We start from the raw sequence: 54,074 nt of genomic DNA, 5'->3' as shown, positions 1-54,074 counted from the left end.
GGCCGACGGCGTCGCGCCAAAGGACGTCTACAAGGTGCTGGCGACCGACGAGGGCATCGAGCGCGCGTTCAAGAAGCTGGACACCATCAAGGGCGACATCGTCTGGTGGAAGGCCGGCGCCCAGCCGCCGCAATTGCTCGCCTCCGGCGAGGTGGCGATGACCTCGGTCTACAATGGCCGCATCGACACCGCGAACAAGAACGAGAAGAAGAATTTCGGCATGGTGTGGGACGGAGCCCTCTTCACCATCGACACTTGGGTGATCCTGAAAGGCAGCCCGAACAAGGACGCGGCCTACAAGTTCCTGGACTTCGTCGGCAAAGCGGAGAACCAGTCGAAACTATCGGAGAACATTGCCTATGGCACCTCGAACAAGGACGCAGCCGCCCTGCTCGCGCCTGCCGTTCTCAAGGACCTGCCGACAGCGCCTGACAACATCAAGAATGCGGTCGAGATCAACGTTGCCTTCTGGCTCGAGAACATCGACCGCCTGACCGAGCGCTTCAACAAATGGGCCGCGAAATAGCGCGCCCGCAGGGGTCGACCGAAGGTAACACGAATGACGGATGCGCTCTTGACCGGCGCCGATGCGTCGACCGAGGTGCCGCTCAAGCGCCGATTGCGGCGGGCGGAGCGCGCACGCCAGGTCAAGGCATTGGCGCTGGTGCTGCCGCTTCTCGTCTTCCTGCTCTTCACCTTCGCTGGGCCCATCGCCGGCATGCTGTGGCGCGCCGTCGATGACCGGGAGGTGCGTCTGGTTCTGCCTCAGACCATCGCGGCTCTCGCCAGTTGGGACGGCAGGGATCTGCCGGACGAAAAGGCCTACGCGGCGCTGGCGGGCGACATCATGGCGGCGCGCGCTTCCGGCACCATTGCGATTGCGGCCAAGCGGCTCAATTACGCACTGAACGGCTTCCGCACCATCCTGACCACCACCGCACGCAACCTGAAGACTGCGCCCGAGCCCGGCACGGCCAGGGAGACGCTCGGCAAGATCAATCCGGCCTGGCGCGAACGCGCCACCTGGACCACGATCAAGGACGCCAGTGGTCCCATGACCGGCTTCTACCTTTTGTCGGCGCTCGATCTGACGCGGAACGCGGACGGCGCGATTATCGCAGCACCGCCGGATCAGGCCATCTACCGCGACGTTTTCGTCCGCACCTTCCTCATCAGCCTCAGTGTCACGGCACTTTGCCTGATCCTCGGCTTCCCGGTCGCCTACCTGCTGGCGGCGCTGCCGCCCGGCCGGTCGAACCTGCTGATGATCTTCGTCCTGCTGCCGTTCTGGACGTCGCTGCTGGTCCGCACCTGCGCCTGGATCGTTCTGCTGCAGGGCAAAGGCGTCGTGAACGACAGCCTGCTCTGGCTTGGCATCATCGATGCGCCGTTGCGCCTGATCTACAACCGCTTCGGTGTCTGCGTGGCCATGACCCACGTCCTGTTGCCGTTCATGATCCTACCGCTGTACAGCAGCATGAAGGCGATCTCGCCTGCTTACATGCGTGCCGCCGCCTCGCTCGGTGCGCCACCCCTCACCGCCTTCCTGCGGATCTACCTGCCTCAGACGCTGCCCGGCATCGGCGCGGGAAGCCTGCTCGTCTTCATCCTGGCGCTCGGCTATTACATCACGCCAGCACTCGTCGGGGGCGCCGCCGACCAGATGATCAGCTACTTCATCGCGCTGTACACCACCGAGACGGCCAATTGGGGACTTGCTTCGGCACTAGGTGCGGTGCTGCTGCTCGCCACTATTCTGCTCGCGCTCGCCTATGGAAAGCTGGTGCAGGGACAGCAGGTCACGGGAGGGATGAAGAATTGAGCGACAATTCCTCAATCCGCACGCCGAGCCAGCGTATCGCGTGGACCGCGACCATCGTGATCTCCACGCTGGTGTTCATCTTCCTGATCGCGCCGATCCTTGCGATCATGCCGCTGTCCTTCAGCTCGGGCTCGTACCTCACCTATCCGCTGCCGGGCCTCTCCCTGCGCTGGTATGACGACTTCATCAATTCGCCGCGCTGGATGAATTCGCTGAAGAACAGCATGATCATTGGTGTGGCCTCGACCCTGCTGTCGATGGTGCTTGGCACGCTGGCGGCGCTGGGGCTGGCGCAGTGGAAGAGCCGGTTCAAGCCGCTCGTGCTGGCCTTCGTGCTGTCGCCGGTCGTCGTGCCCGGGGTCATCACCGCGGTCGGCCTGTATTTCTTCTTCGCGCCGATCGGACTGACCGGCAGCTATCTCGGCTTGATCCTGGCCCACACCGCGCTGGCGACGCCCTTCGTCGTGATCACGGTCGGCGCGACGCTGCAGAGCTTCGACACCAATCTGGCGCGCGCCGCCGCCTCGCTCGGTGCCTCGCCGCTCGACGCGTTCCGCCGCGTGATCCTGCCGCTGATCCTGCCCGGCGTGGCATCGGGGGCGCTGTTCGCCTTCGCGACCAGCTTCGATGAGGTGGTGATCGTGCTGTTCATGGCAGGTCCGGAGCAGCGCACCCTGCCGCGCGAGATGTTCAGCGGCATCCGCGAGAACATCAGCCCGACCATCACGGCAGCGGCGGTGATCCTGACGACGGTCTCGGTCATCCTGCTCGCCACCCTGGAAGGCTTGCGCCGACGCAACGAGCGGCTCAAGGGCAGCGGCGCGTGAGACTTCTCCCCCTCCCTGCTTGCGGGGAGAGGGCAAAAACACCGCAGCGCCCTGCTTATTTCTCAACCCTCCTCGCGCATTCCGGGCTTTGCTCCCGCGACCGATTGTCGTTAGAACGGCTCCCGCAACAAAGCCCAAACAACAACGCTGAGGGAGAAAAACAAAATGCAAAAACTCATCGCCGCGATCGCGGCCGGTCTCGCTCTCGCCGCCACGTCAGGCACGGCCCAGGCGCAGATTTCCGACGACGTCGTCAAGATCGGCGTGCTCACGGACATGTCGAGCCTCTATGCGGACGCGACCGGCAAAGGCTCGCTCGCTGCCGTCGAGATGGCGGTCGCCGATTACGGCGCCAAGGTCGCGGGCAAGCCTGTCGCAGTGGTCTCCGCCGATCACCAGAACAAGCCCGACGTCGGCGTCAACATCGCCCGCAACTGGTACGACAACGACAAGGTCGACGCGATCTTCGACGTGCCGACCTCGTCGGTGGCGCTGCCGATCTCGGCGCTGACGCGCGAGAAGAACAAGATCCACATCAATTCCGGCGGCGGCTCATCCGATATCACGGGCGTCGCCTGCTCGCCCAACACGGTGCACTGGACCTACGACACCTATGCGCTGTCGAACGTCGCCGGCAAGGCCATGGTCAAGCGCGGCGAGGACACCTGGTTCTTCGTCACCGCCGACTACGCCTTCGGCATGGCGCTGCAGCGCGACGCCGCCAACGTCGTCAAGGAGAGCGGCGGCAAGGTGCTCGGCGAGGTCCGCCATCCGCTCAACTCGTCGGACTTCTCCTCGTTCCTGCTCCAGGCCCAGGCCTCCAAGGCCAAGGTGGTCGCGCTGGCCAATGCCGGCGGCGACACCACCAATGCGCTGAAACAGGCGGCCGAGTTCGGCCTGGTACAGGGCGGCCAGAAGATGATCGCCTTGCTTATGGAGATCACCGACGTTCATTCGCTCGGCATCAAGTCGACGCAAGGCCTGATCATCACCGACGCGTTCTACTGGGACACCAACGAGGAGACGCGCGCGTTCTCCAAGCGCTTCAACGAGAAGGTCGGCCACATGCCGACCATGATCCAGGCGGGGCTCTATTCGGCGACCATGCATTATTTGAAGGCGATCGACGCCATCAAGACCGACGAGGCACCGAAGGTGATGGAGCAGATGCGCAAAACGCCGGTCAACGACTTCTTCGCCAAGAACGGCAAGATCCGCATCGACGGCCGCATGGTCCACGACATGTATCTGTTCGAGGTCAAGAAGCCCGAGGACTCCAAGGGCGAGTGGGACCTCTACAAGCTGATCGCCACCGTGCCCGGCGACGAAGCCTTCCGTCCGCTGGACAAGGGCGGCTGCCCGCTGGTGAAGGGAAACTAGGGCATTCTCCGTCATTGCGAGCGAAGCGAAGCAATCCAGAAATGCTTCCGCGGTGGCAGCCTGGATTGCTTCGTCGCAAGAGCTCCTCGCAACGACAGCTCCTCGCAATGACCGGAGGCGAAAAAACACACGACAGCGCGCCCGGCAAAAACCGGGCGCGCTTCGTTTAGCCGTTCAGAGCCGCGTTACTCCGAGTACTTGAACTCGGGCATGTTCTTCAGCTCATCCTTGCTCGCATTGAACACGGCGTGGTCCGGATACCATTTCGACGAGGACGTGGCGGTCGTTGTCGTCGCGGGCTTGTTGTCGGTGCCGGTCGCGGCACCCGTCGTGGTGGTCGCCGCGGGCCGGTTGGCTGCGCTGTTCGGGTTGTTCCCCGCAGCGCCGGTGTAGGCGACGGCCTCGTTGACGAACTTCAGCTTCTCATAGGGCACGGCAACCAGATGCTCGCCCAGGCCGAGGAAGCCGCCGACGCCGATCACGGCGATCTTGATGTTGCCGCTCTTGTCCATCAGCAGATCGTTGATCGAGCCGATGTTCTCGTTGGCGTCGTTATAGACCTTGATGCCGTCCATCTTGGACGTACGCCACTGTCCCGACGCGGTCGTGGTGGTCGTCGAGGCGGCGGCAGCCGGCGCCTTGTCGGTGGTGGCGGTCGGATTTTGCGCGAACGCAACAGTTGCGAGCAGTGCGGTACCGGCGAGACCGGCCGCGATCGATTTCATCAACATATTGTCCTCTCCTTCAGCAGAAAACTCGTGCGGAGAAAACAGCTCGGATCAGTCCCAGTTCCGCGCGTGCTGCAATTTCGTCGCGTGCTGCGCGAGTATCAAAGCCGCGTGCGATTGTTCCTAAGTCACTCAGGAACATTTTGCAGCGCACGATTCCCCTCGACGATCACGCGGCGCGCGCGATCGCCCATGGGGCGAGATCCGGAAAACTGTGCAGCGGTTTTCCCTCGCGACAAACGCGGAACGCGTTTGCGCGGAGATCATGCCCCAAAGATCATGCCCGAAGAACAAAACTCAGGCAGCGAGCGGCGGGTGCTCGAGGGCGGCCTCGTCGAAGATCGCAATCGCCTCGAAGCGATAATTGCAGGCGTGGCACGTCCAGAGATAGGAGACACGCCCTTCGCTCGGCTCGATCCAGTCGGGCCTCGGGATTGGCGTGCCGCATTGGGCACAGGGGTTGTTTCTGGGCAAATCGTGTTCTGACATGTCGCCACTGTGGGCTTTGACCATGGTTGATTTTGTCATGGCACCTCTCCCGATTCGCTGGCCGTGACATACTCGCTTTCGTCCGCCCATGCGAATAGACAGGCCTGCTGTCGCGAGTTTGTCCGCCTGAGGGAACTCTGGCGCCAGCAGTGAGTCGTCACTGCGGCTCGACGCCGCGAAAAAATTGGCGGCGGCGTTTGGTCACATCATCGCCGCGTTCGGGAGGCCTAAACGGCAGCCGGGCGCAGGCCTTCAATCAGTCTCAGGGACCTCCGGGAAATCTGATGAAAATTTTACATGTCGCCGCGCTGCTCGCGGCCGGACTGACGTTGCCGCAGGCCGCATTCGCGGGCCAGGCGGAGTACGCCGAGATGGTCGCGGCCCATGCGCGCGCCAACGGTGTGCCGGAGGCGCTGGTGCATCGCGTCATCATGCGCGAAAGCCGCTACCAGCCCGGCCTGGTCGGCCATGGCGGCACCATCGGGCTGATGCAGATCAAGCTCGCGACCGCCCGCGGGGTCGGCTACACCGGCGACGCCGCCGGCCTGCGCGATCCCAATACCAACCTCACCTATGCCGTGAAATATCTCGCCGGCGCCTATCACGCCGCCAGTGGCGATCACGCCCGGGCCGTTCGTTATTTCGCCGGCGGCTATTACTACGCCGCAAAGCGCCAGCGGCAGGAGGCCGTGCAGGTCGCCAATATGGGCGAGGCCAATATGGGCGCCCCTTGGCTCGAGCCAAACGGCAATCCGCAGCCGATGTTCGGCAGCGTCCCGCACCGGAAGCTCGCCCAGCGCGTCCGCAACGCCCGGGCGCAGGCGCCCAGGTAAGCGCGGTTCGCACCAAGCGCGTTGACCACCCAGCCCTGCTGGCATACATTAGAGCCGTTCCGAGGGGTGCTCCGAGGAGGAGCTGAGATACCGCTAAATGGGCAAATCCGCCCAGGACCGCGGTGACCCTTTGAACCTGATCCGGGTCATGCCGGCGAAGGGACAGGGATGTTGCAGACGACCAAGCGACCGGATTCCCCGGTATCCATCATCGGCGCAGGCATTGCGGGCGCCTGGCAGGCCTTGCTGTTCGCGCAGGCCGGCCACGCCGTCACCCTGCACGAGCGCGGTGACGCCGACATGACCGATGCCACCAGCCATTGGGCTGGCGGCATGCTCGCGCCCTATTGCGAGGCGGAAGTCTCCGAACCCATCATCAGCCGCCTCGGCCTGCGCTCGCTCGACATCTGGCGGCGCGAGCTGCCCGACACGCCTTTCAACGGCTCGCTGGTCGTCGCCCACCCGCGCGAGCGCAGCGATTTCGAGCGTTTCGCCCGGATGACCGAAGGCCATCGCCGGCTCGATGCCGCCGGCCTTGCCGAGCTCGAGCCGTCGCTCGAAGGCCGCTTCCGCGACGCGCTGTTCTTCCCGACCGAGGGTCATGTCGAGCCGCGCCGCGTGCTGCCGAAACTGCACGAGCGCATCCGCGCCGCCGGCGGCACCATCAAATTCGAAAGTGATGTCGCCGCGGCCGAACTCGCAAAACTTGATCCTGACGGCATCGTGATCGACTGCCGCGGCCTTTCTGCGCGCGACGAGCAGCCGGAGCTTCGCGGCGTAAAGGGCGAGATGATCCTGATCGAGACCGCCGAGGTGCAGCTCGCGCGCCCGGTGCGGCTGATCCATCCGCGCTGGCCGCTCTATGTGATCCCGCGCGAGGACAATCTGTTCATGCTGGGCGCGACCTCGATCGAGGCCGAGGACACCGGCGTCAGCGTGCGCTCGGCGCTGGAGCTGTTGGGCGCGGCCTATGCCGTGCATCCCGCCTTCGGCGAGGCCCGCATCGTCGAATTCGGCTCCGGCCTGCGCCCCGCTTTTCCCGACAATCTGCCGCGCATCGGCATCCGTGACGGCACGATCAGCGTGAACGGCCTCTACCGCCACGGCTTCCTGATCGCGCCTGTTCTGGCCGAGCTGACGCTGAGCTTTGTCGAGCGCGGCCAGATCGACAATGAGGTGATGCAATGCGCGTGATCGTTAACGGCGAGCAGCGCGAGATCAATTCGGCCAGCGTCGACGCGCTGCTCAGCGAGCTCGACTACGAAGGCACCCATTTCGCGATCGCTCTCAACTACGACGTCGTGCCGAAGAGCCGCTGGGCCGAGACCCATCTCAAGCCCGGCGACGAGATCGAGATCATCACGCCGCGGCAGGGAGGGTGAAGATGGTGCGCTCGCCAAACACTCCGCCGTCATCGCCCGGCTTGACCGGGCGATCCAGTACGCCGCGGCGTCTCGGCTCCAGCCGCACGGCCGCGGCGTACTGGATCCCCGCCTTCGCGGGGATGACTGCGTCAATCGAGGAGACACCGAGCCCATGGTGACCTTCTACGGCAAGACCTTCCCCTCCCGCCTCCTCATCGGCAGCGCGCTCTATCCCTCGCCTGCGATCATGCAGGCGGCGATCCGCGCCTCGGGTTCGAACATCGTCACGGTGTCGCTGCGGCGCGAATCCGCCGGCGGCAAGACTGGGGACGCGTTCTGGAATCTGATCCGCGAGCTCGACGTCACCGTGCTGCCGAACACCGCCGGCTGCCGCAGCGTGCGCGAGGCGGTGACCACCGCCAAGCTCGCACGCGAATTGTTTGGCACGAGCTGGATCAAGCTCGAAGTCATCGCCGACAACGACACGCTGCAGCCCGACGTTGTCGGCTTGGTCGAAGCCGCCACCATCCTGATCAAGGACGGCTTTGAGGTGTTCCCCTATTGCACCGAGGATCTCTCGGTTGCGAACCGCCTGGTCGATGCCGGCTGCAAGGTGGTGATGCCGTGGGCGGCGCCGATCGGCAGCGCAAAAGGCATCACCAACCGTGACGCGCTCAAGCTGATGCGCGAGCGGCTGCCCGATATCACGCTGGTGGTCGACGCCGGCATCGGCGCGCCGTCGCATGCGGCCGAAGCGCTCGAGCTCGGCTACGACGCCGTGCTGCTCAACACCGCCATCGCCAAAGCCGCCGATCCCGTCGCCATGGCCAACGCCTTCCGCCTCGGTATCGAGGCCGGCCGCACCGCTTACGAAGCCGGGCTGATGAACGCCCGCGATTTCGCCTCCCCCTCCACCCCTGTCGTTGGGACACCGTTCTGGCATGCCGTATCCTGATCGCTTTTATCCCGTCGTCGACAGCCTCGCCTGGGTCGAGCGCCTGACCAAGCTCGGCGTCGGCACCATCCAGCTGCGCGCAAAGGATCTCGACGATTCGCAGTCGCTGCAGATGGTCACTGATGCGCTGGCGATCACCGAGGGCACGCAGGCCAGGCTGGTCGTCAACGACTATTGGCGCGCGGCGATTGTCGCGGGTGCAAAGTACCTGCATCTCGGCCAGGAGGACCTTGCCGACGCGGACCTCAACTCCATCCGCGAGGCCGGCCTGTCGCTCGGAATCTCCACCCATGACGAGGACGAGCTTGAAACGGCGCTCGCCGCCGAGCCCGATTATGTCGCGCTTGGCCCGATCTTCTTCACCACCTTGAAGTCGATGCGCTTTGAACCGCAGGGCATTCCAAAGATCACGGAATGGAAGAAGCGCATCGGTCCTATTCCGCTGGTCGCGATCGGCGGCATCAAGTTCGAGCACGCCGCGGAGATCTTTGCCGCGGGCGCCGATTCCATCGCCGTCGTTTCCGACGTCACGCAAAATGCCGACCCGGATGCGCGGGTCCGGCAATGGCTCGGCCTCTCCGCGGAGGCGGCGTGATGCGTCATCTCCAAAGCCTTCCACACACTCCGCCGTCATCGCCCGGCTTGACCGGGCGATCCAGTACGCCGCGGCTTCTCGGCTTGAGCCGCACCGTCTCGGAGTACTGGATCCCCGCGTTCGCGGGGATGACAGTCGCAATTGACGCACGCGCAACGACATCAACGAACTCAAGGAGGATCCCATGAACATCCGCTCCAATCCCGACAAGACCGTCCCCGCCGTCACCACCGGCCCGCTGCCCTCGTCGCGAAAAATCTTCGCCTCGCCCGACGCCGCGCCTGATATCCGCGTGCCCTTGCGCGAGATCATCCTCTCTGAGGGCGCCGGCGAACCGAACCTGCCGGTGTACGACACCTCCGGCCCCTACACCGACCCGAGCGTGACCATCGACGTCAACGCCGGTCTCGCGCGCGGCCGCAAGGCCTGGGTGCTGGAGCGCGGCGGCGTCGAGGAATATCAGGGCCGGCAGATCAAGCCGGAGGACAATGGCAGCGTCTCCACCGACAAGGCCGCGCGCGCCTTCTCGGCCTATCACCAGCCGCTGCGCGGCCTCGACGGCCACAAGATCACGCAGCTCGAATTCGCCCGCGCCGGCATCATCACCAAGGAGATGATCTACGTCGCCGCGCGCGAAAACCTCGGCCGCAAGGAGCAGCTCGAGCGTGCGGAAGCAGCCCTTGCCGACGGCGAAAGCTTTGGCGCGGAAGTCCCCGCCTTCATCACCCCGGAGTTCGTCCGCTCCGAGATCGCGCGCGGCCGCGCCATCATCCCCTGCAACATCAATCACAGCGAACTCGAGCCGATGATCATCGGCCGCAACTTCCTGACCAAGATCAACGCCAACATCGGCAACTCAGCGGTGACCTCGTCCGTCGAGGAAGAGGTCGAGAAGATGGTGTGGGCGATCCGCTGGGGCGCCGACACCGTGATGGACCTCTCCACGGGCCGCAACATCCACACCACCCGCGAATGGATTTTGCGCAACGCGCCGGTGCCGATCGGCACCGTTCCGATCTATCAAGCGCTGGAGAAGTGCGACGGCGATCCGGTCAAGCTGACCTGGGAGCTCTACAAGGACACGCTGATCGAGCAGTGCGAGCAGGGCGTCGACTATTTCACCATCCACGCCGGCGTGCGCCTGCAATATATCCACCTCACCGCCAACCGCGTCACCGGCATTGTTTCTCGTGGTGGTTCCATTATGGCGAAGTGGTGCCTGGCGCATCACAAGGAAAGCTTCCTCTACACCCATTTCGACGAGATCTGCGACCTCATGCGCAAGTATGACGTCTCGTTCTCGCTCGGCGACGGCCTGCGTCCGGGCTCGATCGCCGACGCCAACGACCGCGCGCAGTTCGCCGAGTTGGAGACGCTCGGAGAACTCACGAAGATCGCGTGGGACAAGGGCTGCCAGGTCATGATCGAAGGCCCCGGCCACGTGCCGATGCACAAGATCAAGATCAACATGGACAAGCAGCTCAAGGAGTGCGGCGAAGCCCCGTTCTACACCCTCGGGCCCCTGACCACCGACATCGCGCCGGGCTACGACCACATCACCTCGGGCATCGGTGCGGCCATGATCGGCTGGTTCGGCTGCGCCATGCTCTGCTACGTCACGCCGAAGGAGCATCTCGGCCTGCCCGACCGCAACGACGTCAAGGTCGGCGTCATCACCTACAAGATCGCCGCGCACGCGTCCGATCTCGCCAAGGGTCACCCGGCCGCGCAGCTCCGCGACGACGCCCTCTCCCGCGCCCGTTTTGACTTCCGCTGGAGCGACCAGTTCAACCTCGGCCTCGACCCCGAGACCGCAAAGAACTTCCACGACGAGACCCTGCCGAAGGAAGCCCACAAGGTCGCCCATTTCTGCTCGATGTGCGGCCCGAAATTCTGCTCGATGAAGATCACCCAGGACGTGCGGGATTATGCAGCGACGCTGAACGACCCGAACGGCGTGGGGATGTCGATGAGCGGCACCGCCGAGGACGGCATGAAGCAGATGAGCGCGAAGTTCAAGGAGATGGGCGAGAACTTGTATCTGGATGCGGAGAAGGTGAAGGAGAGCAATCGGGTGTTGTGAGGGGCAACACCGGGGCTTCTAATCTGGGCATCAGAGGACGTGTAGAGGCCGGGCGAAAGCCTGGCCTCTCTTCGCTTGGCAGAGAATCCATCCGACGGGTGCTAAAGGGCGAAGGGTCCGGTGATTAGCGTCGGCTTCGGACTCGTCAGGTGCGTCGATCTTGGTACTCTTGTTCCGTCAGATCCTCCAACTCTAGGTCCCCGATTTGAAATGACCAATTCGTCCTCTGTCCAATCGGGTCATTTTGGCGCCCGCCGAGGAACCACCAGGATCTGAATTCCGGATTATCGTAGATCGACAGGATATCTCCGTTTTCGAACACCAGATCGAGCTTGTCCTTACTGACAATCCTCGCCTCGGCGATTTTGGTGCGTAGAATGCGATCGACATTCAGCGATTTATGGCTGCCATAGATTTCATAAAAGAAATTGACCGCGCCATCGGAAGACCTGAATGAAAAACGATCCGCTACATTGAGCAAGGCATGCTCGTTCTCAAACCAAAACATTATGTGATATTTGTCGATCGTCACTTGATAGAGCTCCCATCCCATGATGGGGCCAAAATCAAAGCGTTGGGTAAAACCAATCGCCATCTCAATTTCTTCCCGACTTACCGCGAGCAAGCGCACGACAAGAGTAGCGACATACGAAGTCTTTGTCGTCCCGCATATCGCTCCGCTCATGCAGGCTACAGCCGCCGGATGTTTGACGTGTCGAACGCCACCCTCCATCGCCTTCCCGACCAACTCCTTCCCAACCTCCGCCTCGTCTTCGTCGGCACCGCGGCCAGCACGCGCTCGGCCGAGCTTGGGCACTACTACGCCCATCCCGGCAACCGCTTCTGGCGCGCGATCCATGAGGCCGGGATCACGCCGCGGCGGTATCAGCCGAGGGAGTTCGGAAGCTTGCTTGAGCTCGGGATCGGCTTCACCGATCTCTCCAAGTCGGGCGCGGGGATGGATCACCAGATCGCGGCGGAGACGATCGACGTGCCGGGATTCAGGGCCAAGATGGAGACGTATCGGCCGCGCACGATTGCGTTCACGAGCAAGAAGGCGGCGAGCTTGTTTTATGGCAGGCCATCGAGTGGGATTGCGCTGGGGCGGCAGCAGCGGGATGAGAGTTTGCCGGAGGTATTCGTGCTGCCCTCGCCGTCCGGCGCGGCGTCCGGGCATTGGACGCTGGAGCCGTGGCGCGAGCTTGCGGCGTGGATCGCTTCGTAGGGTCAATTAGCGATAGCGCATCACACTCAGCCGTCGTCCCGGCGAAGGCCGGGACCCATACTCCCATGGCGGAGTTTGGCGAAGGCTCGTCGTTCGGTACTGCGACCACTCGCAACTGATAGATCACGCGGTATGGTCCCGGCCTTCGCCGGGACGACACCGTGGATTTGGCAGGCGGATCACCCCGCATACGCCCGATCCAGATCCGTAATCACGATCTTCCTCATCTGCATCATCGCCTGCATGACGCGGTTCGCCTTGCTGCGGTCGGGGTCGCCGAGGTAGCGGCCGAGCGCTGATGGGATCACCTGCCAGGACAGCCCGAACTTGTCCTTGAGCCAGCCGCAGCGGGATTCCTCGCCGCCGTCGGCGGTGAGCCTGTCCCAGAAATAGTCGACTTCCGCCTGCGTCTCCACGCTGACGAAGAACGACACCGCTTCGTTGAACTTGTATTGCGGCCCGCCATTGAGCGCGTTGAAGCGCTGGCCTTCGAGCTCGAACACCGCCATGAAGTCGCTGACGGTCTCAACCTTGGCGTTGGGGAACACCGATTTGTAGAAGGCGACGGCCTCCGGCACATTGTTGTCGAACCAGAGAAACGGCGTGATGGAGGTCATGAACGGATATCCTTTTGCCTCGGGCGGGCGCGCGGCGGCGCGCCGATGTTCCAAGGACGAGGCTGCGCGGGACGTTCCGACATGAGACGTGGAATTTTTCAACCCCGACAGTGCGCGAGCAAAAAACGAGATAATCTGTCGGAATCCGCGCCGGTCGTTCGTCCTCTGGACGCAAAGCGCTGAACCGAACACCTCGCTGGCATCGTGATCTGTGAGGGGCGCGCTGCCACAAACCTCGTCATTGCGAGGAGCCCTTGCGACGAGCAATCCAGACTGTCTCCTCGGTTGTAGTCTGGATTGCTTCGCTGCGCTCGCAATGACGACGAATGGAGACCTCCCATGCCCCCCACCATCACCGGCTTCGCCAACTCGCCCGACCGCGGCCGCGGACAGGCCCGCGACATGCGGGTGCGCTGGGCGCTCGAGGAGGTCGGCCAGCCTTACGACGTGCGTCTGGTTTCGTTCGAGGACATGAAGGCGCCCGCGCATCTCTCCCTGCATCCGTTCGGGCAGATTCCGACCTATGAGGACGGCGATCTCGCCTTGTTCGAGTCCGGCGCCATCGTGCTCCGTATCGCCGAGCGTCATGCCGGGCTGCTGCCGACCGAGCCGAACGCCCGCGCACGCGCGATCGCGTGGATGTTTGCCGCGCTGAGCACGCTGGAGCCGCCGATCGTCGAGCTCGGGATGGCCATGCTGTTCGAGCGCGACAAGAGCTGGTACGCGGAGCGGCTGCCCATGCTGCAGGATCGCGTCCGTGTCAGGCTCGGCGAATTGTCCCGTCGCCTCGGCGATGCCGACTGGCTCGACGGAGCGTTCAGCGCCGGCGATCTCATGATGGTGACGGTGCTGCGCAGGTTGAACGCGTCAGGCCTGCTGAACGAACATCCAGATATCGCCGCCTATGTCGCCCGCGGCGAAGCACGGCCCGCTTTCAGGCGCGCGTTCGACGCGCAATTGGCGGTTTTCACCGCCGCATCGAAGGGTTCGCAGGGCAGTTAGCGAAGCGTAACCCGCAGCGCTCTAAAGATCGAAATTGGTCGGCAGCATCACCACGTCACGAATTGTCATGCCGCGCGGCCGCGTCAACATGAACATCACGACCTCGGCCACGTCGCTGGCCTCCAGCAGGCTTCCGGAGTCCCTGGCTTCCTTCAGCTTCTCCGGCGGCCAGTCCGCCAGCAGGGCGCTGACGACGGGGCCGGGCGAAATCGAGCCGACGCGGATGCCGTGCTTGAAGACCTGGCGCCGCACCGTCTGGACGAAGCAGTTGATCGCCCATTTCGACGACGCATAGACCGGCTCCCACGGCGTCGGAAAATGCGCCGCCAGCGAGCTCGTGACGATGATGTCGCCAGTCCCGCGCGCGATCATATGCGGCAGCACGTCGTGCACGTTTTTCATCACGACGTTGACATTCAGGTTCAGCATCCGGTCGATCGCCATGGTGTCGGCATCGACCAGATCGCCACCGACATACGTGCCGGCATTCGCATGCAGGATGTCGAGCTGGCCGGCCTGCTCCAGAACGCGCGGCAGCAGCCTTGCGCAGTCTCTTGGGTCCAGCAGGTCGACGAGCAGCGGGATCACGGCATCGCCGTGCTTGTCGCAGAGCGCCTTCAGCGCGGCCTCGTCGCGGTCGACCATCACCACGCGCGCGCCCGCGGCCAGCATCGCCTCGGTGCTGGCCAATCCGATGCCCGACGCAGCCCCGGTCACGGCTGCAACCTTGCCTTCCAAGTCTCTCGCCATAGGGTCACCATCGCTGATGTCAGGGGGATGCGGAGTATAACAATCCCGGGTGGCGTTGTCGGGGCAAACCCGCGACGATGCCGATCGTCCGCCGAGCGAGGCGGCGCACAAAGCGCGAGACTGTTGCAAGGGCGTCACTGCGGCGATACGACTTCAGCTTGAGGAGCGCGTCCCATGCTGACCCTCTATTCCTATCCAGAGCTGTTCGGCGTCGCCGACAACAACGGCTACGGCCTCAAGGTCTATGCCTTCCTGAAGCTCGCTTGCGTACCGTTCGTGCACGAGCATGTGTTCGATGCCTCCGCCGCGCCGCGCGGGCAGCTGCCCTATATCGTGGATGACGGCGAGACCATCGGCGACAGCGAGACCATCATCGCGCACGCGACGGCGAGATACCGCCTCACCATCGATGCGGGGCTTTCATCGGAGCAGCGCCGCACCAATCATTTCGTCACGCGCATGCTCGACGATCTCTACTGGGTGATGTCGTATTCGCGCTGGAAGGACGAGCGCTTCTATCCCGCGTTCCGCGACGCCTTCATCGCGCAACATCCGCAGATCGACGCGGCAGGGTTCGAGAAGGCCAAGGCCTACAACGCGCAGCGCTATCACTACCAGGGCATCGGCCGCTACACGCCCGAGCAGGCTTACGCGCGGGGGCTCGCCGATCTGCAAGTGCTGGCGGAGATCGTGCCGGCGGCCGGCTTCGTGCACGGCGCGGCGCCTGCCAGCATCGATGCCGGCCTCTACGGCTTTATCGCCAACATCTATTACTTTCCGATCCCGACGCCGCTGAAGGCCTTCGTCGATGCGCACGCGAATCTCGTCGCGCATTGCGAGCGGATTCATGCAGCGGTGACGGGAACTTAGCCCGGATGAGCGACAGCGACATCCGGGGCTCAGGGTTGACCCGCATGTCGCTGTCGCTCATGCGGGTTACGAATTGCGGTGATCGCCGTGCTACCGCATCGTGATCGCGAGCCCGCTCAGATCCGCATTCGCCATCAGGCCGACCTGCGTGCCGGACAGCTCGAGCACGGCGCCCTTCTGGTTGGTCAGCACGATGGCGCGGGCGCCGCTGCCCACTGCGATGCCGGCACCGGCGGCGCCGTAGACGCCGGCGATGTCGGAGGGCCGGTTGATGTTGGACACGCGGCCGCGCAGCACCGTCTTGGAGCCGCCGAACACGAGGCCGTAGTCGAGACCGCCGGTCGAGAGCGAATAGGCGCGGCCGCGGAAGTTCATCACGCCCGAGCCGCCGGAGCCGCCGATGATCCAGCCCGCCTTGTAGATCGTCAGCACCACGGTGCCGCCGTCGGCCAGCGCCGAGGTCGAGAGGCCGGCCAGCGCGGCGACGCCGAGCAGTGCGGCGCGGAAGGTTGATGCGAACTTCATGGGGGTCTCCGGGGGGCTATTCTTCAAGGAGGAAAACGAATCAGACGCCGCGAATGTATCCGATGGATCGGGGCGGCAACATGATGGGCTGGGCGTGAGTCGCGGTCTTTAGCAACGCGTTCAACTGTCATCGCCCGGTTTAACCGGGCGATCCAGTATTCCAGAGAGAGCGATGGTGAACCGAGACGCCGCGGCGTCCTGGGTGCCCCGGTCGAGACGGGGCATGACGGCGGAGTCTGGCGCGACAAGACGCTCACCCGCCATCATGCCATTCTGCCCCTGTTTTGCCCGACGGAGCAAATGATATTTTGCTTTTCCCGAAGTCAAAAGGAAACATCAATGATTTCCGCCGTATGCCTACTGTGCATGGGGTTGTTTTCGCGTTTTTTGTTGGAGGCGCCCCGACCTGTCGCTACGCTGGCACGTCCAGCCGTCCATCCGAGGTGATCCCATGCCGATCCAGCATTTCGCGCCCCCGCCGCATGTCAAGGCGCCGCCGCTGTCCTTTGCCACGCGCGCCGGCGATCTCCTGTTCGTCTCCGGCATTCCCGGCTTCGACGCGACCGGCGCGCTGCCTGACGGCTTCGACGCGCAGTTCGCCAACGTCGTCGTCAACATCAAGCGCGTGCTGGCGGAGGCCGGCGCCGAGATCCGCGATCTCGTCAAGGTCAACGTGCTGCGGACCCGAGCCTCCGACGTGGCCGCCATGAACGCGCTCTATGCCGGCGCCTTCGGCCCGCCGCCCTACCCCGCCCGCACCACCTGCGTGGTCCACGCACTGCCCGATCCGAAGATGCTGATCGAGATCGAGGCGGTGGCGTCGCTGGCCAAGGGGTAGACGTGTGCTCGTCAGGCGATAGTCAAGGGATAAGGATCGTTCGAACAGCCGGCGAACGGCTGACATATCCGTGAACGGTCGCCGCCCCGCTTGCCAGCCGCACCATTTTGCCGCACCAGTTTCCTCTCACGTTCCCATCAGGAGATATTTCATGCGTCGCGTTCTCGCCCTCTGTGCCGTTGCCGGCATCGCCACCTCCGTGTTCGCCGTGCCGGCCTCTGCGGCGGTCGGCTATTACGTGATCCGCTGGGACAACACCGGCATCTGCCAGGTCTGGAACGAGGACCTGAAGTACAAGCCGTTCCAGTGGGGCGTGTCGACCTACAAGGTCGTCAGCAAGCCGCTCCCGACTTTCACGGCCGCCTCGGAGCTCCAGATCAAGCTGCGCGCGGAGCGCCGCTGCACGCTCTAGGCGGGAGGCGACAGATCGGATTTCAAGGGGCGGATCGCGCGAGCGGTCCGTCCTTTTCTTTTTGGACGCGCCATTGGTTTTTCGGCCGACACCGCGCATTTTCCGCGCACGTGCTTTGAACCTGGCCCGTTGGCGGACCTACTCACATCTTGTCCGGGGGCGCCCCCATAAGCGTCCCGCGCCAACCAGCATCCTTGCCCGCTTGTTTTTGCCCGCTTGTTTTTTCACCTCCTGGCTTTGGAGCCAATCGATGCGCGCGCCGACGACAGCCACGGTTCTGGCCGCATCGCTGCTTCTCGCCGCAACAGCGAACGCACAGGCCCCGCAATCCTTCCGCGTGATCTCGCCGGTGTTCGGCCAGTTGGTCAGCTTCGCGATGCCTTCGAATTTTTCCGCGGTGTTCGAGAACACCAAGGGCGGCCACTACATCCGCGAGGCCGTGCTGAAGGGCGAGACGCCCGAACGCTGGACCGAGATGATCACCGTGACCGGCGAGAAGGGCATGACGCTCACTCCCGGTTCATCGCCGGAGAAGTTCGCGGGCTCGATCGCAGGCGGTTTCAAATCCGCCTGCCCCGACAGCTTCGCGGCAAGGTCGCTTGGCGCCACCGCGTTCGGCCGCTTCGAAGGTTTCGTCGCCGTGATCGGCTGCGGCCGCGTCGACAGCGGCCCGACCCGGCACAGCGAGACCGCGCTCCTGGTCACGCTGAAGGGTACGACCGACTACTACACAATCCAGTGGGCCGAGCGCGGCCCCGAAAGCGACGAACCGCCGGTGAACGAGGACCGCTGGCAGGCGCGTTTGCGCGCGCTCAGCCCGATCGAGCTCTGCCCGATTTTGGCCGGCGAAGCCGCGCCCTATCCAAGCTGCGTGAACAAGAGCTGAGCCCTCACGCGTCCTTGTAGGCGCGGGGATGGATCAGGAGGTCGCGCGCGGCGGCGAGGTCGATGAACGCCTGCGCGCTGCCGCCCCGGTCGGGGTGCATGCCCTTGGCGGCGCGGCGATAGGCCTGGTTGATGTCCTCGCAGGTGAGCTGCACCGCGAGCGGCAGGCCGAGCACCTTGCGGGCGCGATCCTCGCTGGACAATTTTTTCGGCGCGGCATTGCGGCGGCCGAAGCGCGGCGCGGTCAGGTCGTGAACGACATCGAGCACCACGCCGAGACGGCGCCGGGCCGCCAGCGTGACGCTGTGATCGTCATTGTCCACGGCCTGGCGCAGCACCGGAAGCGCCTGCTCGGCGGACTGACGCAGCATGGTATCGGTGCTCATCCGCGTGATCTCGGTCACGAGCCGTCCGGCCTCGGCCCAATCGGCGCCGTCCGCCGACCGCAGGCGTTCGAGTGCGAGTTTCCAGGATTCGAGGCGTTCCATCATGCCCGCAACGTTTAGCAATCAAGACCAGTATGCCAAGGCCGCCGTTTCCGACCCCTTAATTTCGAGTTAGCCTTTCATGAAACTTCGAAACGAATCCTGAAGGAAATTGTCACAGCTGCGTGCAGACCGCATCGCGGTCGTTACGCCCCCGCCGGATGGGCCGCCAGACCCGGCACGGATCAGTTGAACTGATACGCGAGACCGAAAGTCGCAACGTGGGTGCGCAGTGTGACATCGAAAGTATCGACGGTGTTGCTGGGCGCGAAGTGCGACGTTCGGCCGATTGCGTAAGTCGACGTGCCGAAATCGGCGAAGCGGTATTCGGCGCGCGCCAGCCAGTGATGGCCCAGCGCCGTCTCCAGGCCACCGCCGAGGGTCCAGCCCAGTTTCGTCGTGGAGTTCGCTATCACGGACGGAGATAAATTAAACAAGGTCCGGCAGGGCGCGCTCCCGCAGGTCGAGATCACCTCGTCATGCTGCCACGCCGCACCGCCGCTCGCGAATAGCAGCGTCGCTGGCGTCACCAGGAAGCCGAGACGCGCGCGCAGGTTCGCGTCCCATGTTGACTTCACCCCAAGGGAATCGGCGCTCTCGTGGAAGGTGCCGAACGCCGGCGACACCGGATATCCGCTCAGCGTGACGGTCCGGTCGGCAAAGCCGGCGTCGCCTTCGATGCCGGCGACCCATTTGGGCGCGAATTGCCAGTTGACGCCGGCATAGGGACTGGCGCGGAAGGCGGTGCCGTTGAACGGCACGGTGTTCTTCTCGAGCGGGATCAGTGCAACGCCAAACAGTTCCGACGTTGCCGCCGTATCCACCTGCTGCGCGCGGACGCCGAGTCCAAGACCGAGATACGGGCCGGTCCATGACATCGCGATCGGCGCTGCCTTGGTGATCATCGCTGCCTGCGCTCCTGCCACGATCGGGTCGCCGAACTTGTAGGCCAGGCCGAACGAGGCGGCGTGAGTCTGGATCTTGAGATCAAATTTGTCCGCGGTCGAATTGAAGCCCGAAGCGGGCACGGCGGTCCGAGCAATGGTGAACGGTGTAGCGCCAAAATCGGCGTAGCGATATTCGGCGCGTGCAAACCAATTGCCGCCCAGCGCGGTCTCGATGCCGCCACCGACGGTCCAACCAACCTGGATAGACGATGCGGAAATCACGGCGGGCGAAAATGTAAAGCCGGGACAGTTGGCGCAGTTCGAATTGATGTAGCTACGCTGCCAGGCGATGCCACCGGTCGCATAGGCCAGCGTGGCAGGTGTGAGCAGGAAGCCGAGACGGGCACGCAGGCTGGCGTCCCACTCGGTCTTTACGGTCAGGCTGTCGGGCGGCAAGGCGAAGCGGACGAAGCCGGGGGAGAAGGCCAGCGACTGGCGCGTGGTGGACTGATCGGCGAAGCCGACATCGCCTTCGAGGCCCGCAATCCATTGCGGCGCCAATTGCCAGCTGTAGCCGGTAAAGGCACTGGTGCGGAAGCCCAGCCCGTCGAAGGACGCGCTTGTCGGCCGGCCGTCCGCCAGATTTTGCGGGGCGCCGGCGACCGTCTCCGATGTCGCCGTGGCGTCCGTGCGCGAACCACGGAAACCAAGCCCAAGACCCGCATAAAATCCGCCCCAGAGTGACGTGACCGCCGATGGGACCTTGTACGTCGGCGCGCCCCCGATATCCGCCGCCAAGGCAGGCACCGTCGCTACGAACGCGACCAGAGCCGCGCTTCCGCCCCTCAATTTCTTCATGCCCAATACCCCGTCCGCGCGGAATCGCCGCCGCCCCAAATATTCGAGACAGATGTGACGCTGACGGCGCCAAACTTCTTGGACCCAAGCGACGGCGGATCAGACAAGAACGAACTGGCGATGTTCGTGCCGTGCCGTGGCATCTTTGCCACGTCCACCGGAAGTCACCGCGACGCCCGATTGCATAAGGCGTCAGCGCGGCATGGCGTTTCTGCCGCTTCCGTTTTCAACTAGTCTTGCCGGCAACGTTGAAAACCCAGCCAAGGAAACGCCCATGCCTCTCCTCCAAAACCATATCGCCGTTATCACGGGCGCCGGATCCGGCATCGGCCGGGCGATCGCTTCCGGCTACGCCCGCGAGGGCGCGCAAGTGGTGTTGCTCGACGTCAACGCCGACACGGTCGCGGAAGCCGCCGTGGATATCCGCAAGTCCGGCGGCAAGGCCGAGAGCTTTGCGCTCGACGTGACCAAGCGCGACGACTGCTTTGCGCTCGCCAAGCAAGTCGCCGACAAGGTCGGGCAGGTCTCGATCCTCGTCAACAATGCCGGCATCACCCGCCGCAACGCCTTCACCGCGGAGCCGGAGACAGTGGCGAAGGACTGGAACGACATCATCTCGCTCAACCTCAACGGCGTCTTCAACATGACGCAGGCGTTCCTCAGCCCCTTGCGCGCAGCCAAGGGCCGCATCGTCAATATCGGCTCGATCCAGTCCTTCGTGCATCTGCGCACGCCGAGCTCGGCGGCCTACACCACCTCGAAGCACGGCGTGCTCGGCTTCACCAAGGCGCTCGCGGTCGAGCTCGGCAAGGAGGGCGTGCGCGTCAATGCGATCGGGCCGGGCTTCATCGAGACCAATATCAACGCCAATGTGCGCGCGACCAATCCGGCGCTGGTGCAGGCCTTCGTCGATCACACCCCGCTGGCGCGCACCGGCAAGCCCGAGGACATCGTGGGTCCCGCGATCTTCCTTGCGTCGGACATGTCGTCCTACGTCACGGGAACGATCGTAATGGTGGACGGCGGATACCAGACGGTGTGAGCGGGGTGATGCCCGCTCCGTAACGCAGGGTATGCTCGCAGGAATATGCAATCCGTGCCAATCGCGGCGGTGCGGCGGCATTCCCAAGGTCAATTCGTGCGATCGCCTGCGGTTAACCTTTCGTTAACCAAACCCGCCCACCGTAGATCTACGGCTTGGGGGTCGTTTGTTCTCGATCCGCTTCCAAAGACGGAAGCGGGCGTTGATCGGGGAGTGTGTCGATGACCACTGTTCATGTCGCTGCGTCCGAACCGGGCGCGTATGTCCTTTCACCGAACCAGATCGTTCCGCTGCTGATCGGCGCCACCGTCGACGAGGTCGAGCGTGAGCTCGTGCTGCAGACGCTCGCGCGCTGCGACGGCAATCGCACGCGCGCCTCGCGCGTGCTCGGCCTCTCGGTGCGCACGCTGCGCAACAAGATCAGGCTCTATGCCGCGTCCGGCATCGAGGTGCCGGCCTATCACGACTAGCGCGCGACGTGCGGCCGATTGGTGTTGATCATGCGCAGGCGCGGGCCCGGGCGGAATTGCCGCTGTCGTCAAACGCCGCTAATTAGCTTGCTTCCGGTCGAGGGAGCAGCGGCGTGGCAGACGAACAAAAACGGCAGGGACCTCAGGGACCGCGCGGACGGCAGGGCGAACCGGGGCGGCCGGGACCGCAGGGTCATCCGGGCAAGCGCGGGCCGGATGGCGCGCGCGGCAAGCCAGGACCTCAGGGCAAGCCGGGGCCGATCGGAAAGCCCGGACCGCTGGGCAAGCCCGGTCCGCAAGGCAAGCAGGGCGAAGCCGGCCCGCGCGGGGCGGCCGGTGCACCGGGACCTGTCGGACCGCAAGGGCCGGCGGGGCCGCAAGGCCCGCGCGGCGAGGCCGGGCCGCCCGGCCCATTGCCGTCGATCGAGCAGGTGCTGCCGTGGCTCGATCAGCTGTTCGACGCCTGGGACGAGCGCCGCCGCCAGCGGGAGCATGAAGCTGCCGAGCGCGAGGCGCTGGAAGCCGCCGTGCAGGAGACCGACGACGCGCCCCTCGGTGACGAAGACGAGGACAGCGAAGGCGATCACAGGAAAAAGAAGAAAAAGAAGAAGCGCGGCCAGAAGGACTGACAGGCGAATCTATTTCGTCCCATTCTCGCGTCGCGGCAGCATGCCCATGCGCTCGAACTGCCAGCGCATGGCGCGGTACCAGAGATAGCCGACCGCTGCGCCGCACAAGGCCAGGATCACGACGTTCGCGCTCGAGAACGAGCCGCTCCACCACGTCATCCACGCGGTCCACAGCAGCGTGAAAACGATGGCACCTGCTTTCAGCGGAAGAAGGGGGCGGGTCATGGTAGTGCTCCGGCGTGTCAAAAGCCCGGCGAACATCATCGCGCGTCGAGACCGTTTTCACCGTGAGCCAGGTCACGGAACGGACGCGCGAGCCGCCTAACCGAACCGCAGCCGCGAACGTTCCTTGGCCTTTTCCGCCTCGACCTCACGGTCGCGTGCCGGGGCATGGGTGTGCAGCGACGTCAGAAGTTTTCGCGCAGCCTCCGAGACCTCCGCCACCGCACGGTCGAAGGCCGCCTCGTTGGCCTGCGACGGCTTGTTGAAGCCGGACAGTTTTCGAACGAACTGGAGCGCGCTGGCGTGGATCTCATCCTCCGTCGCCTCCGGCTCGAAGTTGAACAGCGTCTTGATGTTGCGGCACATGCATTCTCTCCTGACCTTTCCCTCAAGGACGACCGGCGAAAACGAAATCCTACATCCTTCCGGACAGTTCTGCTAAGTTCCGCCGCAACGCGGCCGCCGACCAGAGCCGCACGGGGGAAATAGACATGAAAGCTTCTTGCTCGGCGCTGTCAGCCATCCTGTTGTCCGTCTCGTTGGCGGCCATCTCGACATCCGCATGGGCGGCCGATTATCCGGCGCCGAAACAGGGCGACTGGGTCGCCAGGGATTTCAAGTTCCACACTGGCGAGACCATGCCGGAGCTGAAGCTGCACTACACCACCGTGGGTGAGCCGAGCGGCCAGCCGGTCCTGGTGCTGCACGGCACCGGCGGCTCAGGCGCGAGCATGCTGTCGCCCGCCTTCGGCGGCGAGCTGTTCGGCGCGGGGCAGCCACTGGATGCCTCCAAATATTACATCATCATCCCCGACAATATCGGCCATGGCAAATCGTCAAAACCGTCCGACGGGATGAAGACGAGCTTCCCGAAATACGATTACGACGACATGGTCGAAGCTCAGTATCGCCTGGTGACGGAAGGGCTCGGGGTCAAGCATCTGCGGCTGGTCTTCGGCAATTCGATGGGCGGCATGCACACCTGGCTGTGGGGCGAGAAATATCCGAAGGCGATGGACGCGCTGATCCCGATGGCCTCGCAGCCGACCGAGATGGCGTCGCGCAACTGGATGCTGCGGCGGATCATGCTCGACACCATCCGCAGCGACCCCGACTACAACGGCGGCAATTACACCAGCCAGCCGCGCATGATGAAATACGCCATCACTGCCTACGGCATTGCAAGCATCGGTGGAACGCTGGCCTATCAATCGCAGGCGCCGACGGCGGCGAAGGCCGACAAGATCGTCGACGAGCGGCTGGCCATGCCGATCACGGCAGATGCCAACGACTTCGTCTACCAGTGGGAGTCCTCGCATGACTACAATGCCGGCGAGAAGCTGGGGGCCATCGAAGCGCCGCTGCTGCTGATCAATTCAGCCGACGACGAACGCAATCCGCCTGAGACCGGCATCACGGACGCTGCGATGACGCGGGTCAAGAACAGCAAACTGTATCTCATCCCGGCAAGCACCGAGACGCGCGGCCACGGCACCACCGGAAACGCCAAATTCTACAGCGAGCAGGTCGAGCAATTTCTGCAAGCCGCGCCGCAGCAAACGATCGAATCTGCGCGCCGCTGATTTTGCATCGCATCAACGGTCGTCTAGCCCGCATATTATTTGAGCATGCATTACGCTGACGGCTCGGGCTTAATTGCGTCGATGTCCGAATCGACGCGTGGGAAAATCGCGCGCCAACGGCACGACACGCGATGAGGAGGATCGCATGCACAGGCTCGCACTGTGCGTTTGGCTCGCGGCACTGACGGGCGCCGCGTTCGCGTTCGACAACGGGCAATATGATCACGTCCCGCCCGACATCCGCGCCTGGTTCAAGAGCGTGATCGCACCGAACGGCGTGCCCTGCTGTGATGTCTCCGACGGCCATCGCACGGAGTACGACGTGCGCAGCGGTGCCTATTGGGTGCCGATCGAGGGACAATGGATGGAGGTGCCCGAGCACGCCATCATCCGCGACCGCGGCAATCCGGTGGGTCAGGCCGTTGTGTGGTACGTCCGTCACCGCGGCGCCGTCATCATTAGTTGCTTCGTGCCGGCCGATGCGGTGTAGCGCGCGATAGCGCCTCGGCGCCGCGCGTGCTAGTTCGGCCGATGGCTCCTGCGAACGACAGAACGCGCACTGTGATGCGCTTTGTGCTGGCAGCGTTTTACATCGTGGCCGGCATCGCGCATCTGCGGGTCCCCGACAAGCTGCTTGCGATCACGCCGGCCTGGGTTCCGTTTGCAACACAGTTGATCCTCATCACTGGCGTTTGCGAGATCGCAGGAGCGGTTGCGCTGGTGACGAAGCCGCTGCGCTGGTGGGCAGGCGTTGCGCTCGCGCTCTATGCGCTTTGCGTGTGGCCGGCCAACATCAAGCATGCCCTGGAGGGCATCGACCTTCCACCCATCCCCAACAGCTGGCTCTATCACGGGCCGCGACTGGCGCTGCAGCCGGTGCTGATCTGGTGGGCTTTGTACTGCGCTGGCGTGATCGACTGGCCGTGGCGGCGTGACGAGGGGGATAGCGATCGCGCCGGGAGATGATATTCTCAGACATTCCACCAGGGAGACCTTCGTGACTGATCTTTGCGCCGAAGACCTCGCTACCATCTATGCCCAGCCGAGCCCGCGCGTAATCGCGAAAGCGCGCCCCGCGATCGATGCGCACGCGAAGAAATTCATCGAGATGTCGCCGTTTTGTGTGCTCGCGACGTCGGGAGCCGATGGCAGCGTCGATGCCTCACCACGCGGCGGCGGCGTTGGCTTCGTCCACGTCGCCGGCCCCAACCAGTTGCTGATGCCTGATCGCTCCGGCAACAACCGGATCGACAGTTTTCGGAATGTGGTGGAGGGCTCGGGCTTCGTGCATCTGTTGTTCTTCGTCCCCGGCATCGACGAGACGCTGCGCGTCGGCGGCCGCGGTACGCTGTCGGCCGATCCGGACCTGCTCGCCTCAATGGTGGAGTTTGGCAAGTCGCCGCGCGCGGTGCTGAACGTCGCCGTCAGCGAAGTCTATTTCCACTGCGGCAAGGCCCTGATGCGCTCGAAGCTGTGGTCATCCGAGAAGGTGCCGCGCTCGGTAATGCCGAGCATCGTCGAGGTGGTCCACGAGCAGACCGGCCTTGGTGAGCCGCAGAGCCAGGAGATCGTGGAAGAGCTCTACAAGACGCAGTTGTAGCTGGCGTCGTGGACTGCCGTCCCGGCCTGGCGCGCAATTGCGCATCAGACCGGCACGGAGTTTGTGGCAGCGCTAACGCGCCAAACTAGTGCCCCTCGCCCTCGAGCCCGCCAACGTGCTTCTGGGTATAGAGCTCGAGGCCGATGCGGCCGATCAGGTCGAGCTGGGTCTCGAGGAAGTCGATGTGGTGCTCCTCGTCGCTCATCAGTTTCTCGAACAGGTCGCGCGTGACGTAGTCCTTGACGCTGTGGCAGTAGGTCGCCGCTTCCTGGTAGAGCGCCCGCGCGCTCATCTCGGCGGCGAGATCGCACTCGATGATCTCCTTGACGTTCTGGCCGATACGCAAGGGATCGAGCACCTGCATGTTCGGGAAGCCGTCGAAGAACAGGATCCGCTCGGTGAGCTTGTCGGCGTGCTCCATCTCCTCGATGGACTCCTTGCGCCAGACCTTGGACATGTCCCGAAGGCCCCAATTGTCGAGGAAGCGGTAGTGCAGCCAGTACTGGTTGATCGCAGTCAGCTCGTGACGCAGTGCCTTGTTGAGATAGTCGATAACTTTTGCGTCGCCCTGCATGGTTCACTCCAGCTCTTGCAGTCCAAATCGGCCGTAAACCGAATTTAGAACGCTTCTAAATGAGTTTGAGGACTGGGGCAACCGGCTACGGGGACGCAGCCGGGAAAAGCTCAGTCAGGGTTGCGGAAGATTTCAGCAGGCCGCGAGGGCGAACTCGGCCGGCTGGGCCGTCTCGTCATTGGCGGCCACAGTGTGATTGTGCGGACAGCCGGAGCAGCAGGACGAGGCACAGGGGCCGAGCGCTTCATCGATAATGGTCTTGATCGTCCGAGCGCAGCGGCCGCATTCGGCGCTACAGCCGAGACATCCATAGACCTGCTTGGCATGGCGCACGGCGTCGTCGGACTCGGCGACGGCGGCGCGGATGTCGTCATCGCTCAGCACGTTACAGGAACAAACGATCATGGAAGCGGCAGGCCCTTTTGGTGATGCGCCATCATCGATATTTAAGGGGCCGGCCGGATGCAAAAGGAAAAAGCGGAATTTGAAGCTATTCCAAACTAGCCCGCAAACAGCCTAGAACGGCTCTAAAACAGGTCTTTGCGCTGGATCAAGATTGCGGCGGATCTAGTCGCCTCCGCCGCCTCCACCATCGCCGCCGCCCCCGCAATCTCCGCCACTACTGCCGCCATCGCTGCTGGAACAGCTGCCGCCGTCGGTCGCGCTGCCGGAACTGTCGCTGGAAAACCAGCTCCCCAATGAGAAGCCGTCGCTCGTGCCCGCGGAGGTGTCGCCACCACTATTGCCGCTGGCCCCGGCGCGGGAGCGCCGCTGGCCGCGGTTCTGGAGATGGGTGATCCAGCCGTAGCCGATCGCGACGACGATCCCGGCAGCGATCAAAGCATTTATCATCGCGTTGCCCATCATCGCCTTTCCCTGGCAGAGCTGCGGTCCATGTTAATTGGTCGCCCCCGGCAAAGGTGCCGTTCATTGATCATTCAATCGAAATATGGAACTTTACCCCCAAAGAGTTCCCGCGTGTTTTGCTCGAAAGGTCAGTCAATGAAGAAGTCGCTCCTGGCAATCGCTGCCGTCGCCGCTGTGGCCCTTAGCGCCGCTACACCAGCCCAGGCGCAACGCGGCGTTGCCGCGGGCGTGGCAGCCGGAATCATCGGGGGCGCCATTGTCGGTGGGGCGCTGGCCTCTCCGTACTATTACGGGCCCGGCCCTGGCCCCGGCTACGCATATGGTCGGGGATATGGCCCCGGCTACTATCCGCCGCGCTACTACGCGCCGGGCCCGGGCTACGTCGCCGACGACTATTACGGCAACGGCTGCGTCTGGCAGAAGCAGCGCTTCTGGGACGGTTATGCCTGGCGCGTCCGCCGCGCCAGAGTCTGTGGCTGAAGTCGCCCCAAGCCGGTTCATTCCAGATGCGCCGTTCATCTAGGGGCCTGAAAAAGACCGCTTTTTCTCGTCACAGCTCCGTGCGCGTTTACCGCGGATTGACCATTTGCGCGCTTCCTAGCTGCAAGGCCAATTCCATCAGAGTCTGCGTGAACCTTTGAACCCCGGGCGCTCCTAACAAGGAGCATCCATCTCTCAGGAGAGCCAAGAGTATGAAGAAGACTTTAGTTGCCGCCCTCACGGTTGCGACGATCGCCGGTTCGCTGGTGACCGCTACGCCATCCGCCCAGGCCCATGACGGCGTCGGCGTCGGCATCGCAGCCGGCCTGATCGGCGGCGCGATCGTCGGCGGCGCAATCGCATCGAGCCGTCCCGCCTATGGTGGACCGGTTTACGTGGCCGAGCCCGGCCCGCCGCCGCCGCCTTGCTACTGGCAGCGCCAGCGCTACTGGGACGGCTACGGCTGGACCGTCCGCCCGGTTCGCGTTTGCTACTGATCTGATCGCATGGCGCACATGAGCGCCGCGATCGAAGCCCGGCCGAGCACCTCGGCCGGGCTTTTTTTCTTTTAGCTGGCCCTGTGCCTACGGCGCCGCCTGGATCGAGCGCAGCACCTCTTCGCTCGGCCAGCAATCGACCTTGAGGCCTGCGGACTTCTGGTAGGCGCCGAGCGCAGCGCGCGTCTGCATGCCCGCCTTGCCGTCGATCTTGTCCTTGTAGAGCCCCGCGCGCGTGAGCCCGCGCTGCATCGCCTCGACATCCCTGGTTCGCAATTGCTTCGAGGCAGACCACGGCGTCGCGAACGGTTGCGGGCTCGTCATGCGGTCGGCGAGATGGCCGACGAACAGCACGTAGAGATCGGAGAAATTGTATTCCTTGATGACGAAGTAGTTCTTCGTGGTCAGGAAGGACGGGCCGTAGATGCCTTCGGGTTGCAGCAGCGAGGCCGGCTGGGCCTGCTCGGCGGCAGTGAGCTTTTGTCCACGCACCGGCACAAAGCTTTCGCGCAGCCACTGGCCGATCGGCTTCGTCACCTCGGGCACGCCAGCGGTGCAATCGACCTTGGCCGGTGCCTGCACCTCGTAAGCCCAGCGCACGCCGCTCTGCCAGCCCTTGTTGACGAGCTGCTGCGCGGCGGAGGCCAGCGCATCCGGCACCGAATGCCAGATGTCGATGCGGCCGTCGCGGTCGAAATCGACGCCGTGCTTGTAATATTCGGACGGCAGGAATTGCGTGAGCCCAGTCGCGCCGGCCCAGGACGAGCGCATGTCCTTGCGTGTCACCACGCCGTCACCGAGAATTTTCAGCGAGAGGATGAATTCGTTGCGATAGGTGTCCTTGCGGCGGCCGACATAGGCCTGCGTCGCCAGCACGCGCACGAGATCGTAAGGCAGTGTGTAGCGGCCGTAGTCGGTCTCGCGGCCCCAGATCGCCAGCATGACGGTGGCCGGCACGCCCGAGCTCTTCTCGATCTCGGTCAGGGCCGGACGATATTTTTGCAGCAGCCGCTGCCCCTCGCCCGCAAGCCGCGCGATCGAGGCTTCCCTGACATAGTCCGCCGGCACCTGCACGAACTCGGCCTGCGACGGCGCCCCGGTCGCGGGCCGCCCCGGCAGGATCAGATCCGGCAGCTTGTAATCCGGCTCGAGGCCGCGCGTCTCTCGTTCGAACGTCGCGCGCGATACGCCGGCGGTCTCCGCCTCCGGCCACAGCGAGGCGATGAACTGCGTGAAAGCGGCGTCGGCAGCGCGGGCGGGCGACAGGCCGCAGGTGATAGCGATCACCGCAGCTATGAGCACCCGCCGCATCATGCTGAGATCACCGCGTCAGCTTCTTGTACTTCACGCGATGTGGAATGATGCTGTCCTGGCCGAGGCGGCGCATCTTGTCCTTCTCGTAGTCCTGGAAGTTGCCCTCGAACCATTCGACATGGCTGTCACCTTCGAACGCCAGGATGTGGGTCGCGATACGGTCGAGGAACCAGCGATCATGGCTGATGATGACGGCGCAGCCGGCAAAATCCTCCAGCGCCTCTTCGAGCGCACGCAGGGTGTCAACGTCGAGGTCGTTGGTCGGCTCGTCGAGCAGCAGAACGTTGGCGCCGGATTTCAGCATTTTCGCAAGGTGCACGCGGTTGCGTTCGCCGCCGGAGAGCGCGCCGACTTTCTTCTGCTGGTCGGCGCCCTTGAAGTTGAACGACGAACAATAGCCGCGTGAATTGACTTCCCTCTTGCCGAGCAGGATCAGCTCGTTGCCGCCGGAGATCTCCTCCCACACGTTCTTGCTGCCATCGAGCGCGTCGCGCGATTGGTCGACGTAACCGAGATGAACGCTCTCGCCGACCGTGATGGTGCCCTTGTCCGGCTCTTCCTGCTTGGTGATCATCCTGAACAGCGTGGTCTTGCCGGCGCCGTTGGCGCCGATCACGCCGACGATACCGCCGGGCGGCAGCTTGAAAGTGAGATCGTCGATCAGCATGCGATCGCCGAAACCTTTGCTGAGCCCTTCGAAATCGACCACATTCTGACCTAGGCGCTCGGCCACCGGAATCGTGATCTGCGCGGTCTGTGTCTGCTTTTCGCTCGCCTGCTTCAGCAGTTCGTCATAGCGCTGATAGCGCGCCTTGGATTTGGCCTGGCGGGCTTTCGGGGAGGACGCGATCCATTCCTGCTCGCGGGCCAGCGTCTTCTGATGCGCAGCGTCCTCGCGGCCCTCCTGCTCGAGCCGCTTCTGTTTCTGCTGCAGCCACGACGAGTAATTGCCCTCGTAGGGAATGCCCTTGCCGCGATCGAGCTCGAGAATCCAGCTGGTGACGTTGTCGAGGAAGTAGCGGTCATGGGTGACGATCAGGATCGCGCCGGGATAGTTGCGCAGATGGCCTTCCAGCCACGACACCGATTCCGCGTCGAGATGGTTGGTCGGTTCGTCCAGCAGCAACAACTCAGGCTGGTCGAGCAGCAGCTTGCACAGTGCGACGCGACGGCGCTCACCGCCGGAGAGTTTCGACACGTCGGCATCGTCGGGCGGACAGCGCAGCGCATCCATGGCCTGGTCGACCTTGCTGTCGAGATCCCAGAGGCCCTGGGCCTCAATCTCGTCCTGCAGCTTGGTCATCTCGTCGGCGGTCTCCTCGGAGTAGTTCATCGCCAGCTCGTTGTAGCGATCGAGGATAGCCTTCTGCTTGGCAACGCCCAGCATGACGTTCTCGCGCACGCTGAGTGCCGGATCGAGATGCGGCTCCTGCTCAAGATAGCCGACGCGGGCGCCCTGGGCGACCCAGGCCTCGCCGTTGTACTCCTTGTCGAGGCCGGCCATGATCTTGAGCAGCGTCGACTTGCCCGAGCCGTTGACACCGAGCACGCCGATCTTGGCGTCCGGGTAGAAGCTCAGATGGATGTTATCGAGCACCTTCCGGGTCGGGTAGCTCTTGGTCAGGCCCTGCATGAAATAGATGAACTGGCGCGCCATCGGTCCCGAAAACCTTCGATTTGAGGAAATTTGCTTGCCGCCGATGTAGCGATCCCGCTCCCAAAGGGCAATGTTTTCCCTCCGTTCACCACGGATGAATACGGGACGGACACCATCCCGCCGCTGATCCGGACAATTGAAACCATCTTTTAATAAATCAGGCCAAAGCTCGTTTTCGCGCGGAAACAGCGCCACCCGCTCAGAATGAACGGGAGCATAGCGAGACAGCGTCATGGCCATGATCGAGACCCATTCCCTTCCCGTTCCGGCGGAAGCCGGCAGCGCCTCCGCATTTGCCTCGGAGATCAAGGGCTTCTGGAAGCGCTTCTTCGCCACCGCTTTCAATCCCTACCGGCCCGAACTGCACTACATGCGCGGCCCCGGCCCCGCATGGCGTGCCAAGCACGGCATGAATGCGCCGTTCCGGCTCAAGCCCCGCGACCTCTGAGCCTTTATCAGCTGTCGGATTTTTGAAGACGCGAACGGCTTGCGCACGGTCCTGATTGCGCGCAACCATGGCCTGGTTCCACCTCTCGCCATGGAAGAACGCTGATGACGCGGCTGCGCTGTGCAATTCTGGACGACTATTTCAACCTCGCCCTCGACGTCGCCGATTGGCAAAGCCTGTCTGACCGGATCGACGTCACCGTGTTCAGCCACCCCTTCGCCTCCGAGCAGGCCGCGGCGAGCGCGCTGGCCGATTTCGAGATCGTCTGTGCGATGCGCGAGCGCACCGCATTCCCGAAGAGCCTGCTCGAAAGCCTGCCGAAGCTGAAGCTGCTGCTGACATCAGGCATGCGCAACGCCTCGATCGACATGGAGGCCGCCAAGGCGCGCGGCATCACGATCGGCGGCACGCAATATTCGCGCGATCCGACTGCGCCCCTCACCATGGGCTTGATCCTGGAACTGACCCGCGGCATCGGCCGCGAGAACGCACGCATGCATGCGGGCGAGCCTTGGCAGGCCTTTGCCGGCGTCGAGATCGAGGGATTGACGCTCGGCGTCGTCGGGCTCGGCAAGCTCGGCAGCAAGATGGCTGATATCGCGAAGGCGTTCGGCATGAACGTGATCGCCTGGAGCCCGAACCTGACCCCGGAGAAGTGCAAGGACGCCGGCGTCGGCTACGCCACCAAGGAGGAGCTGTTCTCCAAGGCCGATATCGTCAGCATCCATGTGGTGTTGAGCGAGCGCTCGCGCGGGCTGGTCGGGGCTGCCGATCTCGCGCGGATGAAACCGACGGCCTTCCTCGTCAACACCGCGCGCGGGCCGATCGTGGACGAGCAGGCGCTGCTCGAGGCGTTGCAGCAGAAGAGGATTGCAGGCGCCGGCATCGACGTGTTCTCGGTCGAGCCACTGCCGACGGACCATCCCTTCCGCAAGCTCGACAATCTCGTGCTGACGCCGCATCTCGGCTATGCCACCGAGGACGGCTTGCGCATCCATTACGGCCAGATGGTCGAGGCGATCGACGCCTTCACCAAGGGCGGCGGGCTGCCGCGGAAGCTGGCCTGAAGCGTCAGGCCGCCGTGCGGTGGCTGGCGGGCTGCCGCGCTGCGTCGGCAAAGCCGTGGCGCCAGGAGGCATGCGCCGGCAGCCAGCCGAGCTCGCGCTTGGCCTTGGCGTTGGATGCTCCGCGCACCTCCGTCATCATCGCAACCATGTGCTCGCCCGCAAGCAGGCGGCCGAGCCGGGCGGGGATGTGACGCGGCGGCTTGGCACCAAGGAGTTCGGCCAGCGCGGGCAACCAATCCTTCACCGGCGCCGGATGATCGTCGACGATATTGTAGATGCTGCCGGCGCGTCCGCATTCAAGCGCGGCGAGCGTGGCAGAGGCGGCATCTTCGGTGTGAATGAACGACCACGTGCCGCCGCCATCGCCGATCACCGGCACACGCCGGTGGCGCAGCTGGTCGATCATCGCCGGCGAGAGCGTGCCCGTGCCGGGTCCATAGAAGAATCCATAGCGCAGCACGATGCCCTGCGGCGTCGTCGAAGCGGTGACGCTTCGCTCCAGATACCGGATTGCCTCAAGCGTGCGTCGCAGCTCTCGCGGCGGATTCGAGTCCAGCTCATCGGTCTCGGTCTTCACCGTTCCCCCGGCGCGACTGAAGGTCCAGCCGCAGAAGCTTTGCGCGATGAAGCGCCTGCCGCCGGCCTCGCGTGCGGCATTCAGCAGAATGTCGGTTCCGCGGGTGCGGAGCTCGTTGGTTCGCGCGAAAGCCCGATCGAAATGCCGGAGGTCCGTGGCGGCCGCGAGATCTGTCATCTGGTGGATGACGGCGTCGGGCTTTGCCGCAATCACCGCAGCGCGCATGCTGTCGGCATCGAGGCCGTCGGCGACGATCGGCTCCGCACCCAATCGCCGCACAAGATCTGTTTTTGCCGCACTCCGTGTCGTGCCGATCACCGAATGACCCGCGGCGACCAGCGCCGGAACAAGATACTGGCCGACCGCGCCGGTCGCGCCCGCAACAAAGATGCGCATCCTGTGCTCCTCAATTCGTTGCAATCCTCCCGGACGTAATCGAGGTGCGGAGCCGTTCAAGCAAGGCATGCGCATACGCAAGCGAGACATGCTCGCATGCGCCAAATGATGACGGCGCGTGACCGAAGGCCACGCGCCGTCATCAGATCAATTCTTGCTAGATCAATTCTTGCGAGGCCAGTTCAGCGCACGGTGACGGGCGCGGGCAGCGGCGGCACCACTGTCGGCTGGGTGCCTCCGACCGGGCCGGCCTGTGCGGCCATCGGAGCGGGGCCGGCAGCACCGGGCACGGGCGCGGCGGATGCGGTCGCAGTTCCCGGCGGCGGACCACCCGGCATCACGACCACGCGGGTGCCGACCTTGACGCGATCGAACAGGTCGGAGACGTCCTCGTTCAGCATGCCGATGCAGCCGGAGGACACGAACTTGCCGATGGTCGAGGGCTGGTTGGTGCCGTGGATGCGGTAGACGGTCGAGCCGAGATACATCGCGCGGGCGCCGAGCGGATTGCCGGGACCGCCGGCCATGAAGCGCGGCAGATAGGGCTGGCGCTCGATCATTTCCGTCGGCGGATGCCAATCCGGCCACTCGGCCTTGCGAGTGATCTTCTGCACGCCGGTCCAGGTGAAGCCGTCGCGGCCGACGCGGACGCCGTAGCGGATCGCACGGCCGTTGCCGAGCACGTAATAAAGGTAGGTATTCGGGGTATCGACGATGAGCGTTCCGGCCGGCTCCTTGGTCGCCAGCGAGACTTCCTGGCGGCGCAGGTTCTGCGGCAGCTGCGCCGGGGCAGCGTCAGGCTGCTCCTCGGGCGGGAGCGAGGCGATCGCCATCGGCCGGCCGTCGGCACCCACGGGCGGCTGCCCGGCCTGGACCGTTCCGGTCGCGCTGGGACCACCGACAGCCTCGGGCGGACGCAGGCCGTCACTGCCGGGCGCCTGAGCCGGACGATCGGCGTAGATCACCGCGGGCGGGCCGGCAGGGCGGCCGTAGCGCGGATCGTCGGGTGATGTCACGGGCCCCTGCGGCGGCGCGGCCGAGTAGACGGGGGCGCCGGCGGGACGGCCATAACGGGGATCATCGGGCGACATCACCGGCCCCTGTGGCGGCGCGGCGGAATACACCGGGGGAGCGCCGGGCGGACGGCCGTAGCGCGGATCCGGGCCGGGCGGCGGCAGCGCTGCCTGCGGCATCGAATCGTCTTCATCGTCCAGCGCGTCGAAACTCGGCGCGCGGTCGCCGGGCCGATATTCGGCCGGCGCGCCATAGCTCGGCGCCTGCTGGACCGGATAGCTCTGGGCCTGCGCGAGCGAGGTTCCCGCCGCAGCGACTGTTGCGGCAGCGCATATCGTCAGAAAAAGTTTGATCATCATCGCTCTTGTATAGTCCCCGGGCCCCGTCCGGACCGTTAACGGCCAGATGACGGAAGATAGCGGCACATTCAAGACATGACAGGCGGATTTGTGCCTGATTTGCCGATTTGTGATCCGCAAGACTACCGTTGCCTGCTTGCATCAGGGGACGAAAATCAGCCCACGCCCGAGATCGCAGGAGTCGCCGGCTCCGTTTTTTACGGAACGGCGCGGAATCGTTGCGGTATGTTCGAATCAGCCTGATTCGCCTCCGCTTTGAGCTTCGATCCCCGCGTGGCGAACGCGGCAAGCAGTACCGTCACCGCGTTCAGATGGCTCATGGGCCCTGGCCACTTCGCCGCCGGGGCGGAAATTCGCAATCCCTCGATGCTTCCCGGCTTTCGCTTCCTGTTTGCCGCGATCCTGCTGTCAGCCTCCATCCTGGTGTTCGGCCTGGGCGCCGCCGCGCTGCTGCGGGCGAGTCACGAGCAGTATGTCAGCAACCCCTCCTGGCGGAATGGTCCGCAGGAGCAGGTGTTTGCACAGGCTCCCGAGCCGGCCCTGCCGGTGCTCGCGGTCCTGCGCGCCGAGCCGGAAGCAGCCACCGATCCGACACCGTCGCTGCGCGATCAAGTCCCGACCATCGCGCTGCCGATGAGCGAGCCCGAACAGGTCGTCGCGCTGACAACCGAGACCGACGGTCAGCCGCAGGTCGCTGCACCTCCGGCCGACGTTCCGTCCGAACCGGCCAATGTCGAGGCCGAGGCCAAGGCCGAGACGACGACGGACGCCGCGGCGCCGGCCTCAAGCAACACGCTGACTCCGGCCGACGCCAGCGCATCCATCGCCGAGACCAAGCCCGTTTCGATCGCGCTCACTAGCAAACCAACACTTGCCGCCCCCAGCGGAGCCTCGGCTTCGTCCACGTTCGACATGGCGAGCGCGAAGTTCGCCGCATTGAACGACCCGGCGACCACGGCCTGGAAGGATCCGCCGGCGAAGGCCAAGGCCGACTCTAAGGCCGACAGCGGTTCGCCGGAGAGCAAGGCGACCAAGCCGCGGGCGCATCGGGTGAAGAAGCGCCGCCACATTGTCCGGCGTCCGCCGCCGCCTGTTCAGCAACTCGATCCGTTTGGGCAGCCGCAACCCACACTCGCCGCGACGACGACCGCGCGCGCACGTCAGTAGGGTTACGCTGGCCCCGTCGCGATCGGCGGTCCCTTTTCCTGCCCCCATTCCGACCACGAGCCGTCATAGAGCGCGGTGTCGGTGATGCCGAGGCGATAGAGCGCGAGCGTCAGCACGCCGGCAGAGACCCCGGAGCCGCAGCTCGTCACAATCGGGGCATCGAGCTTGACGCCGGCGCCCGTGAAGGCGGCGCGGAGATCATCGAGCGGCTTCATCGTGCCGGTCGCGGCGTCGAACAGAAGATTGTAGGGCACGTTGCGCGCGCCCGGGATATGGCCGGAGCGAATGCCCGCGCGCGGCTCCGGCGCCCGTCCCTCGAACCGGTCGGCGGCGCGCGCGTCGATCACCTGCTCGGCACGGCTTTCGACGTTGGCGATCAATTGCTGCATGCTGCGCACGCGCTTGGAATCGTAGCTCGCCTTGAATGTCGCTGGCTTCGGCTTCGCCTCGCCGCTCTCGACCGGACGCCCCTCGGCGCGCCACTTCTTCAGGCCGCCATTGAGGATGCGCACATCGCCGTGGCCGAAAGCCAGGAACATCCACCACGCGCGGGGAGCAGCGACCCAGCCGCCGGCATCGTAGATCACGACGGTGTCGGCATTGGAGATGCCGAGATGACCGACGTCGTGGCCGAACTGCTCGGCGCTCGGATACATGTGCGGCAGCGGGTTGGAATGGTCCGAGACCGCGTCGACGTCGAAGAACACCGCGCCTGGCAGATGCGCGGCGAGGTAATCATCCTTCGGCAATGGCAGCACGCCGGGCAGCTTAAAGCTGGCGTCGAGCACCTTGACGTTGGCATCGTTGATGTGGGCGGCGAGCCATTCGGTGGAGACGAGGGGATCGGTGGTCATGCGAGGTCTTTCTTGTCATTCCGGGCCAGCGCAACGTGAGCGAGGTTGAAGCAGTGTGCATCCAACTCCGCTGTCATCGCCCGGCCAGTGCGCAATTGCGCACTAGGGGGATCCAGTATTCCAGAGGCGATTGTGATTGGGCCGAGAGGCCGCGGCGTACTGGATTCCCCGCTTTCGTGGGGAATGACGCCGGAGATTGGAGCGGCAGCGCAGCACCCTCACCCCTTCTTCTTCGGCTCCCACTGTTGGGTTGGCCCGCCGGCGTCGCGCCAGGCGGCGTAGCCGCCGGCGATGTGGGCGACGGGTTTGAGGCCCATGTCCTGCGCGGTCTTGGCGGCGAGCGCGGAGCGCAAGCCGCCGGCGCAATGGAACACGAACTTCTTGTCCTCCTGGAACACCGGCTTCGCATAAGGGCTCTGCGGATCGATCCAGAACTCGAGCATGCCGCGGGTGCAGGCGAACGCGCCGGGGATGCGGCCGTCGCGCTCGATCTCGCGGGGATCGCGGATATCGACGATGACGACGTCGCCGTTCTTGGAGATCTCGATGGCGTCCTTGGCGGTGAGCGTCTCGATCTCGGCATTGGCCTCGTCGATCAGCGCCTTGATGCCGCGGGTGATGGTCTGGGGCACGTGGTCCTCCCTCTTGTTGTCATTCCGGGGCGCGCGGAGCGCGAGCTAGTGCGTCAATTCCTTCATCGCACCCTCAAGCCCCTCGATCGTGATCGGGTACATGCGGTTGGCGAAGATGCGTTTGATGATGGTGGTGGATTCCGAATAGTCCCAGTGCTTCTGCTGCACGGGATTGAGCCACACCGAATGCGGATAGGTGCGGATGATGCGGTCGAGCCAGACCGAGCCGGGCTCCTCGTTGACGTGCTCGACCGAGCCGCCGGGCACCATGATCTCGTAGGGCGACATCGATGCGTCGCCGACGAACACGATCTTGTAGTCGTGCGGGTATTTATGCAGCACGTCCCAGGTCGGCGTGCGGTCGGTGAAGCGACGCTTGTTCTGCTTCCACACGCCTTCATAGAGGCAGTTGTGGAAGTAGAAATACTCCATGTGCTTGAACTCGCTCTTCGCCGCCGAGAACAGCTCCTCGACCTGCTCGATATGCGCGTCCATCGAGCCGCCGATGTCGAAGAACACCAGCAGCTTCACCGCGTTGCGGCGCTCGGGCCGCATGTGCACGTCGAGATAGCCGTGATTGGCGGTCTCGCGGATGGTGGTGTCGAGATCGAGTTCGTCAGGCGCGCCGGTTCGTGCGAATTTGCGCAGGCGGCGCAATGCCACCTTGATGTTGCGGATGCCGAGCTCGACATTGCCGTCGAGATCCTTGAACTCGCGCTTGTCCCACACTTTCACGGCGCGGTTGTTGCGGTTCTTGTCCTGGCCGATGCGGATGCCTTCGGGATTGTAGCCATGGGCGCCGAACGGCGAGGTGCCGGCGGTGCCGATCCACTTCGATCCGCCCTGGTGCCGGCCCTTCTGCTCCTCGAGGCGCTTCTTCAGGGTCTCCATGAGCTTGTCCCAGCCCATGGCCTCGATCTGCTTCTTCTCTTCGTCGGTCAGGTATTTCTCGGCGAGCTTCTTCAGCCACTCCTCGGGGATCTCGGCCCCCTCCATGGCGTCGAGCAGGCTTTCCAGCCCCTTGAAGACGGTGCCGAAGACGCGGTCGAACTTGTCGAGGTTGCGCTCGTCCTTCACCAGCGAGGTGCGCGAGAGATAGTAGAAATTCTCGACCGAGTAGTCCGCGAGGTCAGCGTCGAGCGCCTCCATCAGCGTGAGGTATTCGCGCAGCGTCACGGGGACCTGCGCATCGCGCAGAGAAGTGAAGAATTGCAGGAACATGGGTGACAGATTGCCCGTCGGGGGGCGAACGTCAAGGGGCGGAGGCCACTGCTCTGCGCTGGACCGGGAGGCTTTTTTCTCTAGAATTGGCTGTCTCACGGGGTTGTTTTGGGGACGTTTGCAATGGGAATTCTCGCAGCGCTCATCATTGGCGCGATCGCAGGCTGGCTTGCCGGCAAGATTGTCCATGGGGCGGGATTTGGGCTGATCGGCAACATCGTCGTCGGCATCATCGGTGCGCTTGTGGCCAGCTGGATTCTGCCTCAGCTGCATATCCAGCTCGCAACGGGCACGGTCGGGGGCATCGTGGATGCCACGATCGGCGCGGTGATTGTGCTCGTCATCCTTTCGCTGATAAAACGGGTCTGAAAGCCTGACCGAACCAGGAACGGCCGCCACGCGCGGCCGTTCCGTTTGTTGGACCAGGGCCATGAAACTGGCAATTCCTGGGACGACGACCAACAAGGACGCACGATGAAATTTACCGGCACCAAGGACTATGTTGCGACCGACGATCTCAAGGTCGCGGTCAATGCCTCGATCGTGCTGGAGCGCCCGCTGCTCATCAAGGGCGAGCCCGGCACCGGCAAGACGGTGCTGGCGGAGGAGGTGGCGAAGGCGCTGAACGCCCCGCTCCTGACCTGGCACATCAAGTCCACTACCAAGGCGCAGCAGGGCCTCTACGAATACGACGCGGTGTCGCGCCTGCGCGACAGCCAGCTCGGCGATGCCCGCGTGTCCGAAATCAAGAACTACATCAAGCGCGGCAAGCTGTGGGATGCCTTCACCGCCGAGCAGCGCCCGGTCCTCCTGATCGACGAGATCGACAAGGCCGACATCGAATTCCCGAACGATTTGCTGCTCGAGCTCGACCGCATGGAATTCCATGTCTACGAGACCGGTGAGACGATCAAGGCCAAGCAGCGCCCGATCATGATGATCACCTCCAACAACGAGAAGGAGCTGCCGGACGCGTTCTTGCGCCGCTGCTTCTTCCACTACATCAAGTTCCCCGATGCCGACACCATGACCCGGATCGTCGACGTCCACTTCCCCGGCATCAAGAAGCGGCTGGTCGAGGAAGCCCTGCGCATCTTCTTCGAGGTCCGCGAAGTGCCAGGCCTGAAGAAGAAGCCGTCGACCTCGGAGCTGCTCGACTGGCTCAAGCTGCTGCTCAACGAAGACATGAGCGTCGAGCAGTTGCGCGAGCGCGACCCGCGCAAGCTGATCCCGCCGCTGCACGGCGCGCTGCTCAAGAACGAGCAGGACGTGCATCTGTTCGAGCGACTGGCGTTCCTGAGCCGACGGGAAGTGTAGGTTCGAGCGCACTCCGCTGCCGCCCCACCTTCCGGTGTCATTCCCCGCGAAGGCGGGGAATCCAGTACGCCGCGGCTTCTCGACTCAATCATAACCGCCTCTGGAATACTGGATCGCCCGGTCAAGCCGGGCGATGACACCGAGAGTGTGGCGCACTCTCTCCACCTCGTCATTGCGAGCGCAGCGAAGCAATCAGAATCCCTCCGCGGTGACAGGCTGGATTGGATTGCTTCGCTGCGCTCGCAATGACGGAGCAAGACAACGCGCTCTCGTGTCCCGGACGCGCTGCAGCGTGAAGCGCTGCTGCGCAGAGCCGGGACCTAGGAGGCGGACCAAGGTCGCGTGAGATGAGCCTTCGGCTCTGCAGCGCACCGCGGCACCGAATGACGCTTCGCATCGCCGGGGAAGCGGTGCGCTGCGTCCGGGGCACGAGACCTTGCTACGCCACCGCCGCATCCGGCACGCGCGCGGCTTCCATCGGCTGCTTGCCGCGGATCAGGTCCGAGGCGCGGTCGGCGATCATCATGGTTGAGGCATTGAGGTTCGCCGAGATCATGCGTGGCATCACGGAGGCGTCGATGACGCGGAGACCTTGCAACCCGTGAACGCGGAGCTGGTCGTCGACCACCGCCCAGGTGGAGTCCGCCGGGCCCATGCGGCAGGTGCAGCCGGGGTGAAAGGTGGTGGTGCCGCGTTCGGTGGCGGCGGCCAAGAACTCGTCGTCGGTGTTGATGTTCGGGCCCGGGAAATCCTCGTAGGCGTAGTAAGGCGACAGCGGCGCACTCTTCAAAAGCCGGCGCGCCAGCTTCATGCCGCCGACGATGACGCGGCGGTCGAGCTCGGCGTCGAGATAGTTGGTCTGGATGATCGGCGGCGCAAACGGATCTGACGAGCGGATCCGGACATAGCCGCGGCTCTCCGGACGCTGCTGCCAGGACGCGACGGTCATGCCGGGCTCGTCCTCGAGCTGGCCCTGCACGCCTTCCTTGTAGGACGCCGGCGTGAAGGTGAGCTGCAAGTCGGAGCTGTCGGCGCTCTCGCCGGAATGCCAGAAGCAATAGACCATGGTCGGCGACAGCGACAGCAGGCCTTTGCGCGCGGTGGCCCATTTCATCGCCTCGACCCAGAGACGCCAGCCGCGGCGAAGCTCGTTGATGGTCCTGATGTCTTTGACGCGCGCGACCGTTCGCGGCGCGTAATGGTCCTGCAGGCCTTCGCCGACCGGAAGCGCGTGACGCACGGCGATGCCGTGGGCGCTCAACAAATCTGGCGAGCCGATGCCGGAGAGCTGCAAGAGTTGCGGCGAATTATAAGTGCCGCCGGAGAGGATCACTTCCTTGTTGGCGCGCACTTCCACCGGCGTTCCGCCAGAGCCGCCCTTCATGTAGCGCACGCCGACGGCGCGCTTGCCCTCGAAGATGATCTCGGTGGCGTGCGCGTGGGTGTGGACATGCACGTTCGGACGCTTCATCGCGGGCTTGAGAAACGCGGTCGCGCCGGAGACGCGCAAGCCCCTATCGATCGTGCGCTGGCAGTAGGAGACGCCTTCCTGCGTCTTGCCGTTGTAGTCGGGGTTGCGGGGGATGCCGAGCGAGACCGCGCCTTCCATGAAGGCTTCGCAAAGCGGATCGCGCCAGTTCATGGTGGTGACGGTGAGATTGCCGTCGCGGCCGCGATAAACATCCTCGCCCTCGCCGACCCGTTTCTCCAGCCGCCGGAAGTAAGGCAGCACGTCGGCATAGCCCCAGCCGCGATTGCCCATCTGCGCCCAGGTGTCGAAATCCATGCGCTGGCCGCGATTGTAGATATGGCCATTGATCGAGGACGAGCCGCCGAGCGTCTTGCCGCGCGGCGCGTAGATGCTGCGCCCGCCGGTCCAGGGCCCGACCTCCTGCTGGTAGGCCCAGTTGATGCTCTTCATGTGGAAGGTCTTGATGAAGCCGGCCGGCAGATGGATGTAGGGATGCCAGTCGCTCGGGCCCGCCTCGAGTACGCAGACGCTGGTAGCAGGGTCTTCGCTCAGCCGGCTGGTGAGCACGCAACCGGCGGAGCCCGCGCCGACGATCACATAATCAAATCTGTCCATGGTGCCTCGGCCGCCTCTAGCGCGGCTTGTCATTGAGTTGATAATTCAAATGCATTCGCACGGTCGGCCATTCGGCCGCGGTGATGCTGTAGACCACAGTGTCGCGGAGCGTGCCGTTGGGCGCGACCTGATGGCTGCGCAGGATGCCGTCCTGCTTGGCGCCCAGGCGCTCGATGGCGCGGCGGCTCTGGTGATTGAAGAAGTGGGTGCGGAATTCCACCGCGATGCAGTCCAGGGTTTCGAAGGCGTGGGTGAGCAGCAGCAGCTTGCACTGCGTGTTGAGCGGGCCGCGCTGCGCGCTCTTGCCATACCAGGTCGAGCCGATCTCGACGCGGCGGTTGGCGGCATCGATGTTCATGTAGGTCGTCATGCCCACGATCTTGCCGCTGCCATCGAACACGGTGAAGGGGAGCATCGAGCCCGCGGCCTGAAGACCGAGCCGGCGCTCGATTTCCTTGCCCATGTTGTCCGGCGTCGGAATCGCGGTGTACCAGATGGTGGAGAGCTCGCCGTCCTTCACGGCCTCGATCAGCCCCTCGCGGTGCTGATGCGACAACGGCTCCAGACCGGCATGCTGTCCGCGCAGGGTAATGGGATCAGGCCAGGGCATTTGAAACTCTCTCTTTAGTCATTGCGAGGAGCGAAGCGACGAAGCAATCTAGACTGTCACCGCGGACGCATTCCTGGATTGCTTCGCTTCGCTCGCAATGACGGTCACTAGCACCGTTTACTTGTTTAGGAAATTGAGCGGCAAACCGCCACGCGGCCAGTCCATCGCGATCAGTTCGCCCTTGCCTGAGAGCGTGATGTAGGCGGTCTTCAGCTCGGGACCGCCGAAGGCGATGTTGGTGGTGACGCGGTCGCCGGTCGGGATCTGCTCGACCAGCGTACCATCAGGCGCTATCACCGAGATGCAACCGGAGACGAGGGTGGCGACGCAGACATTGCCGTTCGCTTCGACCGCCAGGGAGTCGAACATCTGGTAGCCGCCGAGGCCGCAGATTGGTTTGCCGCGCTCGCCGCGATAGATCACGTCGCGCGGCTTCAGCGTGCCGGGCGCGGAGAGCTCGTAGGCCCAGAGCCGGCCCGTCGGCGTCTCCGCGATATAGACGGTGTTCTCGTCCGGCGACAGGCCGATGCCGTTGGCCGGCAATACGCCATGAACGACCTCGACGATCTCCTTCATGCCGGGCTTGAGATAATACATGCCGCCGACGTCCATCTCGCGCGCGCGGCGCTTGCCGAGATCGGAGAACCAGAGGCCGCCCTGCTTGTCGAACACCAGATCGTTCGGCCCGCGCAGATCGTGCTCGCCGCATTTCGTCACGACGGTCTCGATCTTGCCGGATTGGAGATCGACGCGCTGGATCGAGCCGCCGAGATAATCGTCGGGCTGCGGACCCGGCATGATCATGTTGCGGGTCGGGATCCAGGAGAAGCCGCCATTGTTGCAGATGTAGATCTTGCCGTCGGGGCCGAGGGCTGCGCCGTTCGGGCCGCCCGGAATCTTCGCGACGATCTCCTTGCGCCCGTCGGGATGGATTCGGGTCAGGCGCTGGCCGCGGATTTCCACCAGCACCACCGAGCCGTCCGGCATCACGACCGGCCCTTCGGGAAATTCGAGGTCGGTGGCGAGAACGCGGACGTTGGACATGTGGGACCCTCCCGGCTGCTTGTTATGACTTGCACGGGATGTCCGGCACGGCCCCACACGCAAGATTGCCTGCGGTTATGACAAAGTCGCCGGGGCTTGCCAAGCAAGCGGGATGGTATGCCAGCGTTGCGCGCTAATCGCGCACGGGTATCCAAATCTCCAGGCCGCCATTGCCGGTGGCGGGATCGAATTTCTCGTCGTAGCGTTCGAAGTTCGGCGCATCCGCAGCCTTCAGGCCGGAGGCCGGCAGCCACTGATTCCAGATCGCGTTGACGGTGCGTCTGATCGAGGCGACGTGGTCGGCGTGGGTGAACACCGCATAGCGCTGCTCGGGGATACGGATACGGCCGAAGCGGCGCGGCAGTTCGGAGAAATCGCCGAGCTCGACGCCGGCGATGTAGTCGAAATTGCCGGCATCGTCGCCGTTGCAGCAGACGCCATAGGCGACCGGTCCAACGCGCGCGGGAATGTCGCCGACCTCTCGGTGGAAGCGCTGCCACAGCCCAGGAATGGCCGCGCCGTTGTCGCAGGAGATGCGCTCGTTGATGCCTGCGACGAGGAAGGCCTTTGTGGTTTCGAAGCGCGGGGTGGCGAGTTTGTCGGAGATGGTCGAGTCCATGAGGATCGGCTCCTGAAGCTTGAGATGGCCGGTGCATTGCGCGGCCCGCACCGCTTCCGGCGTGGTGCCAAACTGGTCGCGGAACGCGCGGGTGAATGCTTCGTGCGAGCCGTAATCGGCCTCCAGCGCCAGCGACAGGATGTCCGGCGCGCCGTTCGCAAGACTGCGCGCCGCTTCGCTCAGCCGCCGCGCGCGCACGTACCGCATCACCGGCAGGCCGGTCGCGGCAGCAAACGCGCGCACGATGTGGAACCGCGACACGCCGGATATCGCCGCGATCTCATCGAGCGTCATCGGCTCGGCCAGATGGCTCTCGACATACCAGAGCGCGCGCTGGGCTGGGTTCATGGCGTTTCTCGTTCGAAGCGCGACCATGATGCACGGAAGTCCGCGGGCTTCGCTTGATCGGTGTTGCGGTCCCGCAAGAGGATAACGCCGGACCAGCCACTGGCAACGTCCGGGCGTTCATGGCTACACTCGGGACGTCCTGGCAACCGCTCACAAGAAAGCAGGAGGAACCGCGTCATGAAGATCACCGATGTGCGGGCGCACCATATCCGCATCCCCTATGACGCCGGCGTCGCGAGCTTCCGTCAGGGCGCCTCCGCCATCACCGCCCTCGACATGGTGATGGTCGAGGTCACCACCGACGCCGGGTTGACCGGCTGGGGCGATGCCTTCGCCTATGTCTGCCCCCGCACCACGCGCAGTGCCGTCGAGGAAATGATCGCACCGCAGGCGCGTGGGCTGGAGGTTCCCGATGCCGCCGGCATCCCCGCGGTGATGGAGCAGATCCAGCGCAATCTGCATCTGTTCGGCCGTTACGGCATCACCATGTTTGCGATCTCCGGGCTCGACATCGCGCTGTGGGACCTTGCCGCCAAGATCAAGGGCGTGCCGCTGCACCGCCTGCTCGGCGACGCCAGGCGCCCGGCCATTCCGGCCTATGCGAGCCTGTTGCGGATCGGCTCGCCCGACAACATCGCCGCCGAATGCAAGAAGGCGCTGGCGCTCGGCTACGGCGCCATCAAGCTGCACGAGACCACGGCGCCGGCGGTGTTTGCCGCGCGCGCGGCGATCGGGCCCGGCATTCCGCTGATGGTCGACATGAACTGCCCGCTGTCGGGCGAAGAGGCGATCGCGTTCGCCAGGACATGCCGGGACGCGCAGCCGATGTTCCTGGAGGAGCCGGTCTGGCCGCCGGAGGATTTTGCGGCGCTCGCTGAGGTTCGCAGCAAAGGCGGACTCGGCGTCGCCGCCGGCGAGAACGCCTGCACGGAATATCAATTTCGCCAGCTGATGGATGCGGGCGCGGTCAGCCACGCCCAGCCGTCGGTGACCAAGGTCGGCGGCATCACGGAATTTCTGAAGGTTGCGGCGCTCGCGGATCGGCTCGGCGTCAAGATCGTTCCGCACTCCCCGTATTTCGGCCCCGGCCTGCTGGCGACCTTGCATCTGCTGGCGGGGCGCGACGACGGCTTCGTCGAGATGTTTTACCTGAAGCGCGAGGCCTGCCTGTGGGGCGGCCGCGCCGATGTCGATGCCACCGGCCATGTCGCGGTGCCGACCGGACCTGGGCTCGGTTATGAGCCCGACCGCAGCGTGATGGAGCGATATCGCGTCGCCTGAGCGCGGCGCCTATTTCGCCGCATCCTTCGGCGGCGGCGCATCCTGTTTCTTCTTCACATCCTCAGCGGTCTTCGCCTGCGCGGCCTGGAGATCGCCGAGCATCTTCTGCAAGCCGGCCACGGTCGTCTTCAACGCATCGATCTGACGACCCGCGGCGTCCAGCTTCTGCTGGTGATCGAGGTTCAGCTTGGTGATCGTCTTCTGGAGGAAGTCGACGTTGCTCTGGAGGCAGCTGGTGCGGCGCTCCATGGTCTTCTCGACGGTGCAGATCTCGATGCCGGGCACGTCCTGCGCGCGGCCCGGCGCAATCGCCAGCGTGGCGAGCAGTAACATCGCGAAACAGACGCCGGCGCTTCGAAGCAGCATGCAGGTTCCTCGTCAAATCAATCACGGCAATGTGCGCTTTTTGCACGCAGCCTGTCGAGGCTACCACACTCGCACCGCATTCTCGCGTTGAGCTTGCGCTGTTCCCTCGGACGGGGAGCGATGATCTGCACGCGGAGGAAATGGGCGCTCCTTCCGCGGCTTTGTTTAGGGGAGTTTTTGATGGCAACGCGCGACAGACGACTGGCGGAATTCGACGGCGCCGGAGAACCGCCGCCTGGCCTTGCAGTCGAAGTGCTGTGCGAGGACCACAGCGGGACTTATCAGCTGCCGTTCGCCTGCCGCTATGTCGAGGGACGCTGGCAGAACCACGCGGCCGGCGTCGCAGTCGAAGCAACCGTCATCGGCTGGCGCGTCCCGCGCATGAAGCATTCGGGCGTGGCCTGAGCCCTGATTTCTGTCTCAAAATGCAACGGGGCCGCGTCCCGGCTTAACCTTCGGAACGCGGCCCGAACGAATCACGTCCGAATCAGCCGTAAGCCCCCGTACGCGCCTGTTCACGGCTACATGTCGGAGCCAGCCAGCGCGCGCACACAATATCTGCGCAGCGCCTGAGCGGGCCCGGCCCACCACGGGCGTCAAACGTTAACACCTTCAATGACATGACTGCGGGGGTGACGGTTGGATGCTCGCTCCCAAAACAGGCAGATAGCACCCGGCCTGCCTAATATTCGACCTCGAGCTCCTCGATCTCGGCCGGCTCATCCCGTGCCGCCGCGATCCATTCCTTCATCTCCGGCATGGCCATGATGGTATCGGCATAGGCCTGCAGTTGCGGCTCGAGCTTGACGTTGTAGGTCACGAAGCGCGTCACCACCGGGGCGTACATCGCATCAGCCATGGTGCGGGTCTCGCCGAACAGGAAGGGCCCGCCCGATTTGTCCAGGCAGTCGCGCCAGATCGCCCAGACGCGATCGATGTCGGCCTGCGCGCGCGACCAGATCTTGAAGCCGGGGAAGTGCCCCTTCAGGTTGACCGGCAGCGAGGCGCGCAAGGTGGTGAAGCCTGAATGGATTTCGCCACAGATCGAGCGGCAATGCGCGCGCTGAACGCGATCCGCGGGCAACAGCCCGGCATCCGGCATCGCCTCGTTGAGATATTCGGCGATCGCCAGCGTATCCCAGACGATCGCGCCGTCGTGCCGCAGGCACGGTACCAGGATCGAAGACGACAACAGCAGGATTTCGGCGCGCGCCGACGCGTCGTCCGGTGCGGTGACGATCTCCTCGAAATCGAGCCCGGAAAATTTCGTCAGCAGCCAGCCACGCAGCGACCAGGACGAATAGTTCTTGCTGCTGATGGTCAGTGTCGCCTTCGCCATGTGGCCTTCCCTCACGCCTGTGACTCGCACCCTGCCCGGACTCTGCGGGAGTGCGCACCGCCTGTGCTTCCCGCGAAAAGAGCAGCAAGCGACGTGCCAATCTTGAGAGCGGCCCATCCCGGGTTTGGCTTCGATATTGCATAACAGCACGGGGACAGGTGGGCGTTTCAGTATGATGTCGATGTATTATCAGGCCTTTCAGAACCATATGGACCTGACGGCGCCGTGGCGGTCGGGGGCCTCCTCCGCAGTCAAATTCCTCAATCTGGTGCCTCAGGGCTTGTCGGATCAGGTCGTCGGCCGGCTGTCGGCCGCGCTGGAGCTGATCTCCCGCTCCACCCTCACCTACCACCGCCCCGCCTACGGCATCGACAGCGTCATGGTCGGCAATCGCGAGGTCGCCGTGACCGAGGAGATCGCTTACGCGACCCCGTTCGGCTCGCTGCTGCGTTTCAAGAAGGAGGGCGTGGGCGAGCAGCCGCGCATGCTGCTGGTGGCGCCGATGTCCGGCCATTTCGCGACGCTGCTGCGCGGCACCGTGAAGACGCTGCTGCAGGATCACGATGTCTACATCACCGACTGGCACAATCCGCGCGACATTCCCCGGAGCGAGGGCCGCTTCGGGCTCGACGACTACACAGAGCATCTCATCGACTTCCTCGGCCAATTGGGCCCGCGCCCGCATATGGTCGCGATCTGCCAGCCCTCGGTCTCGGCGCTCGCGGCCGCCGCAATCATGTGCGAGGGCAACCATCCTTCGCGGCCGGCGACGTTGACGCTGATGGCCGGGCCGATCGACACGCGCATCCTGCCGACCAGGGTCAACGAATTCGCCAAGAGCAGGCCCATCGACTGGTTCGAGCAGAACCTGATCAACTACGTGCCGATGCAGTGCCGCGGTGCCTTGCGGAAAGTCTATCCCGGCTTCGTGCAGCTCACCGCCTTCGTCTCGATGAATCTCGAGCGCCACATCAAGCAGCATATCGATCTCGCCGATCACATCGCCAAGGGCGAGAAGGAGAAGGCCGCCAGCATCAAGACCTTCTACGACGAATATTTCGCCGTGATGGACCTGCCGGCGGATTTCTACATCGAGACCGTTCGCGACGTTTTCCAGGAGCACCTTCTGCCCCAGGGCAAGCTGATGCATCGGGGACGTCCGGTGGACACCAAGGCCGTCAGCCGCATGGGGCTGATGACGGTCGAGGGCGAGAAGGACGACATCTGCTCGATCGGCCAGACGCTGGCCGCGCAAGACCTCTGCACCGGCGTGCGCGCCTACCGCCGCGTGCACCACATGCAGGCCGGCGTCGGCCATTACGGCGTTTTCTCGGGCAAGCGCTGGAACAACGAGATTTACCCGCTGCTGCGGGATTTCGTGCACGTGAACTCCTGAAGCTCCGCCAAATTTCTTCAGCAGGATCGGACAAGGCAGCGCGGCTTTGGGAAAGACGCCGACGCTGCACCAAACCTAAAACACGGACATGCCGCTCCCGCCGGAGGCCAAGCCATGTCCGAATTGCCACCACCTGCCGCCACCCCGGCCGCGATCGTCGACGCGCTCAAAGCGGTCTCAGGCAATCCGCCAAAGGTGCGCGCGAGCTTCGCCAAGGGGCGATGCGTGCGCGGGACCTATGCCCCGTCCGACCGCGCCGCAGAGATCACGCGATCGCTGAGCTTCACCAAGCCCTCGCGCGTGCTGGCGCGCTTCTCCGTTGGCGGCGGCAATCCCGGGGTGACCGACACCAACAACCTCGTGCTGCGCGGCTTCAGCTTCAGGCTTGGCGACGACGCCCATCGCTCCGACATCCTGACGGAAACCGCTCCGGTGCATTTTGCACGGACGCTCGACCAGATGCTCGCCTTCCTGGAGGCGCGAATTCCGGGCGCGGACGGCGAGCCTGACATCGAGAAGGTCCGGGCTTTTTCCGCGGCCAATCCTGAAACGCTGAACCAGGCGAAGTACATCGCGGCGCGCCGGCTGCCCGGCAGTTTTTCCGGCACGACCTATTGGGGCGTGCACGCCTTTCCCGCGACGAACGCGAAGGGCGAGACCCGCTTTATCAAGTTCAAGGTCGCGCCTGTCGGCGGCGACGTCGCCTTGAGCGAAGACGAAGCCAGGACAAAGTCGGTCGATTTCCTCCATGACGATCTCGCGCGGAGGATCGCAGCCGGCGATGTCCGCTTCAACGTGATGGCCTTGCTCGACCGCCCCGAGGATCCCACCATGGACGTGACCCTGCGATGGCCGGACGAGGACAACCGTGAACAGGTGCGGCTCGGGACCATCGTCATCACCAGCCTCGAGGCCAATGAGGCCTGCGACGGCTCCATCTTCAATCCGGACAATCTTGCCGACGGCATCGGCCATCCGCCGGACGAGATCTTTGCGGCGCGCCGCACGGCCTACACCTATTCGCTGGAAACGCGGCGCTGACTAGATCTTTTCCCGTCCGCCATCCGTTTCGCGGCGCCACGCGCCCGGACTGACGCCGACCATGGACGAGAACACCCGGGTGAAATGGCTCTGATTGGCAAATCCGGCCGAGATGGCAATCTCGGACAACGGCAGGTCGCGGACTGTCATCAGTTGCTTGGCCGCCTTGACGCGTTGCTGGAGCAGCCATTGATGCGGCGGCAGGCCCGTGGAGATCCGGAATGCGCGTGAGAAGTGGCTGACTGACAGGCCAAGCTCGGTCGCGATCAGCTGTAGCGCGATCTTGCCCGAGAGGTCGGAATCGAGCCGGTCACACGCACGCTTCACCTGCCATGGCGCGAGACCGCCGCGGGTTGGTTCTGCGGCTGGCTTCAGCCCGCCATAGGTCTGGGCGACATGGGCGGTGAGCGCGAGCATCATGTGATCGACGAAAAGCTGGTTGGTCTCGTCGGGCCGACACAGTCCTTGCCGCAACGAGGCACCGACATGTCGAACGACCTCGTCGTCATGACCGACACCGGGCTCGTAGCTGAGTTCGCCAACGCGCGGTCCGCCCGGTTGCCTGGCAATGCCGTTGAGCGCCGAGCGCGGCAAATAGAAGAAGAGCGAGTGAAATGGCTTGTCGATCACATAGCGCGGGTCGCGCTTGAGGTCGTACAGATAGGTCGCACCTGCGCGAACATCCGCCTTGGTGACACAGCGGCCCTCCTCCCAGCATTCGCAATCCGGATAGTCGCGGAGTTTCAGGCTGAGGAGATAGGCATCTTCCGCAGCCAGCGAGCCTGAAATATCCGGTGTCGGATCGTCGTTGCGGACTTCGGTGACCGCGAGCTCGGCGCTGTGCAGCGAACGCGTGATCAGAACCGGTGCTTGCTTCGAGCGAAGGCCCTGCCCGAGCCTCTGCCCGTAGACGCCTGCTTGGGTCATTTTAGTAAATCCATCCGTAAAGGCACGTCTTCGCCAGCCTTCCCGAGATCCGCGCATTATCGGAGATCGCCGGCCGACGGTCCAGCTGCAGCGCATAGCACGAAGCTGGCGCGGTCGGCCCTCGCACCAGATTGCGCCGCGATGATTTCATTGTGATTTCAGCGTGATGTCACAGGCCCGGCGTCGCGAAGGACAACACCGTTGACCTGCCCGACAGATTGCTGCGCGATTCTATCGTGCATTTTGGAAATGATGGATAGACAGAGCCTTGCGCTCACAGTCTGCGCACGTCAGTTGGACCATTCCTCGCCCCAGGCCTGGACGACATGGCCCGGCGACACCTCGCGATATTGCCGAACAGGCGGCTGGTAGTCGGGCGCGCGCACCGGGCTTCTGATCTCGTCGTTCGCTACCTCGCGCCTGGTGCCGCGGCGCGCTGGATCGGGCACCGGCACGGCCGCCATCAGCTTCTTCGTATAGGGATGCTGCGGATTGCCGAACAGGGCCGCGCGCGGACCGGTCTCGACGATCTCGCCGAGATACATCACCGCGACGCGATGGCTCATGCGCTCGACTACCGCGATATCGTGGGAAATGAAGAGGTAGGCAAGTCCCATGCTGGCCTGAAGGTCCAGCAACAGATTGACGACCTGCGCCTTGACCGAAACGTCGAGCGCCGAGACCGCTTCGTCCGCGACGATCAGCTTCGGTCCGAGCGCGAGCGCGCGGGCAATGCAGATGCGCTGGCGCTGGCCACCGGAGAATTCGTGCGGAAAGCGCGCGGCCATGTCAGCGGTGAGACCAACGCGAACTAGCAGGTCGGCGACCTTCTCCCGTGCCTGCGACGCCGTGGCGAGCCCGTTGGCGAGCAATGGGGCCGCAATCGCCGTTCCCACCGACATGCGGGGGTTGAGGCTCGCGAACGGATCCTGGAACACGATCTGCATCTGCTTGCGAAAGTCACGCAAGGTGCGGGCATTCATGGCCAGCACATCCTGCCCGTCGATCAGAACGGTGCCGCTGTCCGGCTCCGTCAGCTTGAGAATGGAGCGGCCCGTCGTCGATTTGCCGCAGCCGGATTCGCCGACCAGCGCCAGCGTCTCCCCGGCGCGCAAGGAGAAGGAGACGTTCTCGACCGCATGGACGCGGCCCGAGACCTTGCCGAACAGGCCTGAGCGAATTGGAAAGCGCGTCGTGAGGTTGGAGACTTCGAGCAGCGGTCGCTCGGCAATCGAAACCGTATCGGGCGTCTCTGCCGGCTCGTCCGAGGTCCCCGTTAGCTTGTCCACGATCGGAAAACGCATCGGCCGCGTCCGCCCCTCCATCGAGCCGAGGCGTGGCACGGCCGCGAGCAGTGCCCTTGTATAGGGATGCGAAGGGGCGGCGAAGATGCGCGAGGTATGGTCGGTCTCCACCGCTTGGCCGCCATACATCACCACGGTGCGGTCCGCGATCTCGGCCACCACGCCCATGTCGTGGGTGATGAAGAGGATCGACATCCCCTCTTCCTGCTGAAGCTCCTTCAGGAGCTCCAGGATCTGGGCCTGAATGGTGACGTCGAGCGCGGTGGTCGGCTCGTCCGCGATCAGCAGCCTCGGCTTGCAGGCCAGCGCCATCGCGATCATCACGCGCTGGCGCATGCCGCCGGAGAAACGATGCGGATGCTCGTGGAAGCGCGATTTCGCCGCAGGTATCCGCACGCGGTCGAGCAGGCGGATGGTCTCGACCTCCGCCGCCGCGCGCGACAGGCCGCGGTGCTGGATCAGTGCTTCCGCAATCTGGAAGCCGATGGTCAGCACCGGATTGAGGCTCGTCATCGGCTCCTGGAAGATCATGGCGATGTCGTTGCCACGAACATCCTTCATGCTCGCTTCGGGCAGCGTCAGCAGCTCGCGACCGGCAAGCCGGACGCTGCCTTCGACTCGGCCGTTCTCCTTCGGAATGAGCCGCATGATCGAGAGCGCGGTGACGCTCTTGCCCGAACCGGACTCGCCGACGATCGCCACGGTTTCCCCCGAGGCAATATCGAACGACACGTCGCGGACGACGGGACTCCATTCCCGCTCACGTAGGAAGGACGTCGTCAGGCCGGAAACCGACAGCACCGGCGACGGCGCGTTGGCAGCGACTTGATCAGCTCCGCTTGCGCCCATGCTCATGCCGGTGTCCTAATAGCCACGACTACGATCGACACGCCCAGGCAGCTCCTCGCCGCGGCGGTGGCGCGCGATCACGTCCAGCACGAAATCGACCGCTGTATCCGGCGTGGTCATGCTGGCATTGTGCGGTGTGACCAGGATGCGCGGGTGGCTCCAGAAAGGATGCCCCGCAGGCAGCGGCTCCGGCTCGGCGACGTCGAGGACGGCACCCGACAACGCGCCGCTGTCGAGCGCCGCGAGAAAGTCGGCTTCGACCAGATGCGGGCCGCGCCCGACGTTGACGAGCGACGCGCCGCGCGGCAGGCGCGCGAACAGATCCGCATTCAGGATGCCCCGGGTCTGATCGGTCAGAGGTAGGAGGCAGACGAGAATGTCGGTCAGCGCAAGAAAATCCGGCAACGTCTCCATGCCCGCGTAACAGGTGACGCCGTCGATCTCGCG

General features: G+C 64.4%; 63 protein-coding genes and 1 riboswitch (2 of these 64 only partly in view). Of the genes, 34 read left to right on the top strand and 29 right to left on the bottom strand.

The genetic code is table 11. The features are described 5' to 3' along the window. The 4 genes from N551_RS0133655 to N551_RS0133640 all read left to right on the top strand — a co-directional run. Positions 1-526 carry the 3' portion of an ABC transporter substrate-binding protein gene (locus N551_RS0133655; protein ID WP_027570655.1) on the top strand. 524 nt of this gene lie to the left of the window's left edge, so the window shows 526 of its 1,050 coding nt (coding positions 525-1,050); the start codon falls outside the window, past its left edge; the stop codon is at positions 524-526. 33 nt (positions 527-559) lie between these two features. Further along, complete coding sequence (locus tag N551_RS0133650) at positions 560-1,822, top strand: ABC transporter permease (protein WP_027570654.1); 1,263 nt, start codon at positions 560-562, stop codon at positions 1,820-1,822. Continuing rightward, positions 1,819-2,649 carry an ABC transporter permease gene (locus tag N551_RS0133645; RefSeq protein WP_027570653.1) on the top strand — a complete coding sequence of 277 codons (831 nt, stop codon included), beginning with the start codon at positions 1,819-1,821 and terminating at the stop codon, positions 2,647-2,649. The genes N551_RS0133650 and N551_RS0133645 overlap by 4 nt, the downstream gene beginning before the upstream one ends. A gap of 165 nt (positions 2,650-2,814) precedes the next feature. Then, complete coding sequence (locus tag N551_RS0133640; protein WP_027570652.1) at positions 2,815-4,029, top strand: ABC transporter substrate-binding protein; 1,215 nt, start codon at positions 2,815-2,817, stop codon at positions 4,027-4,029. A 185-nt stretch (positions 4,030-4,214) separates the two neighbouring features. Here the strand turns inward: N551_RS0133640 and N551_RS0133635 are convergent, their stop codons facing one another. Then, the gene (locus tag N551_RS0133635; protein WP_027570651.1) at positions 4,215-4,760 is read right to left on the bottom strand and encodes a PRC-barrel domain-containing protein; all 546 of its coding nucleotides are present in this window, start codon (positions 4,758-4,760) and stop codon (positions 4,215-4,217) included. A 294-nt stretch (positions 4,761-5,054) separates the two neighbouring features. Further along, positions 5,055-5,285, bottom strand: a complete 231-nt coding sequence (locus N551_RS0133630; protein WP_027570650.1) for a hypothetical protein — start codon at positions 5,283-5,285, stop codon at positions 5,055-5,057. 245 nt (positions 5,286-5,530) lie between these two features. Here N551_RS0133630 and N551_RS0133625 point away from each other — a divergent pair, with 245 nt between their 5' ends. From N551_RS0133625 to thiC, 6 genes are all read left to right on the top strand, one after another. Further along, positions 5,531-6,079, top strand: a complete 549-nt coding sequence (locus N551_RS0133625; protein ID WP_027570649.1) for a transglycosylase SLT domain-containing protein — start codon at positions 5,531-5,533, stop codon at positions 6,077-6,079. Between the two features lie 52 nt (positions 6,080-6,131). Next, a riboswitch (TPP riboswitch) is annotated at positions 6,132-6,260 on the top strand. After that, entirely contained in the window at positions 6,248-7,273 is a 1,026-nt protein-coding gene (locus N551_RS0133620) for an FAD-dependent oxidoreductase (protein WP_027570648.1), read from the top strand. It overlaps the preceding riboswitch by 13 nt. Then, complete coding sequence (gene thiS / locus N551_RS0133615; protein ID WP_027570647.1) at positions 7,264-7,461, top strand: sulfur carrier protein ThiS; 198 nt, start codon at positions 7,264-7,266, stop codon at positions 7,459-7,461. Before N551_RS0133620 ends, thiS begins: the two co-directional genes overlap by 10 nt. Before the next feature lie 154 nt (positions 7,462-7,615). After that, the gene (locus tag N551_RS0133610) at positions 7,616-8,398 is read left to right on the top strand and encodes a thiazole synthase (protein WP_027570646.1); all 783 of its coding nucleotides are present in this window, start codon (positions 7,616-7,618) and stop codon (positions 8,396-8,398) included. Beyond that, positions 8,385-8,993 carry a thiamine phosphate synthase gene (locus N551_RS0133605; RefSeq protein ID WP_027570645.1) on the top strand — a complete coding sequence of 203 codons (609 nt, stop codon included), beginning with the start codon at positions 8,385-8,387 and terminating at the stop codon, positions 8,991-8,993. Before N551_RS0133610 ends, N551_RS0133605 begins: the two co-directional genes overlap by 14 nt. A 184-nt stretch (positions 8,994-9,177) precedes the next feature. Next, a complete protein-coding gene (thiC, locus tag N551_RS0133600; RefSeq protein ID WP_027570644.1) occupies positions 9,178-11,076 on the top strand; it encodes a phosphomethylpyrimidine synthase ThiC in 1,899 nt (632 codons plus the stop codon). Positions 11,077-11,221: 145 nt separating this feature from the next. Here the strand turns inward: thiC and N551_RS0133595 are convergent, their stop codons facing one another. Next, positions 11,222-11,671 carry a hypothetical protein gene (locus N551_RS0133595; protein WP_155810113.1) on the bottom strand — a complete coding sequence of 150 codons (450 nt, stop codon included), beginning with the start codon at positions 11,669-11,671 and terminating at the stop codon, positions 11,222-11,224. A 117-nt stretch (positions 11,672-11,788) separates the two neighbouring features. On the opposite strand from N551_RS0133595, the gene N551_RS0133590 reads away from it, so the two are divergent. Beyond that, positions 11,789-12,301, top strand: a complete 513-nt coding sequence (locus N551_RS0133590) for a uracil-DNA glycosylase family protein (protein WP_027570642.1) — start codon at positions 11,789-11,791, stop codon at positions 12,299-12,301. 179 nt (positions 12,302-12,480) lie between these two features. On the opposite strand, the gene N551_RS0133585 is transcribed toward N551_RS0133590, so the two are convergent. Beyond that, positions 12,481-12,918 (bottom strand): VOC family protein, encoded by a 438-nt coding sequence (locus tag N551_RS0133585; protein WP_027570641.1) that lies wholly within the window; start codon positions 12,916-12,918, stop codon positions 12,481-12,483. 339 nt (positions 12,919-13,257) lie between these two features. Between N551_RS0133585 and N551_RS0133580 the strand changes: the two genes are divergently transcribed. Next, positions 13,258-13,920: a glutathione S-transferase family protein gene (locus N551_RS0133580; protein WP_027570640.1), complete on the top strand. Its 663-nt coding sequence runs from the start codon at positions 13,258-13,260 to the stop codon at positions 13,918-13,920. A 21-nt stretch (positions 13,921-13,941) separates the two neighbouring features. Here N551_RS0133580 and N551_RS0133575 read toward each other — a convergent pair whose 3' ends face one another. After that, entirely contained in the window at positions 13,942-14,670 is a 729-nt protein-coding gene (locus tag N551_RS0133575) for an SDR family oxidoreductase (protein ID WP_027570639.1), read from the bottom strand. A 174-nt stretch (positions 14,671-14,844) separates the two neighbouring features. On the opposite strand from N551_RS0133575, the gene N551_RS0133570 reads away from it, so the two are divergent. Next, complete coding sequence (locus N551_RS0133570; protein WP_027570638.1) at positions 14,845-15,540, top strand: glutathione S-transferase family protein; 696 nt, start codon at positions 14,845-14,847, stop codon at positions 15,538-15,540. A gap of 90 nt (positions 15,541-15,630) precedes the next feature. Here the strand turns inward: N551_RS0133570 and N551_RS0133565 are convergent, their stop codons facing one another. After that, on the bottom strand, positions 15,631-16,065 hold the full coding sequence (locus tag N551_RS0133565; RefSeq protein WP_027570637.1) for a hypothetical protein: 435 nt from the start codon (positions 16,063-16,065) through the stop codon (positions 15,631-15,633). Between the two features lie 451 nt (positions 16,066-16,516). Here N551_RS0133565 and N551_RS0133555 point away from each other — a divergent pair, with 451 nt between their 5' ends. From N551_RS0133555 to N551_RS0133545, 3 genes are all read left to right on the top strand, one after another. Further along, positions 16,517-16,903, top strand: coding sequence for a RidA family protein (locus N551_RS0133555; protein ID WP_027570636.1), 387 nt, complete (start codon positions 16,517-16,519; stop codon positions 16,901-16,903). A gap of 151 nt (positions 16,904-17,054) precedes the next feature. Beyond that, a complete protein-coding gene (locus N551_RS39120) occupies positions 17,055-17,315 on the top strand; it encodes a hypothetical protein (RefSeq protein WP_007613673.1) in 261 nt (86 codons plus the stop codon). A gap of 250 nt (positions 17,316-17,565) precedes the next feature. After that, entirely contained in the window at positions 17,566-18,201 is a 636-nt protein-coding gene (locus tag N551_RS0133545; protein ID WP_027570635.1) for a hypothetical protein, read from the top strand. 4 nt (positions 18,202-18,205) lie between these two features. Here N551_RS0133545 and N551_RS0133540 read toward each other — a convergent pair whose 3' ends face one another. Together N551_RS0133540 and N551_RS0133535 are read right to left on the bottom strand one after the other, a co-directional pair. Continuing rightward, positions 18,206-18,691, bottom strand: coding sequence for a molecular chaperone DnaJ (locus N551_RS0133540; protein WP_027570634.1), 486 nt, complete (start codon positions 18,689-18,691; stop codon positions 18,206-18,208). A 179-nt stretch (positions 18,692-18,870) separates the two neighbouring features. Continuing rightward, complete coding sequence (locus N551_RS0133535) at positions 18,871-20,430, bottom strand: outer membrane protein (RefSeq protein ID WP_027570633.1); 1,560 nt, start codon at positions 20,428-20,430, stop codon at positions 18,871-18,873. A gap of 274 nt (positions 20,431-20,704) precedes the next feature. Here N551_RS0133535 and N551_RS0133530 point away from each other — a divergent pair, with 274 nt between their 5' ends. The 3 genes from N551_RS0133530 to N551_RS0133520 all read left to right on the top strand — a co-directional run bounded on the left by N551_RS0133530 (position 20,705) and on the right by N551_RS0133520 (position 22,571). Beyond that, complete coding sequence (locus N551_RS0133530; RefSeq protein ID WP_027570632.1) at positions 20,705-21,472, top strand: SDR family NAD(P)-dependent oxidoreductase; 768 nt, start codon at positions 20,705-20,707, stop codon at positions 21,470-21,472. A 221-nt stretch (positions 21,473-21,693) separates the two neighbouring features. Beyond that, positions 21,694-21,942 (top strand): helix-turn-helix domain-containing protein, encoded by a 249-nt coding sequence (locus tag N551_RS0133525; protein ID WP_018454141.1) that lies wholly within the window; start codon positions 21,694-21,696, stop codon positions 21,940-21,942. A 113-nt stretch (positions 21,943-22,055) separates the two neighbouring features. Further along, complete coding sequence (locus N551_RS0133520; protein WP_027570631.1) at positions 22,056-22,571, top strand: collagen-like protein; 516 nt, start codon at positions 22,056-22,058, stop codon at positions 22,569-22,571. A gap of 9 nt (positions 22,572-22,580) precedes the next feature. Here N551_RS0133520 and N551_RS0133515 read toward each other — a convergent pair whose 3' ends face one another. Further along, the gene (locus N551_RS0133515; protein ID WP_027519699.1) at positions 22,581-22,796 is read right to left on the bottom strand and encodes a hypothetical protein; all 216 of its coding nucleotides are present in this window, start codon (positions 22,794-22,796) and stop codon (positions 22,581-22,583) included. Between the two features lie 96 nt (positions 22,797-22,892). Continuing rightward, on the bottom strand, positions 22,893-23,159 hold the full coding sequence (locus N551_RS0133510) for a DUF2277 domain-containing protein (RefSeq protein WP_018454139.1): 267 nt from the start codon (positions 23,157-23,159) through the stop codon (positions 22,893-22,895). Positions 23,160-23,284: 125 nt separating this feature from the next. On the opposite strand from N551_RS0133510, the gene N551_RS0133505 reads away from it, so the two are divergent. From N551_RS0133505 to N551_RS0133490, 4 genes are all read left to right on the top strand, one after another. Beyond that, positions 23,285-24,376: an alpha/beta fold hydrolase gene (locus N551_RS0133505; RefSeq protein ID WP_027570630.1), complete on the top strand. Its 1,092-nt coding sequence runs from the start codon at positions 23,285-23,287 to the stop codon at positions 24,374-24,376. Between the two features lie 145 nt (positions 24,377-24,521). Continuing rightward, a complete protein-coding gene (locus N551_RS0133500; protein ID WP_027570629.1) occupies positions 24,522-24,866 on the top strand; it encodes a hypothetical protein in 345 nt (114 codons plus the stop codon). Positions 24,867-24,940: 74 nt separating this feature from the next. Continuing rightward, complete coding sequence (locus N551_RS0133495) at positions 24,941-25,342, top strand: DoxX family protein (protein WP_371180160.1); 402 nt, start codon at positions 24,941-24,943, stop codon at positions 25,340-25,342. Positions 25,343-25,373: 31 nt separating this feature from the next. Next, complete coding sequence (locus tag N551_RS0133490; RefSeq protein ID WP_027570627.1) at positions 25,374-25,976, top strand: MSMEG_1061 family FMN-dependent PPOX-type flavoprotein; 603 nt, start codon at positions 25,374-25,376, stop codon at positions 25,974-25,976. An 85-nt stretch (positions 25,977-26,061) separates the two neighbouring features. Here the strand turns inward: N551_RS0133490 and bfr are convergent, their stop codons facing one another. The 3 genes from bfr to N551_RS0133475 form a co-directional block, all read right to left on the bottom strand. Next, the gene (gene bfr, locus N551_RS0133485) at positions 26,062-26,550 is read right to left on the bottom strand and encodes a bacterioferritin (RefSeq protein ID WP_007600720.1); all 489 of its coding nucleotides are present in this window, start codon (positions 26,548-26,550) and stop codon (positions 26,062-26,064) included. 132 nt (positions 26,551-26,682) lie between these two features. Then, positions 26,683-26,955, bottom strand: a complete 273-nt coding sequence (locus N551_RS0133480; RefSeq protein WP_027570626.1) for a bacterioferritin-associated ferredoxin — start codon at positions 26,953-26,955, stop codon at positions 26,683-26,685. A 162-nt stretch (positions 26,956-27,117) separates the two neighbouring features. Beyond that, the gene (locus N551_RS0133475; RefSeq protein WP_027570625.1) at positions 27,118-27,417 is read right to left on the bottom strand and encodes a hypothetical protein; all 300 of its coding nucleotides are present in this window, start codon (positions 27,415-27,417) and stop codon (positions 27,118-27,120) included. 135 nt (positions 27,418-27,552) lie between these two features. Between N551_RS0133475 and N551_RS0133470 the strand changes: the two genes are divergently transcribed. Both N551_RS0133470 and N551_RS0133465 read left to right on the top strand, forming a co-directional pair. Further along, a complete protein-coding gene (locus N551_RS0133470; protein WP_027570624.1) occupies positions 27,553-27,897 on the top strand; it encodes a hypothetical protein in 345 nt (114 codons plus the stop codon). 212 nt (positions 27,898-28,109) lie between these two features. Continuing rightward, on the top strand, positions 28,110-28,394 hold the full coding sequence (locus N551_RS0133465; RefSeq protein WP_007613695.1) for a hypothetical protein: 285 nt from the start codon (positions 28,110-28,112) through the stop codon (positions 28,392-28,394). An 87-nt stretch (positions 28,395-28,481) separates the two neighbouring features. On the opposite strand, the gene N551_RS0133460 is transcribed toward N551_RS0133465, so the two are convergent. Both N551_RS0133460 and ettA read right to left on the bottom strand, forming a co-directional pair. After that, positions 28,482-29,708, bottom strand: coding sequence for a lytic murein transglycosylase (locus N551_RS0133460; protein ID WP_027570623.1), 1,227 nt, complete (start codon positions 29,706-29,708; stop codon positions 28,482-28,484). Positions 29,709-29,715: 7 nt separating this feature from the next. Continuing rightward, the gene (gene ettA, locus N551_RS0133455; RefSeq protein WP_007600707.1) at positions 29,716-31,365 is read right to left on the bottom strand and encodes an energy-dependent translational throttle protein EttA; all 1,650 of its coding nucleotides are present in this window, start codon (positions 31,363-31,365) and stop codon (positions 29,716-29,718) included. A gap of 232 nt (positions 31,366-31,597) precedes the next feature. Here ettA and N551_RS0133450 point away from each other — a divergent pair, with 232 nt between their 5' ends. Both N551_RS0133450 and N551_RS0133445 read left to right on the top strand, forming a co-directional pair. Next, a complete protein-coding gene (locus N551_RS0133450) occupies positions 31,598-31,813 on the top strand; it encodes a hypothetical protein (RefSeq protein WP_027519710.1) in 216 nt (71 codons plus the stop codon). Positions 31,814-31,917: 104 nt separating this feature from the next. Continuing rightward, on the top strand, positions 31,918-32,880 hold the full coding sequence (locus tag N551_RS0133445; protein WP_027570622.1) for a D-2-hydroxyacid dehydrogenase family protein: 963 nt from the start codon (positions 31,918-31,920) through the stop codon (positions 32,878-32,880). A 4-nt stretch (positions 32,881-32,884) separates the two neighbouring features. On the opposite strand, the gene N551_RS0133440 is transcribed toward N551_RS0133445, so the two are convergent. Together N551_RS0133440 and N551_RS0133435 are read right to left on the bottom strand one after the other, a co-directional pair. After that, positions 32,885-33,853 (bottom strand): NAD(P)-dependent oxidoreductase, encoded by a 969-nt coding sequence (locus N551_RS0133440; RefSeq protein WP_027570621.1) that lies wholly within the window; start codon positions 33,851-33,853, stop codon positions 32,885-32,887. Between the two features lie 182 nt (positions 33,854-34,035). Then, a complete protein-coding gene (locus N551_RS0133435) occupies positions 34,036-35,223 on the bottom strand; it encodes a L,D-transpeptidase (RefSeq protein ID WP_035963499.1) in 1,188 nt (395 codons plus the stop codon). Positions 35,224-35,544: 321 nt separating this feature from the next. Here N551_RS0133435 and N551_RS0133425 point away from each other — a divergent pair, with 321 nt between their 5' ends. Next, positions 35,545-36,393 (top strand): hypothetical protein, encoded by an 849-nt coding sequence (locus tag N551_RS0133425; protein ID WP_027570619.1) that lies wholly within the window; start codon positions 35,545-35,547, stop codon positions 36,391-36,393. 2 nt (positions 36,394-36,395) lie between these two features. Here N551_RS0133425 and sseA read toward each other — a convergent pair whose 3' ends face one another. From sseA to N551_RS0133410, 3 genes are all read right to left on the bottom strand, one after another. Continuing rightward, on the bottom strand, positions 36,396-37,247 hold the full coding sequence (sseA, locus tag N551_RS0133420; protein WP_027570618.1) for a 3-mercaptopyruvate sulfurtransferase: 852 nt from the start codon (positions 37,245-37,247) through the stop codon (positions 36,396-36,398). A gap of 218 nt (positions 37,248-37,465) precedes the next feature. Continuing rightward, complete coding sequence (locus N551_RS0133415) at positions 37,466-37,879, bottom strand: rhodanese-like domain-containing protein (protein ID WP_018454122.1); 414 nt, start codon at positions 37,877-37,879, stop codon at positions 37,466-37,468. A 45-nt stretch (positions 37,880-37,924) separates the two neighbouring features. Continuing rightward, positions 37,925-39,100 carry a VWA domain-containing protein gene (locus N551_RS0133410; protein WP_018454121.1) on the bottom strand — a complete coding sequence of 392 codons (1,176 nt, stop codon included), beginning with the start codon at positions 39,098-39,100 and terminating at the stop codon, positions 37,925-37,927. Positions 39,101-39,223: 123 nt separating this feature from the next. Between N551_RS0133410 and N551_RS0133405 the strand changes: the two genes are divergently transcribed. Continuing rightward, positions 39,224-39,469, top strand: coding sequence for a GlsB/YeaQ/YmgE family stress response membrane protein (locus N551_RS0133405; RefSeq protein ID WP_027570617.1), 246 nt, complete (start codon positions 39,224-39,226; stop codon positions 39,467-39,469). 105 nt (positions 39,470-39,574) lie between these two features. Beyond that, positions 39,575-40,417: a MoxR family ATPase gene (locus N551_RS0133400; protein ID WP_027570616.1), complete on the top strand. Its 843-nt coding sequence runs from the start codon at positions 39,575-39,577 to the stop codon at positions 40,415-40,417. Between the two features lie 439 nt (positions 40,418-40,856). On the opposite strand, the gene N551_RS0133395 is transcribed toward N551_RS0133400, so the two are convergent. From N551_RS0133395 to N551_RS0133380, 4 genes are all read right to left on the bottom strand, one after another. After that, positions 40,857-42,503, bottom strand: a complete 1,647-nt coding sequence (locus N551_RS0133395) for a GMC family oxidoreductase (protein WP_027570615.1) — start codon at positions 42,501-42,503, stop codon at positions 40,857-40,859. Positions 42,504-42,519: 16 nt separating this feature from the next. After that, positions 42,520-43,113 carry a GNAT family N-acetyltransferase gene (locus N551_RS0133390; protein ID WP_027570614.1) on the bottom strand — a complete coding sequence of 198 codons (594 nt, stop codon included), beginning with the start codon at positions 43,111-43,113 and terminating at the stop codon, positions 42,520-42,522. A 117-nt stretch (positions 43,114-43,230) separates the two neighbouring features. Then, on the bottom strand, positions 43,231-44,157 hold the full coding sequence (locus N551_RS0133385; protein ID WP_027570613.1) for an SMP-30/gluconolactonase/LRE family protein: 927 nt from the start codon (positions 44,155-44,157) through the stop codon (positions 43,231-43,233). A gap of 133 nt (positions 44,158-44,290) precedes the next feature. Beyond that, a complete protein-coding gene (locus tag N551_RS0133380) occupies positions 44,291-45,124 on the bottom strand; it encodes an AraC family transcriptional regulator (protein ID WP_027570612.1) in 834 nt (277 codons plus the stop codon). 177 nt (positions 45,125-45,301) lie between these two features. Between N551_RS0133380 and N551_RS0133375 the strand changes: the two genes are divergently transcribed. Continuing rightward, entirely contained in the window at positions 45,302-46,405 is a 1,104-nt protein-coding gene (locus N551_RS0133375) for a mandelate racemase/muconate lactonizing enzyme family protein (protein WP_027570611.1), read from the top strand. Positions 46,406-46,414: 9 nt separating this feature from the next. Here N551_RS0133375 and N551_RS0133370 read toward each other — a convergent pair whose 3' ends face one another. Further along, on the bottom strand, positions 46,415-46,771 hold the full coding sequence (locus tag N551_RS0133370; RefSeq protein WP_027570610.1) for a hypothetical protein: 357 nt from the start codon (positions 46,769-46,771) through the stop codon (positions 46,415-46,417). 180 nt (positions 46,772-46,951) lie between these two features. Here N551_RS0133370 and N551_RS0133365 point away from each other — a divergent pair, with 180 nt between their 5' ends. After that, positions 46,952-47,176 (top strand): hypothetical protein, encoded by a 225-nt coding sequence (locus tag N551_RS0133365; RefSeq protein ID WP_027570609.1) that lies wholly within the window; start codon positions 46,952-46,954, stop codon positions 47,174-47,176. Positions 47,177-47,453: 277 nt separating this feature from the next. Here the strand turns inward: N551_RS0133365 and N551_RS0133360 are convergent, their stop codons facing one another. After that, positions 47,454-48,110, bottom strand: coding sequence for a glutathione S-transferase family protein (locus N551_RS0133360; RefSeq protein ID WP_018454112.1), 657 nt, complete (start codon positions 48,108-48,110; stop codon positions 47,454-47,456). 172 nt (positions 48,111-48,282) lie between these two features. Between N551_RS0133360 and N551_RS0133355 the strand changes: the two genes are divergently transcribed. Then, complete coding sequence (locus N551_RS0133355; protein ID WP_027570608.1) at positions 48,283-49,506, top strand: polyhydroxyalkanoate depolymerase; 1,224 nt, start codon at positions 48,283-48,285, stop codon at positions 49,504-49,506. Positions 49,507-49,620: 114 nt separating this feature from the next. Continuing rightward, positions 49,621-50,547 (top strand): catalase family peroxidase, encoded by a 927-nt coding sequence (locus N551_RS0133350; protein ID WP_027570607.1) that lies wholly within the window; start codon positions 49,621-49,623, stop codon positions 50,545-50,547. Here the strand turns inward: N551_RS0133350 and N551_RS0133345 are convergent, their stop codons facing one another. From N551_RS0133345 to N551_RS0133335, 3 genes are all read right to left on the bottom strand, one after another. Continuing rightward, positions 50,548-51,474 (bottom strand): AraC family transcriptional regulator, encoded by a 927-nt coding sequence (locus N551_RS0133345; RefSeq protein ID WP_027570606.1) that lies wholly within the window; start codon positions 51,472-51,474, stop codon positions 50,548-50,550. Positions 51,475-51,764: 290 nt separating this feature from the next. Next, positions 51,765-53,633, bottom strand: coding sequence for an ABC transporter ATP-binding protein (locus tag N551_RS0133340; RefSeq protein WP_027570605.1), 1,869 nt, complete (start codon positions 53,631-53,633; stop codon positions 51,765-51,767). A 9-nt stretch (positions 53,634-53,642) separates the two neighbouring features. Further along, on the bottom strand, positions 53,643-54,074 hold the 3' end of the coding sequence (locus N551_RS0133335) for a glyoxylate/hydroxypyruvate reductase A (protein ID WP_027570604.1). The gene runs 495 nt beyond the window's last position; the window shows 432 of its 927 coding nt (coding positions 496-927); the start codon falls outside the window, past its right edge; its stop codon occupies positions 53,643-53,645.

The organism is Bradyrhizobium sp. URHA0013, from assembly GCF_000518345.1.
In the GTDB taxonomy this organism is placed as follows: domain Bacteria; phylum Pseudomonadota; class Alphaproteobacteria; order Rhizobiales; family Xanthobacteraceae; genus Bradyrhizobium.
Note: the sequence above shows the minus strand (reverse complement) of the source record. Positions and strands in the feature narration are given on the sequence as shown.

Bases quoted from the DNA above. Each gene is read 5' to 3' on its own strand.
- N551_RS0133650 (WP_027570654.1), top strand. From the start codon at position 560: ATGACGGATGCGCTCTTGACCGGCGCCGATGCGTCGACCGAGGTGCCG.
- N551_RS0133400 (WP_027570616.1), top strand. From the start codon at position 39,575: ATGAAATTTACCGGCACCAAGGACTATGTTGCGACCGACGATCTCAAG.
- N551_RS0133390 (WP_027570614.1), bottom strand. From the start codon at position 43,113: ATGCCCTGGCCTGATCCCATTACCCTGCGCGGACAGCATGCCGGTCTG.
- thiS (WP_027570647.1), top strand. From the start codon at position 7,264: ATGCGCGTGATCGTTAACGGCGAGCAGCGCGAGATCAATTCGGCCAGC.
- N551_RS0133385 (WP_027570613.1), bottom strand. From the start codon at position 44,157: ATGTCCAACGTCCGCGTTCTCGCCACCGACCTCGAATTTCCCGAAGGG.
- N551_RS39120 (WP_007613673.1), top strand. From the start codon at position 17,055: ATGCGTCGCGTTCTCGCCCTCTGTGCCGTTGCCGGCATCGCCACCTCC.
- N551_RS0133515 (WP_027519699.1), bottom strand. From the start codon at position 22,796: ATGACCCGCCCCCTTCTTCCGCTGAAAGCAGGTGCCATCGTTTTCACG.
- N551_RS0133465 (WP_007613695.1), top strand. From the start codon at position 28,110: ATGAAGAAGACTTTAGTTGCCGCCCTCACGGTTGCGACGATCGCCGGT.
- N551_RS0133360 (WP_018454112.1), bottom strand. From the start codon at position 48,110: ATGGCGAAGGCGACACTGACCATCAGCAGCAAGAACTATTCGTCCTGG.
- N551_RS0133345 (WP_027570606.1), bottom strand. From the start codon at position 51,474: ATGACCCAAGCAGGCGTCTACGGGCAGAGGCTCGGGCAGGGCCTTCGC.
- sseA (WP_027570618.1), bottom strand. From the start codon at position 37,247: ATGACCACCGATCCCCTCGTCTCCACCGAATGGCTCGCCGCCCACATC.
- thiC (WP_027570644.1), top strand. From the start codon at position 9,178: ATGAACATCCGCTCCAATCCCGACAAGACCGTCCCCGCCGTCACCACC.
- N551_RS0133605 (WP_027570645.1), top strand. From the start codon at position 8,385: ATGCCGTATCCTGATCGCTTTTATCCCGTCGTCGACAGCCTCGCCTGG.
- N551_RS0133480 (WP_027570626.1), bottom strand. From the start codon at position 26,955: ATGATCGTTTGTTCCTGTAACGTGCTGAGCGATGACGACATCCGCGCC.
- N551_RS0133640 (WP_027570652.1), top strand. From the start codon at position 2,815: ATGCAAAAACTCATCGCCGCGATCGCGGCCGGTCTCGCTCTCGCCGCC.
- N551_RS0133395 (WP_027570615.1), bottom strand. From the start codon at position 42,503: ATGGACAGATTTGATTATGTGATCGTCGGCGCGGGCTCCGCCGGTTGC.
- N551_RS0133505 (WP_027570630.1), top strand. From the start codon at position 23,285: ATGAAAGCTTCTTGCTCGGCGCTGTCAGCCATCCTGTTGTCCGTCTCG.
- N551_RS0133545 (WP_027570635.1), top strand. From the start codon at position 17,566: ATGCGCGCGCCGACGACAGCCACGGTTCTGGCCGCATCGCTGCTTCTC.
- N551_RS0133625 (WP_027570649.1), top strand. From the start codon at position 5,531: ATGAAAATTTTACATGTCGCCGCGCTGCTCGCGGCCGGACTGACGTTG.
- bfr (WP_007600720.1), bottom strand. From the start codon at position 26,550: ATGCAGGGCGACGCAAAAGTTATCGACTATCTCAACAAGGCACTGCGT.
- N551_RS0133595 (WP_155810113.1), bottom strand. From the start codon at position 11,671: ATGGCGATTGGTTTTACCCAACGCTTTGATTTTGGCCCCATCATGGGA.
- N551_RS0133555 (WP_027570636.1), top strand. From the start codon at position 16,517: ATGCCGATCCAGCATTTCGCGCCCCCGCCGCATGTCAAGGCGCCGCCG.
- N551_RS0133365 (WP_027570609.1), top strand. From the start codon at position 46,952: ATGGCAACGCGCGACAGACGACTGGCGGAATTCGACGGCGCCGGAGAA.
- N551_RS0133495 (WP_371180160.1), top strand. From the start codon at position 24,941: ATGCGCTTTGTGCTGGCAGCGTTTTACATCGTGGCCGGCATCGCGCAT.
- N551_RS0133540 (WP_027570634.1), bottom strand. From the start codon at position 18,691: ATGATGGAACGCCTCGAATCCTGGAAACTCGCACTCGAACGCCTGCGG.
- N551_RS0133575 (WP_027570639.1), bottom strand. From the start codon at position 14,670: ATGGCGAGAGACTTGGAAGGCAAGGTTGCAGCCGTGACCGGGGCTGCG.
- N551_RS0133570 (WP_027570638.1), top strand. From the start codon at position 14,845: ATGCTGACCCTCTATTCCTATCCAGAGCTGTTCGGCGTCGCCGACAAC.
- N551_RS0133585 (WP_027570641.1), bottom strand. From the start codon at position 12,918: ATGACCTCCATCACGCCGTTTCTCTGGTTCGACAACAATGTGCCGGAG.
- N551_RS0133535 (WP_027570633.1), bottom strand. From the start codon at position 20,430: ATGAAGAAATTGAGGGGCGGAAGCGCGGCTCTGGTCGCGTTCGTAGCG.
- N551_RS0133580 (WP_027570640.1), top strand. From the start codon at position 13,258: ATGCCCCCCACCATCACCGGCTTCGCCAACTCGCCCGACCGCGGCCGC.
- ettA (WP_007600707.1), bottom strand. From the start codon at position 31,365: ATGGCGCGCCAGTTCATCTATTTCATGCAGGGCCTGACCAAGAGCTAC.
- N551_RS0133410 (WP_018454121.1), bottom strand. From the start codon at position 39,100: ATGTTCCTGCAATTCTTCACTTCTCTGCGCGATGCGCAGGTCCCCGTG.
- N551_RS0133350 (WP_027570607.1), top strand. From the start codon at position 49,621: ATGTCCGAATTGCCACCACCTGCCGCCACCCCGGCCGCGATCGTCGAC.
- N551_RS0133610 (WP_027570646.1), top strand. From the start codon at position 7,616: ATGGTGACCTTCTACGGCAAGACCTTCCCCTCCCGCCTCCTCATCGGC.
- N551_RS0133370 (WP_027570610.1), bottom strand. From the start codon at position 46,771: ATGCTGCTTCGAAGCGCCGGCGTCTGTTTCGCGATGTTACTGCTCGCC.
- N551_RS0133620 (WP_027570648.1), top strand. From the start codon at position 6,248: ATGTTGCAGACGACCAAGCGACCGGATTCCCCGGTATCCATCATCGGC.
- N551_RS0133445 (WP_027570622.1), top strand. From the start codon at position 31,918: ATGACGCGGCTGCGCTGTGCAATTCTGGACGACTATTTCAACCTCGCC.
- N551_RS0133440 (WP_027570621.1), bottom strand. From the start codon at position 33,853: ATGCGCATCTTTGTTGCGGGCGCGACCGGCGCGGTCGGCCAGTATCTT.
- N551_RS0133425 (WP_027570619.1), top strand. From the start codon at position 35,545: ATGGGCCCTGGCCACTTCGCCGCCGGGGCGGAAATTCGCAATCCCTCG.
- N551_RS0133380 (WP_027570612.1), bottom strand. From the start codon at position 45,124: ATGAACCCAGCCCAGCGCGCGCTCTGGTATGTCGAGAGCCATCTGGCC.
- N551_RS0133635 (WP_027570651.1), bottom strand. From the start codon at position 4,760: ATGTTGATGAAATCGATCGCGGCCGGTCTCGCCGGTACCGCACTGCTC.
- N551_RS0133355 (WP_027570608.1), top strand. From the start codon at position 48,283: ATGATGTCGATGTATTATCAGGCCTTTCAGAACCATATGGACCTGACG.
- N551_RS0133565 (WP_027570637.1), bottom strand. From the start codon at position 16,065: ATGAAGTTCGCATCAACCTTCCGCGCCGCACTGCTCGGCGTCGCCGCG.
- N551_RS0133470 (WP_027570624.1), top strand. From the start codon at position 27,553: ATGAAGAAGTCGCTCCTGGCAATCGCTGCCGTCGCCGCTGTGGCCCTT.
- N551_RS0133500 (WP_027570629.1), top strand. From the start codon at position 24,522: ATGCACAGGCTCGCACTGTGCGTTTGGCTCGCGGCACTGACGGGCGCC.
- N551_RS0133530 (WP_027570632.1), top strand. From the start codon at position 20,705: ATGCCTCTCCTCCAAAACCATATCGCCGTTATCACGGGCGCCGGATCC.
- N551_RS0133405 (WP_027570617.1), top strand. From the start codon at position 39,224: ATGGGAATTCTCGCAGCGCTCATCATTGGCGCGATCGCAGGCTGGCTT.
- N551_RS0133525 (WP_018454141.1), top strand. From the start codon at position 21,694: ATGACCACTGTTCATGTCGCTGCGTCCGAACCGGGCGCGTATGTCCTT.
- N551_RS0133630 (WP_027570650.1), bottom strand. From the start codon at position 5,285: ATGACAAAATCAACCATGGTCAAAGCCCACAGTGGCGACATGTCAGAA.
- N551_RS0133510 (WP_018454139.1), bottom strand. From the start codon at position 23,159: ATGTGCCGCAACATCAAGACGCTGTTCAACTTCGAGCCGGAGGCGACG.
- N551_RS0133375 (WP_027570611.1), top strand. From the start codon at position 45,302: ATGAAGATCACCGATGTGCGGGCGCACCATATCCGCATCCCCTATGAC.
- N551_RS0133435 (WP_035963499.1), bottom strand. From the start codon at position 35,223: ATGATCAAACTTTTTCTGACGATATGCGCTGCCGCAACAGTCGCTGCG.
- N551_RS0133475 (WP_027570625.1), bottom strand. From the start codon at position 27,417: ATGATGGGCAACGCGATGATAAATGCTTTGATCGCTGCCGGGATCGTC.
- N551_RS0133450 (WP_027519710.1), top strand. From the start codon at position 31,598: ATGGCCATGATCGAGACCCATTCCCTTCCCGTTCCGGCGGAAGCCGGC.
- N551_RS0133340 (WP_027570605.1), bottom strand. From the start codon at position 53,633: ATGAGCATGGGCGCAAGCGGAGCTGATCAAGTCGCTGCCAACGCGCCG.
- N551_RS0133460 (WP_027570623.1), bottom strand. From the start codon at position 29,708: ATGATGCGGCGGGTGCTCATAGCTGCGGTGATCGCTATCACCTGCGGC.